The sequence below is a fragment of the Nonomuraea pusilla genome (assembly GCF_900109355.1).
Taxonomy (GTDB): Bacteria; Actinomycetota; Actinomycetes; order Streptosporangiales; family Streptosporangiaceae; genus Nonomuraea; species Nonomuraea pusilla.
Genome location: NZ_FOBF01000013.1, coordinates 171,539 through 227,157, shown reverse-complemented (window position 1 = coordinate 227,157; position 55,619 = coordinate 171,539). Strand labels below are relative to the sequence as shown.

The 55,619-nt window shown below is 74.2% G+C and carries 53 protein-coding genes and 1 pseudogene (2 of these 54 running past the window's edge); 27 read left to right on the top strand and 27 right to left on the bottom strand.

What is annotated here, in order from left to right:
* Nucleotides 1-703, top strand: the 3' portion of a protein-coding gene (locus BMX74_RS26185) for a LysR family transcriptional regulator (RefSeq protein ID WP_055502225.1). Its footprint begins 173 nt before the window's first position; 703 of the gene's 876 nt are visible here — the last part of the coding sequence; the start codon falls outside the window, past its left edge; the stop codon is at nt 701-703.
* A 129-nt stretch (nt 704-832) separates the two neighbouring features.
* The gene (locus BMX74_RS44345) at nt 833-2,011 is read left to right on the top strand and encodes an amidase (protein ID WP_305728673.1); all 1,179 of its coding nucleotides are present in this window, start codon (nt 833-835) and stop codon (nt 2,009-2,011) included.
* Between the two features lie 26 nt (nt 2,012-2,037).
* On the opposite strand, the gene BMX74_RS26175 is transcribed toward BMX74_RS44345, so the two are convergent.
* Complete coding sequence (locus tag BMX74_RS26175) at nt 2,038-3,066, bottom strand: Lrp/AsnC family transcriptional regulator (protein ID WP_177227520.1); 1,029 nt, start codon at nt 3,064-3,066, stop codon at nt 2,038-2,040.
* Nucleotides 3,067-3,192: 126 nt separating this feature from the next.
* Here BMX74_RS26175 and cuyB point away from each other — a divergent pair, with 126 nt between their 5' ends.
* A complete protein-coding gene (cuyB, locus tag BMX74_RS26165; RefSeq protein ID WP_091103383.1) occupies nt 3,193-3,948 on the top strand; it encodes a cysteate racemase in 756 nt (251 codons plus the stop codon).
* Between the two features lie 18 nt (nt 3,949-3,966).
* Here cuyB and BMX74_RS26160 read toward each other — a convergent pair whose 3' ends face one another.
* The 6 genes from BMX74_RS26160 to BMX74_RS26135 all read right to left on the bottom strand — a co-directional run bounded on the left by BMX74_RS26160 (nt 3,967) and on the right by BMX74_RS26135 (nt 9,956).
* Nucleotides 3,967-4,809, bottom strand: a complete 843-nt coding sequence (locus BMX74_RS26160) for an ABC transporter ATP-binding protein (RefSeq protein WP_091103382.1) — start codon at nt 4,807-4,809, stop codon at nt 3,967-3,969.
* Nucleotides 4,806-5,597, bottom strand: coding sequence for an ATP-binding cassette domain-containing protein (locus BMX74_RS26155; protein WP_091103380.1), 792 nt, complete (start codon nt 5,595-5,597; stop codon nt 4,806-4,808). The genes BMX74_RS26160 and BMX74_RS26155 overlap by 4 nt, the downstream gene beginning before the upstream one ends.
* A complete protein-coding gene (locus BMX74_RS26150) occupies nt 5,594-6,406 on the bottom strand; it encodes an ABC transporter permease (RefSeq protein ID WP_055502220.1) in 813 nt (270 codons plus the stop codon). The genes BMX74_RS26155 and BMX74_RS26150 overlap by 4 nt, the downstream gene beginning before the upstream one ends.
* On the bottom strand, nt 6,403-7,368 hold the full coding sequence (locus BMX74_RS26145; RefSeq protein ID WP_091103379.1) for an ABC transporter permease: 966 nt from the start codon (nt 7,366-7,368) through the stop codon (nt 6,403-6,405). The genes BMX74_RS26150 and BMX74_RS26145 overlap by 4 nt, the downstream gene beginning before the upstream one ends.
* Complete coding sequence (locus BMX74_RS26140; RefSeq protein WP_218154058.1) at nt 7,368-8,876, bottom strand: ABC transporter substrate-binding protein; 1,509 nt, start codon at nt 8,874-8,876, stop codon at nt 7,368-7,370. Before BMX74_RS26140 ends, BMX74_RS26145 begins: the two co-directional genes overlap by 1 nt.
* A gap of 81 nt (nt 8,877-8,957) precedes the next feature.
* Nucleotides 8,958-9,956 carry a helix-turn-helix transcriptional regulator gene (locus tag BMX74_RS26135; protein WP_091103423.1) on the bottom strand — a complete coding sequence of 333 codons (999 nt, stop codon included), beginning with the start codon at nt 9,954-9,956 and terminating at the stop codon, nt 8,958-8,960.
* Nucleotides 9,957-10,193: 237 nt separating this feature from the next.
* Between BMX74_RS26135 and BMX74_RS26130 the strand changes: the two genes are divergently transcribed.
* Entirely contained in the window at nt 10,194-11,384 is a 1,191-nt protein-coding gene (locus tag BMX74_RS26130; RefSeq protein WP_091103375.1) for a winged helix DNA-binding domain-containing protein, read from the top strand.
* A gap of 108 nt (nt 11,385-11,492) precedes the next feature.
* Here the strand turns inward: BMX74_RS26130 and BMX74_RS26125 are convergent, their stop codons facing one another.
* Nucleotides 11,493-12,083 carry a helix-turn-helix domain-containing protein gene (locus BMX74_RS26125; protein ID WP_091103374.1) on the bottom strand — a complete coding sequence of 197 codons (591 nt, stop codon included), beginning with the start codon at nt 12,081-12,083 and terminating at the stop codon, nt 11,493-11,495.
* Between the two features lie 109 nt (nt 12,084-12,192).
* Here BMX74_RS26125 and BMX74_RS26120 point away from each other — a divergent pair, with 109 nt between their 5' ends.
* From BMX74_RS26120 to BMX74_RS26110, 3 genes are read left to right on the top strand one after another with little or no spacing between them, the layout of a single operon-like run.
* Nucleotides 12,193-13,401 (top strand): NAD(P)/FAD-dependent oxidoreductase, encoded by a 1,209-nt coding sequence (locus BMX74_RS26120; protein ID WP_256257266.1) that lies wholly within the window; start codon nt 12,193-12,195, stop codon nt 13,399-13,401.
* Nucleotides 13,402-13,433: 32 nt separating this feature from the next.
* On the top strand, nt 13,434-14,642 hold the full coding sequence (locus BMX74_RS26115) for a cytochrome P450 (RefSeq protein ID WP_091103371.1): 1,209 nt from the start codon (nt 13,434-13,436) through the stop codon (nt 14,640-14,642).
* Nucleotides 14,643-14,662: 20 nt separating this feature from the next.
* Nucleotides 14,663-14,863: a ferredoxin gene (locus BMX74_RS26110; protein ID WP_055502214.1), complete on the top strand. Its 201-nt coding sequence runs from the start codon at nt 14,663-14,665 to the stop codon at nt 14,861-14,863.
* 74 nt (nt 14,864-14,937) lie between these two features.
* Here the strand turns inward: BMX74_RS26110 and BMX74_RS26105 are convergent, their stop codons facing one another.
* Nucleotides 14,938-15,318 carry a hypothetical protein gene (locus BMX74_RS26105; RefSeq protein ID WP_177227519.1) on the bottom strand — a complete coding sequence of 127 codons (381 nt, stop codon included), beginning with the start codon at nt 15,316-15,318 and terminating at the stop codon, nt 14,938-14,940.
* A 158-nt stretch (nt 15,319-15,476) separates the two neighbouring features.
* On the opposite strand from BMX74_RS26105, the gene BMX74_RS26100 reads away from it, so the two are divergent.
* Nucleotides 15,477-16,913: a YncE family protein gene (locus tag BMX74_RS26100; protein ID WP_091103366.1), complete on the top strand. Its 1,437-nt coding sequence runs from the start codon at nt 15,477-15,479 to the stop codon at nt 16,911-16,913.
* 66 nt (nt 16,914-16,979) lie between these two features.
* Here the strand turns inward: BMX74_RS26100 and BMX74_RS26095 are convergent, their stop codons facing one another.
* Nucleotides 16,980-17,798, bottom strand: a complete 819-nt coding sequence (locus BMX74_RS26095; protein ID WP_091103365.1) for an SDR family oxidoreductase — start codon at nt 17,796-17,798, stop codon at nt 16,980-16,982.
* 33 nt (nt 17,799-17,831) lie between these two features.
* Nucleotides 17,832-18,779, bottom strand: a complete 948-nt coding sequence (locus tag BMX74_RS26090; protein ID WP_055502210.1) for a LysR family transcriptional regulator — start codon at nt 18,777-18,779, stop codon at nt 17,832-17,834.
* Nucleotides 18,780-18,900: 121 nt separating this feature from the next.
* Here BMX74_RS26090 and dnaE point away from each other — a divergent pair, with 121 nt between their 5' ends.
* Nucleotides 18,901-22,458, top strand: a complete 3,558-nt coding sequence (gene dnaE / locus BMX74_RS26085) for a DNA polymerase III subunit alpha (protein ID WP_091103363.1) — start codon at nt 18,901-18,903, stop codon at nt 22,456-22,458.
* On the top strand, nt 22,455-22,775 hold the full coding sequence (locus tag BMX74_RS26080) for a DUF6300 family protein (RefSeq protein ID WP_091103361.1): 321 nt from the start codon (nt 22,455-22,457) through the stop codon (nt 22,773-22,775). The genes dnaE and BMX74_RS26080 overlap by 4 nt, the downstream gene beginning before the upstream one ends.
* 49 nt (nt 22,776-22,824) lie before the next feature.
* On the opposite strand, the gene BMX74_RS26075 is transcribed toward BMX74_RS26080, so the two are convergent.
* Complete coding sequence (locus tag BMX74_RS26075) at nt 22,825-23,679, bottom strand: PHP domain-containing protein (protein WP_055502208.1); 855 nt, start codon at nt 23,677-23,679, stop codon at nt 22,825-22,827.
* Between the two features lie 135 nt (nt 23,680-23,814).
* Nucleotides 23,815-24,276 carry a VOC family protein gene (locus tag BMX74_RS26070; RefSeq protein WP_055502207.1) on the bottom strand — a complete coding sequence of 154 codons (462 nt, stop codon included), beginning with the start codon at nt 24,274-24,276 and terminating at the stop codon, nt 23,815-23,817.
* Nucleotides 24,277-24,365: 89 nt separating this feature from the next.
* Here BMX74_RS26070 and BMX74_RS26065 point away from each other — a divergent pair, with 89 nt between their 5' ends.
* Nucleotides 24,366-25,418 (top strand): helix-turn-helix transcriptional regulator, encoded by a 1,053-nt coding sequence (locus tag BMX74_RS26065; RefSeq protein ID WP_055502206.1) that lies wholly within the window; start codon nt 24,366-24,368, stop codon nt 25,416-25,418.
* 55 nt (nt 25,419-25,473) lie between these two features.
* Here the strand turns inward: BMX74_RS26065 and BMX74_RS26060 are convergent, their stop codons facing one another.
* On the bottom strand, nt 25,474-26,382 hold the full coding sequence (locus BMX74_RS26060) for a TIGR03619 family F420-dependent LLM class oxidoreductase (RefSeq protein WP_091103360.1): 909 nt from the start codon (nt 26,380-26,382) through the stop codon (nt 25,474-25,476).
* Between the two features lie 176 nt (nt 26,383-26,558).
* On the opposite strand from BMX74_RS26060, the gene BMX74_RS26055 reads away from it, so the two are divergent.
* The 5 genes from BMX74_RS26055 to BMX74_RS26035 all read left to right on the top strand — a co-directional run bounded on the left by BMX74_RS26055 (nt 26,559) and on the right by BMX74_RS26035 (nt 29,822).
* On the top strand, nt 26,559-26,927 hold the full coding sequence (locus BMX74_RS26055; protein ID WP_091103358.1) for a YciI family protein: 369 nt from the start codon (nt 26,559-26,561) through the stop codon (nt 26,925-26,927).
* Nucleotides 26,928-26,934: 7 nt separating this feature from the next.
* Entirely contained in the window at nt 26,935-27,273 is a 339-nt protein-coding gene (locus tag BMX74_RS26050) for a YciI family protein (RefSeq protein ID WP_055502203.1), read from the top strand.
* Complete coding sequence (locus BMX74_RS26045) at nt 27,270-28,514, top strand: RNA polymerase sigma factor (protein ID WP_256257265.1); 1,245 nt, start codon at nt 27,270-27,272, stop codon at nt 28,512-28,514. Before BMX74_RS26050 ends, BMX74_RS26045 begins: the two co-directional genes overlap by 4 nt.
* 88 nt (nt 28,515-28,602) lie before the next feature.
* Nucleotides 28,603-29,148: an RNA polymerase sigma factor gene (locus tag BMX74_RS26040; protein ID WP_055502201.1), complete on the top strand. Its 546-nt coding sequence runs from the start codon at nt 28,603-28,605 to the stop codon at nt 29,146-29,148.
* Entirely contained in the window at nt 29,145-29,822 is a 678-nt protein-coding gene (locus BMX74_RS26035; RefSeq protein ID WP_091103357.1) for a hypothetical protein, read from the top strand. The genes BMX74_RS26040 and BMX74_RS26035 overlap by 4 nt, the downstream gene beginning before the upstream one ends.
* A gap of 1 nt (nt 29,823) precedes the next feature.
* On the opposite strand, the gene BMX74_RS26030 is transcribed toward BMX74_RS26035, so the two are convergent.
* The 5 genes from BMX74_RS26030 to BMX74_RS26010 all read right to left on the bottom strand — a co-directional run bounded on the left by BMX74_RS26030 (nt 29,824) and on the right by BMX74_RS26010 (nt 36,102).
* Entirely contained in the window at nt 29,824-31,023 is a 1,200-nt protein-coding gene (locus tag BMX74_RS26030) for a cytochrome P450 (RefSeq protein WP_055502199.1), read from the bottom strand.
* A 242-nt stretch (nt 31,024-31,265) separates the two neighbouring features.
* Nucleotides 31,266-32,450, bottom strand: a complete 1,185-nt coding sequence (locus BMX74_RS26025) for an NAD(P)/FAD-dependent oxidoreductase (protein WP_055502198.1) — start codon at nt 32,448-32,450, stop codon at nt 31,266-31,268.
* Between the two features lie 91 nt (nt 32,451-32,541).
* On the bottom strand, nt 32,542-33,480 hold the full coding sequence (locus BMX74_RS26020; RefSeq protein WP_055502197.1) for an LLM class F420-dependent oxidoreductase: 939 nt from the start codon (nt 33,478-33,480) through the stop codon (nt 32,542-32,544).
* Between the two features lie 52 nt (nt 33,481-33,532).
* The gene (locus tag BMX74_RS26015; RefSeq protein ID WP_091103355.1) at nt 33,533-34,672 is read right to left on the bottom strand and encodes an acetyl-CoA C-acyltransferase; all 1,140 of its coding nucleotides are present in this window, start codon (nt 34,670-34,672) and stop codon (nt 33,533-33,535) included.
* Entirely contained in the window at nt 34,669-36,102 is a 1,434-nt protein-coding gene (locus BMX74_RS26010; RefSeq protein ID WP_091103353.1) for a carotenoid oxygenase family protein, read from the bottom strand. Before BMX74_RS26010 ends, BMX74_RS26015 begins: the two co-directional genes overlap by 4 nt.
* A 93-nt stretch (nt 36,103-36,195) precedes the next feature.
* On the opposite strand from BMX74_RS26010, the gene BMX74_RS26005 reads away from it, so the two are divergent.
* Entirely contained in the window at nt 36,196-37,725 is a 1,530-nt protein-coding gene (locus tag BMX74_RS26005; protein WP_091103352.1) for a class I adenylate-forming enzyme family protein, read from the top strand.
* The gene (locus BMX74_RS26000) at nt 37,722-38,900 is read left to right on the top strand and encodes an acetyl-CoA acetyltransferase (protein WP_091103350.1); all 1,179 of its coding nucleotides are present in this window, start codon (nt 37,722-37,724) and stop codon (nt 38,898-38,900) included. Before BMX74_RS26005 ends, BMX74_RS26000 begins: the two co-directional genes overlap by 4 nt.
* Before the next feature lie 58 nt (nt 38,901-38,958).
* Here BMX74_RS26000 and BMX74_RS25995 read toward each other — a convergent pair whose 3' ends face one another.
* Nucleotides 38,959-39,876: a winged helix-turn-helix transcriptional regulator gene (locus BMX74_RS25995; RefSeq protein ID WP_055502192.1), complete on the bottom strand. Its 918-nt coding sequence runs from the start codon at nt 39,874-39,876 to the stop codon at nt 38,959-38,961.
* Nucleotides 39,877-40,343: 467 nt separating this feature from the next.
* Between BMX74_RS25995 and BMX74_RS25985 the strand changes: the two genes are divergently transcribed.
* Entirely contained in the window at nt 40,344-40,823 is a 480-nt protein-coding gene (locus BMX74_RS25985; protein WP_091103347.1) for a hypothetical protein, read from the top strand.
* Nucleotides 40,804-41,133: a winged helix-turn-helix domain-containing protein gene (locus BMX74_RS25980; protein ID WP_055502190.1), complete on the top strand. Its 330-nt coding sequence runs from the start codon at nt 40,804-40,806 to the stop codon at nt 41,131-41,133. Before BMX74_RS25985 ends, BMX74_RS25980 begins: the two co-directional genes overlap by 20 nt.
* Nucleotides 41,134-41,255: 122 nt before the next feature.
* Here BMX74_RS25980 and BMX74_RS25975 read toward each other — a convergent pair whose 3' ends face one another.
* The 3 genes from BMX74_RS25975 to BMX74_RS25965 are packed head-to-tail and all read right to left on the bottom strand — an operon-like array spanning nt 41,256 to nt 44,322.
* The gene (locus BMX74_RS25975) at nt 41,256-43,046 is read right to left on the bottom strand and encodes an ABC transporter permease (protein ID WP_091103346.1); all 1,791 of its coding nucleotides are present in this window, start codon (nt 43,044-43,046) and stop codon (nt 41,256-41,258) included.
* Nucleotides 43,047-43,051: 5 nt separating this feature from the next.
* Nucleotides 43,052-43,792: an ABC transporter ATP-binding protein gene (locus tag BMX74_RS25970; RefSeq protein ID WP_091103344.1), complete on the bottom strand. Its 741-nt coding sequence runs from the start codon at nt 43,790-43,792 to the stop codon at nt 43,052-43,054.
* Nucleotides 43,789-44,322, bottom strand: coding sequence for a PadR family transcriptional regulator (locus tag BMX74_RS25965; protein WP_055502187.1), 534 nt, complete (start codon nt 44,320-44,322; stop codon nt 43,789-43,791). The genes BMX74_RS25970 and BMX74_RS25965 overlap by 4 nt, the downstream gene beginning before the upstream one ends.
* A gap of 270 nt (nt 44,323-44,592) precedes the next feature.
* Between BMX74_RS25965 and BMX74_RS25960 the strand changes: the two genes are divergently transcribed.
* The 3 genes and pseudogenes from BMX74_RS25960 (at nt 44,593) to BMX74_RS45835 (ending at nt 45,746) form a co-directional block, all read left to right on the top strand.
* Complete coding sequence (locus tag BMX74_RS25960; protein WP_218154057.1) at nt 44,593-44,976, top strand: MarR family winged helix-turn-helix transcriptional regulator; 384 nt, start codon at nt 44,593-44,595, stop codon at nt 44,974-44,976.
* A 133-nt stretch (nt 44,977-45,109) separates the two neighbouring features.
* Nucleotides 45,110-45,370, top strand: a pseudogene (locus BMX74_RS46720) (ATP-binding cassette domain-containing protein); the annotation flags it as partial.
* Nucleotides 45,371-45,470: 100 nt separating this feature from the next.
* On the top strand, nt 45,471-45,746 hold the full coding sequence (locus BMX74_RS45835) for a hypothetical protein (RefSeq protein ID WP_256257264.1): 276 nt from the start codon (nt 45,471-45,473) through the stop codon (nt 45,744-45,746).
* A 135-nt stretch (nt 45,747-45,881) separates the two neighbouring features.
* On the opposite strand, the gene BMX74_RS25950 is transcribed toward BMX74_RS45835, so the two are convergent.
* The 4 genes from BMX74_RS25950 to BMX74_RS25935 are packed head-to-tail and all read right to left on the bottom strand — an operon-like array spanning nt 45,882 to nt 49,879.
* Nucleotides 45,882-46,688, bottom strand: a complete 807-nt coding sequence (locus tag BMX74_RS25950) for a carbohydrate ABC transporter permease (protein WP_055502185.1) — start codon at nt 46,686-46,688, stop codon at nt 45,882-45,884.
* Nucleotides 46,685-47,668, bottom strand: coding sequence for a carbohydrate ABC transporter permease (locus BMX74_RS25945; RefSeq protein WP_055502184.1), 984 nt, complete (start codon nt 47,666-47,668; stop codon nt 46,685-46,687). The genes BMX74_RS25950 and BMX74_RS25945 overlap by 4 nt, the downstream gene beginning before the upstream one ends.
* 4 nt (nt 47,669-47,672) lie before the next feature.
* Nucleotides 47,673-48,896 carry a sugar ABC transporter substrate-binding protein gene (locus BMX74_RS25940; RefSeq protein ID WP_091103342.1) on the bottom strand — a complete coding sequence of 408 codons (1,224 nt, stop codon included), beginning with the start codon at nt 48,894-48,896 and terminating at the stop codon, nt 47,673-47,675.
* Complete coding sequence (locus tag BMX74_RS25935) at nt 48,893-49,879, bottom strand: LacI family DNA-binding transcriptional regulator (protein ID WP_055502182.1); 987 nt, start codon at nt 49,877-49,879, stop codon at nt 48,893-48,895. The genes BMX74_RS25940 and BMX74_RS25935 overlap by 4 nt, the downstream gene beginning before the upstream one ends.
* Nucleotides 49,880-49,968: 89 nt before the next feature.
* On the opposite strand from BMX74_RS25935, the gene BMX74_RS25930 reads away from it, so the two are divergent.
* The 4 genes from BMX74_RS25930 to BMX74_RS25915 form a co-directional block, all read left to right on the top strand.
* On the top strand, nt 49,969-51,999 hold the full coding sequence (locus tag BMX74_RS25930) for an amylo-alpha-1,6-glucosidase (RefSeq protein WP_091103340.1): 2,031 nt from the start codon (nt 49,969-49,971) through the stop codon (nt 51,997-51,999).
* A 255-nt stretch (nt 52,000-52,254) separates the two neighbouring features.
* Nucleotides 52,255-53,427: an ROK family transcriptional regulator gene (locus tag BMX74_RS25925; protein WP_177227518.1), complete on the top strand. Its 1,173-nt coding sequence runs from the start codon at nt 52,255-52,257 to the stop codon at nt 53,425-53,427.
* A 33-nt stretch (nt 53,428-53,460) separates the two neighbouring features.
* Nucleotides 53,461-54,366, top strand: coding sequence for a polysaccharide deacetylase family protein (locus tag BMX74_RS25920; protein ID WP_091103338.1), 906 nt, complete (start codon nt 53,461-53,463; stop codon nt 54,364-54,366).
* Nucleotides 54,363-55,619: the 5' portion of an MFS transporter gene (locus tag BMX74_RS25915; RefSeq protein WP_091103336.1), read on the top strand. It continues 54 nt past the right edge of the window; the window shows 1,257 of its 1,311 coding nt (coding positions 1-1,257); the start codon lies at nt 54,363-54,365; its stop codon lies off the right edge, out of view. The genes BMX74_RS25920 and BMX74_RS25915 overlap by 4 nt, the downstream gene beginning before the upstream one ends.

The following is a 55,619-nucleotide window of genomic DNA, read 5'->3' as shown; positions in this document are numbered from 1 at the left end:
CACCAGCGCCGCCGAGGTCCTGGCCAGGCACGCCACGACCGTGCTCACCGACATCGAGCGCATGGTCGCCACCGTGCAGGCCGTGCACAGGAACAGCGAGCGGCAGATCCGGCTCGGCATCTTTCCCAGCTACGCCGACGTCCTGGCCGGGGTCCTGAGCCGCATGGAGCCGGAGGAACGCGAAGGGGTCAGGATCACCGTCGCCGAGCCGTCCCAGCTCATCCCGCGCCTCGGCGCCGGCGGCGAGACGGACGCCGCCATCGTCTACCAGGTGGGCAACGCCGGGCTGGCCTGGCCGCCCGCGCTGGTCAGGCACTGGATCGCCGAGGACCGCTACAAGGTCGTCCTGCCGCGCCGCTGGCGCGACCTGGAGCCGTACCGGGTGGAGCAGCTCGCCGACCTGCCGTGGATCATGCACCATCCTGGCAGCAGCGACGCGAGCTTCTTCGACGCGCTGTTCGCCCGCTGGCAGCTGCACCCCCGCGTGGCCTGCCACTCCGACGACTTCAGGGTCACGATGGCCCTGATCAGGGCCGGGGTGGGCGCGGCGCTCATCCCCGACCTCGCGCTGCGCGACCACGGCGACGACGTCGTGGTGGCCGACGTGCCGTGGCTGAACACCAGCCGCAGCGTCTTCGCGCTCGTCCGCCCAGACCGCGAGACCGCCCGGCTGCGCTCGCTGCTGGACGCCCTCGCCGTCTGACCCCGGACGGGAGGCCCGCGTCCCGGACGGGGGCTCGCGGGCCGGGGGTCTCGACGGGGGCGCGGGGCTTCTGCCAGCATGTCCCGCACCGCGGGCGCCGCCGGGCCCGCCCTACCCCCGAGGAGCCCCGTGACCGCCGAAGACGAGGCGGCGATCGCCGAGTCCGCCCAGGCCATCCGCCTCCACGCCGGGCACGGCATCCTCATCGAGGCCGGTGCGGAACCGGTCATCGACCTGCTGCCGCGCCGCCCGCGACCGGCCGGCGGCACGCTGCGCGGCTGGACGTACGTCGTCAAGGACATGATCGACGTCGCCGGCCTGCCGACCACGCGCGGCTCCGCCCTGTACGGCGGCGAGGAGGCGCTCGCCGACGCCCCCTGCGTCGGACTGCTGGAAGGCGCGGGCGCGCTGCTCGTCGGCAAGGCCAACCTGCACGAGTTCGCGTGGGGCGTCACCAGCGAGAACCCGCACTGGGGCGACGTGCGCAACCCCCGCCACCCGCACCTGGCCCCCGGAGGGTCCAGCGGCGGGACGGCCGCCGCCATCGCCGCCGGCATCGCCCGGTTCGGGCTGGGCACCGACACCGGCGGCTCGGTGCGCATCCCGGCCGCCTGCTGCGGCGTCGTCGGGCTGCGGCCCAGAGCCGGCGTCCTGTCCACCGAGGGCGTGGCGCCGCTCGCGCCGATGTTCGACGTCGTGGGGCCGATGACCGCCTCCGTCGCCGACTGCGCCCGGGTGTGGCACGCGCTCACCGGCGAGGCGGTCGAGCCGCCGCCGAGCCTGGACGGGCTGGTCGTCGGGGTCGCCGAGGGCTGCGCGCAGGCCGCCGAGCTCGCCGCCCTGGGCGCCGAGCCGCGCGAGATCGAGCTGCCGCACGACATCCTCGCGCCGTACTGGACGATCGTCGGCGCGCAGGCCCGGCGCACGCACGAGGCCACCTTCCCCGCGAACGCCGCCCGCTACAGCGCGGGCGTGCGGCGCAAGCTGGAGGCGGCGGGCGGCATCGGGCACCGCGCGTACCGGCGGGCCGTCGAGGAGCTGACGGCGGCCCGCGCCCGGTTCGCCGCCGCGATGACCGGCGTCGACCTCCTCGCCCTGCCCACGCTGGGCGGGCCCGCGCCGCGCGCCGGGTGCGACGAGGCGGCCGTGCGCGGCGAGGTGGGCCGCCTCACCGCCGTCGTCTCGGCGCTCGGCCTGTCCGCGCTGGCCGTGGGCGACCTGCAGCTCGTCGGCCGCACCGAGGCCGACGTGCTGCGCGCCGGACTGTGCCGCGAGCTGGCCGGGGCGGGCGTCCCCGAGCCGCGCTGAGCTCGGCGCCCCCGAGCCCGCCGATCTCAGGACGTCCCGCCGACGCTCCACGGGTCGATCGGGACGACGCCCGTGCAGCGTCCCGACGGGCCGAGCAGCCGCCCGTACAGCTTCGACTGGCGCAGCACCACCTGCCGGTCCACGATCGTCGCGTACGGGAACCGCTCCTCCAGGCGGACCACCAGCGGGTGCAGGTCGGAGACCGCGTGCAGGCCGACCGTCAGCAGCAGGTTGCGGGCCCCGGCCAGCGCGGCGCAGGTGCGGGTCTCCGGCCAGCCGAGCAGCGCCCGGCCCGTCTCCTCCAGCAGGCCGTCCGGCACCCGCAGCCACAGCACCGCCGAGGAGTGCCAGCCCGCGTGCGGGCGCGCCAGGTCGCAGCGGAAGTCGAGGTCGCCCGAGGCCAGCAGCCGCGACAGCCTGCGCTGCGCGGTGCGCTCCGAGACGCCCGCGGCGTCCGCCAGCTCCGCGTACGACGCCCGGCCGTCGCGCAGCAGCGCGGTGAACAGCAGCCGGTCCACGCCGTCCATCGGCCGGCCGGGCTGCGCCTGGCCCGCCGGCCTGGCCAGGGTCCGCGCCGCGCCGGGCGGCAGCACCCGCAGCCGCCAGCGGCACGACGCCTCGAACACGCGGGTGGCGAGGTGCGTGCGGACCTTCGCCACGCCGGGCACCCGCGGCAGCCCGGTCAGGAGGTGGTCGGCCAGCGCAGGCATCGACGCGGCGACGGCGATCGCGAACAGGTCGTGATCGGCGGCGACGTGCTGCACCGTGATGAGGTGGCCCTGCCGGGCGAGCGCGTCGGCGACCTCCACCGCCGCGCCGGCCGCGCAGCCGATCTCCAGGAAGGCCACGCTCATCGCGTGCATCTGGCGCCGCCCCAGGGCGACGGTCGTCCACGCCTCGCCCGCAGCGTTCAGCCGCCGCCAGCGCCGGGCCGCCGTCACGGGGTCGGTGCCGATCGCCGCGCCGACGTCCACCCAGCTCGCCCGCGGGTTGATCTGGAGCGCGTCGATGAGTTCGAGATCGCCCTCCTCCAGGAGGACGCCGGAATCCTGCACGTACGACCCTTCCGGTGTCGGATGGCTGCGCCTGGACGGCGCGCTCACCTTATCCCCGGATCCTGGTGCCGCGCCGCCGCCCCCCGGGAGCGACGGCGGCAGGTGAGCGGGAACAGGAGCGGCACGATGACGCAGGGACACGGACGCACGCGGGAGCGGGCGGAGCGCGACACCCCGTCCGGCGAACGGCCGGGGCTGGTCGGGGTGCTGGGCGGCATGGGCCCGGCCGCCACCGTGGACTTCTACCGCAAGCTCGTCGAGGAGACGGCCGCCACCGCCGACCAGGAGCACGTCCCCGTCGTCATCTGGGGCGACCCGCGCGTCCCCGACCGTTCGCTCAGCCTGCTGGGCGGCGGCGAGGACCCGACCCCGCACCTGCGGCGCGGCATCCAGGCGCTGCGGCGGGCCGGGTGCGAGGTGCTGGCCGTGCCGTGCAACACCGCCCACGCCTTCGTGCCCGCCCTGGCGGACGAGGCCGGGATCGAGCTGGTGAGCATCATCGAGGTCACCGCCGACGCCCTGGCCGCCGACGGCGTCCGCGCGGCCGGGCTGCTGGCCACCTCGGGCACCCTGCGGTCCGGCCTGTACGCCGGGGCGCTGCGGCGGCGCGGCGTGACCGCGCTCGAACCCGGCGAGGCCGGCCAGCGGCAGGTCATGGCCGCCATCGCGGCGGTCAAGGCCGGCCACGCCGGGCCGGAGCACGGCCGGGCGCTGGAGGACGTCGCGCGGACGCTCGCCGCGCGCGGCGCCGAGCGGATCGTCGCGGCGTGCACGGAGATCGTCCTGTCGCTGGACGGCTCAGGCCTGCCCGTGCCGCTCGTGGACCCCGCGCGCCTGCTGGCCGGCCGCATCGCCGCGCTGGCCCGCCGGCGCGCGGGGTGAAGGACCTCTCGGCCCCGGCTACCGCAGCCGGGCGGCGCGGCTGAGCCTGGGGACGCTCTCCAGCAGCTTCCTGGTGTACGGGTGCGCGGGAGAGCCGAGCACGTCCGCCGTGGGGCCCTGCTCGACCACCCGTCCGCGCTCGATGATGGCCGTGTCCGCGCACAGCGCCGCCACCACGCTCAGGTCGTGTGAGACCACCACGACCGTCAGCCCGTGGCTCTCGGCCAGCCGGCCCAGCAGCTCGACCACGCGGATGCGGGTGGTGACGTCGAGCGCGCTCACGGGCTCGTCGGCGAGGAGCACGCGGGGCCTGCTCACGACGGCTCTGGCGATCGCGATCCGCTGCCGCTGCCCGCCGGAGAACTCGTGCGGGTACCGCCGGGCGGCGTCGGGAGGCAGCCCGACCGAGGCCAGCGCCTCGGCGACGCGCCGCCCGGCCTCGTCCCGCCGCTCCGCGCGGGAGCCGGGGGCGAGCAGGCCGAGCGAGCGCAGCGGCTCGGAGACGATCCGGCCGACCCGCCGGCGCGGGTCGAGCGAGGAGTACGGGTCCTGGAAGACCGGCTGTACCGCCCGCCGGAACGCCCGGTCGCCCGGCGCCACGGCGGCGCCGTCGAAGAGCACCCGGCCCGAGGTGGGCCTGTCCAGGCCGAGCAGCAGCCGCAGCAGCGTGGTCTTGCCCGCGCCCGACTCGCCGACCAGCGCCAGGCCCCGCCCGGCCGTCACCGTCACGGAGACGTCCTCCAGCACGGGCCGCCCGCCCCGGTAGGCGAAGCCGACCTCGTGCGCCGCCAGCACGGCGGGGGGAGCGCCGCTCGTGGGGCCGGCCGACGGAGCTCGCCCTCCGGCGCCCGCGCGGGTCATGGGGCCAGCCGATCGAGCTCGCCCTCCAGGGCCCACGCGCTGTCCACGAGCGAGCGCGTGTAGGCGTGCCGCGGTTCGCGCACGATGTCACGCGTCCTTCCCGACTCCACCATGGAGCCGTCCTTGAGCACCACCACCCGGTCCGCCACGTCGGCGACGACGGCCAGGTCGTGGGTGATGAACAGCAGCGCCATGCCGCGGCCGGCCACCAGGCCGTCGAGCAGCGCCAGGACCTCGGACTGCACGGTGACGTCGAGCGCCGTGGTGGGCTCGTCGGCGATCAGCACGGCGGGCTCGCAGGCCAGGGCCATGGCGATGGCGGCCCGCTGCCGCTGCCCGCCGGAGATCTCGTGCGGGTAGGCGGCGGCGACCCGCTCCGGCAGCCGCACCTCCGCCAGGGCGTCCTGGACGGCGGCCCGCAGCGCCGCGCCGCGCAGGCCGCGGCGGCGGCGGATCGGCCAGGCGAGCTGCCGCCCGACGCGCATCAGCGGGTCGAGCGCCGTCAGGGGTTCCTGGAAGACCACCGCGGCGGCCCGGCCGCGCACGCGGTTCAGCTTCCGGTCGGGCGTCCCGACCATCTGGGTGCCGTCCAGCAGCACGCTGCCGTGCGCGGTCATGCCGGCGGGCAGCAGCCCCATGACGGCCAGCGCGGTCAGCGACTTGCCCGAGCCGGACTCCCCGATGAGGCCGAGCCGCTCGCCGGGGGCGAGGCTGAAGGACAGGTCGCGGACCAGGTCGCGGCCGTCCGCGCGGCGCACCGAGAGGCCGGCCACCTCCAGTGGGGTCATCGGCTCCTCCTGCGCGTCGGGTCGGCCAGGTCGCGCAGGCCGTCGGCGACCAGGTTCACGCCCACGACCAGCACGACGAGCAGCACGCCCGGCGCGATGGCGCCCGTGGGCGCGGTCAGCACGGTCGCCTGCGCCTCCTGGAGCAGCCGGCCCCAGGACGCGTTCGGCGGGGGCGGGCCGAGCCCCAGGTACGACAGCGCCGCCTCCGCCAGCACCGCCAGCCCGAGCTGCAGCGCCAGGTTGACGAGCAGCGTCGGCGCGATGTTCGGCAGGACGTGCTCGGCCACCACGCGCGGCCACGAGGTGCCCGAGGTCCTGGACGCCGTGATGTAGTCCTGCGTCAGCACCTGCTTGACCAGCACCCTCGTCAGCCGGGCCACGACGCCGGACATCGCGAGGCCGATGGCCAGCACCGCCGACCCGAGCGACGCCTCCCGCGCCGCCACCACCAGCATGGCCAGCAGCAGCGTCGGGAACGCGATGACGATGTCGAGCGCGGCCGACAGCACGTCGTCGAGCCAGCGGGTCGCGAAGCCCGCGAGGAGCCCGGCCGTCACGCCGATGAGGCCGCCGACGAGCACCGACCCGATCCCGACCGTGAGCGCGATGCGCGCGCCCACCATGAGCTGCGTGAGCAGGTCGCGGCCCAGCTTGTCGGTGCCCAGCAGGTGCTCGCCGCCGGGCGGTGCGAGCCGCCCGCCCGTGGTGTCGGAGGGGTCGTACGGCAGCCACACCAGCGACACGGCGGCCACCAGCAGCACCGCCGCCACCAGCACGCACCCCGCGGTGAACGTGAGCCGTCCCCTCACGGACGCCCCCCGCCGACGTGGGCCCGCAGGCGCGGATCGACCAGCCGCTGCGCCAGGTCCGCCCCGAACCCGATCACCAGCACCGCGAACGTGCTGACCACCAGCACGCCCTGGATGACCGGGTAGTCGTGCTCGGCGATGCCCTCGACCAGCATGGTGCCGAGCCCCGGCAGGGTGAACACGCTCTCCACGACCACCGCGCCGAGGAAGGTCGTGGCCAGCTCGATGCCGAGGATCGAGATGACCGGCACCGCGGCGTTGCGCAGCCCGTGCCGCCACATGGCCCCGGCGAAGGACGACCCGAGCGCCCGCGCCGTCCGCAGGTAGTCGCTGCCCAGCACGTCGAGCGTGGCCGAGCGGACGTACCGGACGAGCGAGGCCGACATGACCAGGGCGATCGTGACCACCGGCAGCGCCAGCGAGGTCAGGGCCCTGGCCGGGTCGGCCCAGTCGTCACGCGGGAACCCGCCCGCCGGCAGCACCCGCAGCCGGAGCGCGAACACGGTCACCAGCAGCATCCCGATCCAGAACACCGGCACCGCGATGCCGAGCTGCGAGACGCCGTTCAGCAGCAGCCCGTACCAGCGGTCGGAGCGCCACGCGGCCACGAACCCGACCGGCACCGCCACCACCACGGCGAGCGTGAACGCCAGCAGCGTCAGCGGCACGGTCACCACCAGCCGGGCCGCGATCTCGGGGCCGACCGGCAGCCTGCTGACGAACGACGTGCCGAGGTCGAGCCGCGCCAGCCCTGCCAGCCAGCTCCAGAACTGCTCCGGCAGCGGCAGGTCCGAGCCGATCTGGTGGCGCGCCGCCGCGATCTGCTCGGGCGTGGCGCCGACCGACAGCAGCGCGTTGGCCGGGTCGCCGGGCAGCAGCCGCAGCAGCACGAAGAGCAGCCCGGCCGCGGCCAGCAGCGACCCCAGCAGGAAGGCGGTGCGGCGCAGCAGGTAGCGCGCCATCAGGACTTCTTGATCCCGTACGCGTAGAACTGCGAGTTCAGCCCGTTGACGGGGTAGCCCGACAGCTTCGAGGAGGCCACGACGATCTGCGGGTAGAGGTACAGCCAGTCACTGGCGGCGTCCTCGGCGATCTTCCTGTTGGCCTTCTTCAGCAGCGCGGTCTGCTCATCGGCGGTCCTGGCCTGCTCCGCCTCCTTCACCCACGCGGTGACCTGCTTGTCGTCGTAGCCCCAGTAGAAGTCCGGGTCGCCGTACCAGACCACGTCGCGGTCGTTGACGTGCTCCTGCAGGGTGGCGGCGAAGTCGCGGTTCTTGTAGACCTTCGTGTACCACTCGTCGGCGGTGATGACGTTGATGTCCACGGTGATGCCGACCTTGGCCAGCTCGCCCTTGATGAACGTGGCGGCCGTGGGGTGCGGGTCGTAGTTGGGCGTGTCGAGCGTGAAGCGGAAGCCCTTGGGGTAGCCGGCCTCGGCCAGCTCCTTCCTGGCCAGCTCGACGTCGTACGGGTCGAGCGAGGTGAGGTCCTCGTACCAGGGGTCGGTGGGCGGCACCATGGAGCCGATGAGGCTGCCGTGGCCGGCCCACACCGACTGCAGCAGCTTGGCGTCGTCGATGGCGGAGGCGACCGCCTTGCGCACGAGCGGCTTGTCGAACGGCGCCTTCCTGTCGTTGAAGGCGAGCAGCAGCTTCGTGGTGGAGTGGCCTTCGCTGATCCTGTAGTCGGGGTTCCCGGTGAACTGGCTCAGCGCGTCGGGGCTCTGCTCGCTGGTGATGACGTCCACGGCGCCGGTCAGCAGGGCGTTGTTGAGCGCGGTGGCCTCGGTGAAGTAGTGGAACACCACCCCGTCGTTGGCGGGCCTGGCGCCCCAGTAGCCGGGGAAGCGCCGCAGGCTGAGCGTGGAGCCGCGCTTCCACGCCTCCAGCTTGTACGGCCCCGTGCCGTCCTCGCCGGTGGCGAGGTCCTTGGCCGCGGGGTTGACGATCCAGACGTAGCTCAGGTTGTACACCAGCGAGATCGACCGGCTCGACAGCCTGACCACGACCGTGGCGTCGTCGGGGGCCTCGACCGACTTGATCACCTTGAGGTTGCCCTTGCGCGCCGACTGGGAGTCCTCGGCGAGGACCCGCTCGATGCTGGCCTTGACGTCGGCGGCCGTCAGCGCCTTGCCGGAGTGGAACGTGACACCCCGGCGCAGCTTGAAGGTGTAGGTCAGGCCGTCGCCCGAGACGTCGTAGCCCTCGGCGAGCAGGTTCTCGACCTTGCCCGCGTCGGTCAGCCTGAACAGGCCCTCGTACACGTTGCCGTTGAAGGCCTCGGTCACGCCCTGGCCGCCGCCGGCGGTGTTGTCGAGGTTCTGCGGCTCGTACAGGGAGCCGATCTCGATCGTGGTGGCCGTGCCGGGGCCGGAGGGGGCCCCGTTCCCTGTCGTGCCTCCCCCGCCGGATCCGCAGGCGGCCAGGGCGAGGGCGAGCGCGGCCACGACGCCGGCGAACTTGCTGGTCAACGTCACTCCATAGCAAATGAGTAGGTTTAGCGGACTATATCCTCCTTTGCCCGGAGATGTATCAGCCGGGGGGCTCTTGTGCTATTTGTCGGTGATCGCGGCCTGTCCGGCGGCGTCGGCGTAGCGGCGGGCCAGGCGGGCGAAGGCGTCCTTGAGCTCGGCAGGACCGACCACCTCGACGGCGGCGTCGAACCTGCCGACCGCGGCGGCCAGGCCGATCCACGACCACGAGCCCAGGACGAGCCGGCAGCGGTCCGGGCCCAGCTCCTCCACGACCCCGTCGCGGACGTGGCGGGAGACGGCGGCGGCGGGCAGACCGAGGATCACCTCGCCGCGGCAGGGCCAGTCGCCGGACCCGTCCGAGCCCAGGAACCTGCCGGTCACGAAGGCGGCCACCGAGCCTCCCGGCAGGTCGCGCGGGGTGAAACGGGGTCCCGCGGGGGGGCGCGGCGTGATCCGGTCGGCGCGGAAGGTGCGCCAGTCCGCGCGGTCGAGGTCCCAGGCGACCAGGTACCAGCGCCCGCCCCAGGCGACCAGGTGGTGGGGCTCCGCCCGGCGCGGCGGTACCGGCCCGCCGCCGCCCGCCTCCGCGGGGGACGCGTAGTCGAAGCGCAGCACCTCGCGGGCGTGGACGGCCGCGCCGAGCGCCGTGAGCACGGCGCTGTCCACCTGCGGGCGCGGCCGGGCCGAGGGCGGCTCGACGGCGGTGAGGCGGAGGCCGTCGATCCGGTGGCGCAGCCGGGAGGGCATGACCTGGCGGACCGTGGTCAGCGCGCGCGCCGCCGCCTCCCCGAGGCCGGCGCCCGCCGTGGCCGCCATCTGGAGCGCGACGGCCAGGGCGACCGCCTGATCGTCGTCGAACAGCAACGGCGGCAGCTCCGAGCCGGCGTCGAGCCGGTACCCGCCGTCGGGCCCCTTGACGGCCAGCACGGGATAGCCGAGCTCGCGCAGGCGGTCGACGTCGCGGCGCACCGTGCGCGGGCTGACCCGCAGCCGCTCGGCCAGCAGCGCGCCCGGCCAGTCACGGCGCGCCTGGAGGAGCGAGAGCAGCGCCAGCAGCCGTGCCGATGTCTTCTGCATGGCTCCCATGGTGCCGTGAGAAGCGGACACGACCTGGCCGCTTTCCCTGCGACCGTGGTCCCCGGCGGGCCGACCGGGTGATCGGGCCCGCCTGTACCTGTCGAACCGAGCAGCCGAGGAGCCGATGATGGCCGTCAACCCCCTGATCCACCTGAACGTCCGAGGTGACGCCCGCGCGGCGCTCGCGTGGGTCGTGGACGTCGCCGTCGAGCACGCCGCGTCCTGACCGCCGGCGTGATGACCGTTCTCGACACCCGGGCGCTCAACCGCGCGACGCTCGCCCGGCAGTTGCTGCTCGACCACGCCGGACTGCCGGTGCGCGACGCCGTCGCGCACCTGTGCGGCCTGCAGGCGCAGGAGCCGCAGGAGCCGTTCGTCGGGCTCTGGTCGCGGCTGCGCGCGTTCGACCCCGCGGCGCTGTCGGACCTGCTGGTCCGGCGCGGCGTGGTGCGGACCCACCTCATGCGCCGGACCATGCACCTGCTCACCGCCGAGGACGCCCTCGCCTGGCGGGCCCGCCACGACGCCATGCTGCGCCAGCGGGTGCTCGGGACCTACCGCCGGGAGCTCGACGGGGTCGACCTCGACGAGCTCGCGGCGGCGGGCCGGGCGCTGCTGGCCGACGGCGAGCCGCGCACGATGGGCGAGCTCGCGCGGGCGCTCGCCCACCGCTGGCCGGGGACGCCGCCGCGGGCGCTGGGCGAGATGCTGGTCGCCGCCCTCGTCCCGATGGTGCAGCTGCCGCCGCGTGGGCTGTGGCGGACGAAGGCGGGAGCGCGTCTCGTGCCGCTCTCCTCCTGGCTGGGACGCGAGATCGACCCACCGGCCGCCGAGGGGGCCGAGGGCGGCGACCCGGTCGGCCAGGCGCTGGTGCGGCGCTACCTGGCCGCGTTCGGCCCGGCCTCGGTGGCCGACCTGCGCGCCTGGTGCGGCCTGGCCGGGCTGCCCGCCGCGGTCGCCGCGGTGCGGGAGGAGCTGGTGGCCCTCCGCGACGAGCGCGGCCGGGAGCTGCTGGACCTGCCCGGCGCGCCGCGTCCCGACCCCGGCACGCCCGCGCCGGTGCGGTTCCTGCCGGCGTTCGACAACGCGCTCCTCGGCTACCACGACCGCGGCCGCATCGTGGACGACGCCCACCGCGGGCTGTCGGTCGCCGGCGAGCGCGTCGTCCTGGTGGACGGCCGGGTCGGCGCGACCTGGACCGTGGAGGCCGGCGCCGAAGCGGGCAGCGTGACCGGCGCTGTGACCGGCGCTGTGACAGGCAGCGTGACCGGCAGCGTGAGCGGCGCTGTGGCCCTCACCGTGGCCGTCACCCCGCTGCGCCGCCTCTCGCCGGACGAGCGTGACGACGTCGCCGAGCAGGGACGGGCGCTGGCGGCGTTCCTCTCGGAGGGCGAGAGCCGGCGGGTGCGGATCACGTCGCCCGACTGAGGCGCGCCGCGCGGCGCCGCCGCAGCGATTGGCGCCGCAGGGGTCGGGGCCACCTCGCCGATCGGGGCCGCCTCAGAGACCGGCGCCGCTTCAGGGGCCGGGGCCGCCTCAGTGATCGGAGGGGCCGAGGGGCAGGGGCGTCCGCGGGTCGGTGATCATTCCTCTGAACAGCAGCAGCCACGCCCGTTCCGCGGTCTCCCGGCGTTCCGCCGCCGGGAGCTTCGCGAGGAGCGCCGCGATCAGGCCGATGGCCGTGACGAGGTCGTCGGTCGTGACGTAGTCGTGGACGCGCCCGGCCTGCCGCGCCCGCGCGAGCGGCTCCCGCAGCGCCTCCACGACCCGCTCGCGCACCCTGACGAAGCGCGCGTCGGCCGAGGCGCTCACCATGTCGACGAACGCGGTCGAGGCGATGGCCTGCCGGGTCATCAGCGCCAGCACGTCGTCGAGGGTGGTGCCGGGCCGGGCGGCCAGCCCCTCCAGTTCCTCGACGCCCTCCTCGAAGACGGCGAGCGCGAGGCTCGCCCGGTCGGGGAAGTGCCGGTACAGGCTGCCCTGGCCGACACCGGCAGTGCGGGCGATCGAGGTGAGCGGCACGTCGTACCCCTCGGTGGCGAACCACCGGCGGGCCGCCGCGATCAGCGCCGCGCGGTTCTCCGCCGCCGCGCTCGGGCCTCTGTTGGGTCGCCGGGTGTGGGACATGGAGCTAAGATACCAACCGGACATCATCGTCCGGTTGCCCCGCGGTGCGTCGTCGCCGGTCCCGTCCCCAGCGCGCCACCCGCACCGCTCCGACCGAGAGGACGCGCCCGTGGCCCCACCGACCCCCGAGGTGACGCACCCCGAGGACGTCCTGATCGTGGGCGCCTCGGCGGGCGGCCTGGCCGTGGCCGAGGCGCTGCGGCGCAAGGGCTACCGCGGCCGGCTGACCGTCGTGGGCGCGGAACCGCACCCTCCCTACGACCGCCCGCCGCTGTCGAAGCAGGTGCTGTCCGGCGCGTGGGAGGGCGAGAGGACGCACCTGCGCTCGCGCGACGACCTCGACAGGCTGGAGGCGGAGTTCGTCCTCGGCGACCCGGCGACCGGCCTCGACGCCGCCGCCCGCGAGGTGCGCACCGCCTCCGGCCGCGTGCTGCGCGCCGACGCCGTGGTCCTCGCCACCGGGCTGACCGCCCTCCGGCTCCCCGGGCAGGACGACCTCGCGGGCGTCCACGTCCTGCGCACCCTCGACGACGCCCTCGCCCTGCGCCGCGACCTGACGACGGCGGATGAACTCGTCGTCGTCGGCGAGGGCGTGCTCGGCGCGGAGATCGCCGCCACCGCCCGCGGCCTGGGGACCGGCGTCACGCTGGCCGGTCTCGGCGACGCCGTCATGGGCGACCACCTCGGCGGCCTCGTCGGCGGGATGCTCACGCGGCTGCACGCCGGGCGCGGCGTGCGGCTGAGGCTCGGCGTCGCCGCGCGTTCGCTCACCGGGGAGGACGGCCGGGTCACCGGGGTGCTGCTGGCCTCGGGCGAATGGCTTCCCGCGGGAGCGGTGGTCGTGGCGACCGGCTCCCGCCCCGCCGTCGGCTGGCTCGCCGGCAGCGGGCTGACCCTCGGCGACGGCGTCGAATGCGACGCGCGCTGCCGCGCCGCCGACGGCGTCTACGCGCTCGGCGACATCGCGTCCTGGCACCACGAAGGGCTGGGCAGGCGGCTGCGCCTGGAGAACCGCACCAACGCCGTCGAGCAGGCGCAGGTCGTCGCGGCCAACCTCCTCGGCGAGGACCGCCCGTACGTCCCCGTCCCCTACTTCTGGACCGACCAGTACGACGTCAAGATCCAGGCCCACGGGTTCCTCACCCGCGACGCCCAGGTGGACGTGGTCGAAGGCGCGCCGGAGGAGAACCGGTTCGTCGCCCGTTACACCGTCGGCGGCCAGGTCACCGGGGTGCTGGGCTGGAACATGGCCAAGGCCGCCCGCCTGCACCGCCGGTCCCTCGCCGAGGCCTTCACCCCCGAGAAGCCGCACGCGTGAGGCGTGAGGAACCGATCCCCAGGAGAAACCGGATGAGTGAGCAGGTCCTGCACTACCCGATCCCGAACGAGGCGGCACTGGAGCCGCCCGCCGAATGGGCGGAGCTGCGCGGCGGGTGCCCGGTGGCCCGCGTCACGCTGCCCAGCGGCGACCAGGCGACGCTGCTGACCCGCTACGAGGACGTCAAGAAGGTGCTCGCCGACCCGCGCTTCACCCGGCTGCTCAACGCGCCCGACGCGGCCCGGCTGTCGGCCACCGACGACGGCGGGCTGTTCAACAGCGAGATGGCGGCGATCATCCCCGACGGCGGCGAGGGGCACCAGCACTGGCGGCGGCTCGTCGGCAAGTGGTTCACCGCCAAGCGCATGACCGCCATGCGGCCCCGGATGGCGCGGATCGCCGACACTCTCGTCGACGAGCTGGTCGAGCGCGGCGCCCCCGCCGACCTCAAGGCCGGCCTGGGCTTCCCGCTGCCGGTGTACGTCATCTGCGACATGCTCGGCGTGCCCGCGGCCGACCGCGACCGGTTCTCGTACTGGTCCGACACCCTGCTCAACCTCACCCGTTACGGCAAGGAGGAGATCGAGGCCGCTCAGGCCGAGTTCTTCCAGTACATGTCCGGCCACCTCGCCGCCAAGCGCGCCGAGCCGGGCGACGACCTGCTCAGCGAGCTGATCGCGGCGGGCGGCCCCGAGGACGGCGGTCTGGAGGACCTGCAGATCCTCGTCACCGGCATGGCGCTGCTGGTGGCCGGGCACGAGACCACCGCCAACATGATCGGCAAGATGGTCGCGATGCTGCTGTCGGACCGGTCGCGGTGGGAGGCGCTGCTGGCCGACCCTTCGCTGATCCGCACCACGGTCGAGGAGTCGCTGCGCTTCGACGCCGACTCCGGGTTCGGCCTGCCGCGTTACCTGCGGGAGGAGACCGAGGTCAGCGGCACGTACCTGCCGAAGGGCACCACCGTCGTGTGCAGCATGGCGGCGGCCAACCGCGACGAGAGCGTCTTCGCCGACGCCGACCGCATGGACCTCACCCGCAGCCCCAACCCGCACCTGGCCTTCGGCTCCGGCGCCCACTCCTGCCTCGGCCAGGCGCTCGCCCGCACCGAGCTGCAGGTCGTGCTGGAGGTGCTGCTGCGCAGGCTGCCGACCCTGGAGCTGGCCGTGCCGGTGGAGGAGCTGGAGCGGGTGGAGGGCCTGGCCGTCGGCGGCCTGCGCACCGTCCCTGTCCGCTGGTGATCCTGGAAGGAGAGACCGAGATGAAAGTCACCGTCGACGAGGAGAAGTGCTGCGGCGCCGGTCAGTGCGTGCTGATCGCGCCCGAGGTGTTCGACCAGCGCGACGACGACGGCATCGTCATCCTGCTGGAGGCCGAGCCGGGGGAGGAGCAGCACGCCGCGGTCCGCGAGGCCGCCGCCGTCTGCCCCGCCGCCGCCATCGAGCTGACCGGGCGGGACTGACCGCGTTACCGGGCGGCGGAGATCCTCCGGTCGAGGAGGACGGCCGGCACGGTGGCCGCCGCCGGGAACCGTCGTCATGAGCAGGGGACGACGTCCCGCCTACTCGGAGAATCCTTGAGCGCGCAGATGGCGCGCCAGCCGTCGATGACGCCGGCGGCGACGACCGGCTCGTCCGCGGCGAGCCGCTCCGGCGACTCGTACACGGGGAAGTCGAACGCCGTGGCCCGCAACAGGGAGACGTCGAGGGAACCCTGGCCCTCCACGTAGGCGAGGGCCCGGGGCGCGGCGGTCGGCGCGCCGGTCTTCCCGCCGGTCTCCGCGCCGATCTCCGCGCCGATCTCCGCGCCGATCTCCGTGCTGGTCTCCGTGCCGGTCTCCGTGCCGCCGCCGGACGTGCACGCCGGCAGGGCCATGACCGCCGCGAGCGCGAGAGCCAGGACCGGCTGCCTCCCCATGGCGTCCTCCGTCCGTCGAGTGGTAGGCCCAAGCTACCGGCGGATCTTCCGGCCGTCAGGCCACATCGGTGTTTCGCCGGCCGATCATCGTCGGTTCACCGCCCGGTCGGCGCGACCTCCTAGCGTCGGCTCGCCACCAGCACGACGAAAGGCACTCGATGGCAACCACAGTTCGCTCCCTGCTCGCGGCGGGTCTCGCCGTGCCCCTGCTCTGGGCCGCCGCGCCCGCGAACGCCGACGGCACGGCCGGCTGGCGGACGGGTGTCCTCGCCGGCGGCCCCGGCACCGCGCCCGGCGCCCTCGCCGGCGTCGAGTACACCGGGCCCGGGGGCGCGCACGGCGTCACGGGCGCCGACGGCTCGTTCCGCTACCGCGGCCACCGGCCGGTGCGGTTCGGCGTCGGCCGCGTCGACCTCGGCACGGCCAAGGGCGCCCCGCTGGTGACCCCGTTCCAGCTCGGCGGCGGCGCCCGCTGCGCGATCGACGAGGCCCTCACCCGCACGCTCGTGTTCCTGGAGGCCGTGGACGAGGACCGCGACCCGGGCAACGGCATCTCGATCGCGGCGAAGACCCGCGCGACCGCCGCCGGTGTCGAGCCGGTGCGGGTGTCCGACCTGGACGACGCCGCGCTCACCGCGCTGGTGCGCACCCTCACCGGCGACGCCGCCGCCACCCTGCCCTACCGCGCCGCGGCGCTGGCCCGCTTCCGCGACCAGGTGGACGGCGAGCAGTGGACCGAGAGGTCCGTCCAGAGCTTCACCGGCCCCGCCGACGAGATGCGGCAGATCTGGGAGATGAACGAGGCGGGCCAGACGCCGCCGGTCGAACTGCTGAACCGGCAGGAGGGCCTGCTCAGGTCGCAGGGCGTGGCCACTGACGGCCGCGGCCTCGTCTTCTCCTGGCAGTACGGGCTGACCCGCACCGCCGCCGACGCCCGGCAGACCGTCCTCGCCCGCAACACGCTGGCGATCCCGCCGCAGATCGCCGCGTACGGCGGCAACCACATCGGCGACGTCGACTACCACGACGGCAAGATCTACGCGCCGATCGAGGACGGCGACAAGCCGAAGGGCGAGACCGAGTACCTGCACCCGTTCATCGCGGTCTACGACGCGAAGACGCTGCGGTTCACCGGCGAGTACCACGAGCTGCCGCAGAACCTGCACACCGAGGGCGTGCCGTGGGTGAGCGTGGACGCCGACCGCGGCGTGTTCTACACGGCGGAATGGGACGACACGAAGGTGCTCAACGTCTTCGACCTGCGGACGTTCGAGCTGATCCGCACGGTGCCGCTCAGCCAGACCCTCCGCCGCGTCCAGGGCGCGAAGGTGTACCACGGCATGCTGTACGCCTTCGCCGACCTCGGCGCCTCGCTCCCGCTCCACAAGATCGACCCGGAGTCGGGGCACGTCATCACCGTGCACCACGTCGACATCGAGTCGCCGGCCGGCGAGGGTGAGGGCCTGGTGTTCCTGCCGCAGCGCGACGGCACCCTGCTGCACACCCTGGACATCGCCCCTGACGAGATCACGACGAACTTCCGCAACCTGGCCCTGACCCGGCCCTCCCTGCGCGACCGGGTCTGCTCCCGTTGAGAACGCGCGCTCCCGTCCCTGCGCCGGGGAGGGCGGCCGGTCTCGGGCCGCGCCGCCGGCGGATGGTCAGGCCAGGAACTCGCGCGCGCCGCGCAGCCTGGTCCGCAGGTGCCGCCGGGTCAGGCCGCAGTCGAGCCGCACGTCGATCGGCCCGGGGACGCCGCTGCCGGCGCGGCGGCCGGTCGGCAGCCGGGCCGGGTCGAGCCCGTCGCGCCGCGCGACGAGGCAGCCGAGCTCGTACCGGCTCACCGCGTCCGTCCCGGCCAGGTGGTGGATGCCCGAGCGGTCGGAGCGGGCGAGCTCCAGGAGCGCCGCCGCGAGGTCGTGGACGTGCACCGGGCAGCGCACGTCGTCGGTGAACAGCCTTCCGGGCGTGCCGCCCGCGGCCAGCGCGTGCACCAGGCGCTCATGCCCGGAGCCGCCGTCACCGATGATCAGCGACGTCCGCGCGACGACCGCCGCCGGGTCGATCGCCTGCACGGCCACCTCCGAGGCCGCCTTCGCCGCCCCGTACGGGCTGACCGGGTCGGGGACGCTGTCCTCGGGGTAGGACGTCGCCCCGCCGGAGAAGACGGCGTCGCTGGAGACGTGCACCAGGCGCGCGCCTCCGCCGGAGGCGGCGACGGCCACGTGGGCCGCGCCCACGGCGGTCGTCGTCCAGTCCTGCTGACGGAAGGCCGCGTTCACGACGGCGTCGGGACGGAACGCGCCGATCACGCCGGCCACGGCCGCGCGGTCGCGCACGTCGAGCGGCAGCCACTCGGCTCCCGGCGCCGTTCCCGGCCTGGTCAGGCAGGTGGCGGCCACGACGTGGCCGCCGGCCACGGACTGCCGGACGAGCTCGCCGCCGAGAAAGCCGCTGCCGCCCACGACGAGGATCCTCATGGTGAGTGACCGTAGCGGACCGGCCCGCCTCTCCTAGGCAGGCGCGGGAGGCGCGGCGAAGACCGCGCGGTCGGGGGCGGGCAGCCACTGGCGCCGCGGGTCGAACGGCCGGAAACCGTCCACGACGAACCTGACGAACGCGGCCAGCAGCGGGTGGTGGTTGCGCCGGTGGTAGAGCAGCGAGGACGGGTACACCGGCGCCGGGCCGACGACCGGGATCCGCACGGTGCGGGGATGCCACGGCACCCGCATCCGCTCGCCCACGAACCCGGCGCGCCCGCCGGAGCCGATCTCCTCCACGTAGTGCTCCCAGCCGAAGTCCGGCCCGGAGGTGTCGATCCCGATGCCGAAGTCGGCGCTCAGGAAGCGGTAGAACTCGGCCCATTCGCTGCCGGGGGCGTTGCCGGGCATCCACACGGTCGATCCCGACAGCCGGCCCACCTCCACCTCCCGCCGCTCGGCGAGCGGATGGTCGCGGCTCACCAGGAGATGCAGCGGTTCCAGGCACGCCGGGACGTGCAGGAGGTCCTCCTCCAGCGTCCCGCTGACGCGGGCGAACGCGGCGTCGACGGACCCGTGGACGAGCGCCTGGCGCGCGGATCTGAGCCCGTTGGAGGTGACGACCTCGACGCCGGCGTCCTCGACGGCGCGGTGGAACTCCCGGACCAGGTCGATGGCGGACAGCCTGGTGTCGAGCACGTCCACGCGCAGGGAGCGGCGCCGCCCGCGCAGGACCTCCAGCGCCTGGTCGCAGATGCCGACCAGGGCGCGCGCGTGGGGGAGGAACGCCGTGCCGTCCTGGGTGAGGCCGGCCCCGCCGCGCGAGCGGAAGAACAGCCGCACGCCGAGGTCGGACTCCAGCTTCGCGATGCGCTTGGAGACGGCCTGCTGGCTGATGCCCAGGAGGGCCGCGGCCTCGCTGAAGGAGCGGTCCTCGGCGACGGCGACGAACGCGCGGACCGTGCCGAGGTCGAGGTCCATTCCTCGCTCTGTGACAACCACTGGTTGTGGCGGATCGGCGTGTTGATTGTTGGACAACCGGGTCTGCTCTCGGGTCGAATGCTCTCGCTTGCGGGTGAGCCTACAACCGGGAGACGTGACTTTGGCGGGGTCTTTCGTGCATCTCCACGTGCACACCGAATACAGCATGCTCGACGGCGCGGCCAAGGTCGGCCTGCTGATGGACGAGGTCGCCCGGCAGGGCATGCCCGCCGTGGCGATGAGCGATCACGGCAACGTGCACGGCGCGTACGAGTTCTACCGGAGGGCGCGCGCGGCGGGGGTCAAGCCGGTCATCGGCATCGAGGGCTACGTCGCCCCCGGTTCGCGCCGCGACCGGCGGCCGGTGTACTACAGCGACGACCTCGCGCTGCGCCGCTCCGACGACGCCACCGGCGAGGGCGGCGACGTCTCGGGGCGTGGCCTGTACACCCACATGACGATGTGGGCGGCCGACGCCGCGGGCCTGCGCAACCTGTTCCGCCTGCAGTCGCGGGCCTGGCTCGAAGGACACGTCCAGAAATATCCGCGCATGGACGATGAACTGCTCGCCGAACACGGCCACGGCCTCATCGCCACGACCGGCTGCCCGTCCGGGCAGGTGCAGACCAGGCTGCGGCTCGGCCAGTACGACCAGGCCGTCGAGGCCGCCGCCCGGTACCGCGACCTCTTCGGCCCCGGCAACTACTTCCTGGAACTGATGGACCACGGCCTCCCCGTCGAACGCCGAGTCCGCGACGACCTGCTCAGGCTCGGCCGGCGCCTCGGCCTGCCGCCCCTGGCCACCAACGACTCGCACTACGTCACCGAGGACCAGGCCGCCGCGCACGACGCGCTGCTCTGCGTCGGCACCGGCAAGCGGCTCGCCGACACCGACCGCTTCCGGTTCGGCGGAAGCGGCTACTTCCTCAAACCGGCCGAGCGGATGCGGGCCCTGTGGGACGCCGAGGTGCCGGGCGCCTGCGACAACACGCTGCTGATTGCCGAACGGGTCGGCGACTACGGCGAGGTGTTCGCCCACCGCGACCTGACGCCCCGCTTCCCCGTCCCCGAGGGCGAGACCGAGTCCAGCTGGCTGCGCGAGGAGACCCTGCGAGGGGCGCGCCGCCGCTACGGCGGCCACCCGCCGCGGGAGGTGCTCGACCGGATCGACCACGAGCTGTCCGTCATCGACGCCATGGGGTTCCCCGGCTACTTCCTGGTGGTCGCCGACATCTGCCGGTACGCCAGGGAGAACGGCGTCGGCCTGGGGCCGGGCCGCGGCTCGGCCACCGGGTCGATCGTCGCGTACTGCACGGGCATCACCCAGCTCGACCCGATCGAGCACAAGCTGATCTTCGAGCGCTTCCTCAACCCCGAGCGCGTCACCATGCCCGACGTCGATCTCGACTTCGACGACCGCCGGCGCGACGAGATGATCCAGTACGTCACCCGCAGGTACGGCGCCGACCGGGTCTGCCAGATCGTCACCTTCAACACCATCAAGGCCAAGGCGGCCGTCAAGGACTCCTGCCGGGTGCTGGGCCTGCCCTACGCCCTCGGCGACCGCATCACCAAGGCGTTTCCCGCCGCGGCCGGCGGCCAGGAGATCCCGCTGTCCGCCATCCACGACGAGCGGCACCCGCGCCACGGCGAGGCGGCCGAGCTGCGCCGGCTGTACGAGCACGACCCCGACGTCAGGCGGGTGATCGACACCGCGGCCGGCATCGAGGGGCTCACCCGCGGCACCGGCGTCCACGCGGCCGGGGTGATCCTCTCCAGCGAGCCCCTGATCGACGTGATCCCGCTCGTCAGGCCCAAGGCCGACGGCCCCGTCGTCACCGGGTTCCCCTTCACCCAGGCCGAGGACATGGGCCTGCTGAAGATGGACTTCCTCGGCCTGCGCAACCTCACCGTGATCGGCGACGCGATCGCGAACGTCCGCGCCAACAAGGGCGTCGACATCGACGTCTTCGACGTCCCGCTCGACGACGCGAGGACGTACGAGTTGCTGGCGCGCGGGGACACGCTCGGCGTCTTCCAGCTGGACAGCGGCGGCATGCGGGTCCTGCTGCGGCTGATGCGGCCCACCACGTTCACCGACATCGCGGCCGTGAACGCGCTCTACCGCCCCGGCCCGATGGAGATGAACGCCCACACCAACTACGCGCTGCGCAAGACCGGCAGGCAGCCCGTCGAGCCCATCCACCCCGAGCTGGCCGAGGCTCTGGAGCCCATCCTCGGCGACACCTACCACCTGGTCGTCTTCCAGGAACAGGTCATGGCCATCGCCCAGCAGCTCGCCGGGTACTCGCTCGGCGCCGCGGACCTGCTGCGCCGCGCCATGGGCAAGAAGAAGAAAGAGGTGCTGGACGCCGAGTGGGACCGCTTCTCCGCCGGCATGCGCGGACGCGGCTTCTCCGAGGAGGCGACCAAGGCGGTCTGGGACGTCCTGGTCCCCTTCAGCGGCTACGGCTTCAACAAGTCGCACACCGCCGGCTACGGCCTGGTCTCCTACTGGACCGCCTACCTCAAGGCCAACCACCCCCAGGAGTACCTGGCCGCGCTGCTCACCTCCGTCGGCGACGACAAGGACAAGATGGCCGTCTACCTGGCCGACTGCCGGCGGCTGGGCATCAGGGTGCTTCCCCCCGACGTCAACGCGAGCCGGCTGGACTTCGCCGCCGTCGGCTCCGACATCCGCTTCGGCCTGGGCGCCGTGCGCAACGTCGGGGCGGGCGTCGTGGACGCCGTCGTCGCCACCCGGGAGGCGGAGGGGCCGTACGCCGATCTCAACGACTTCCTCGCCAGGGTCCCCTCCGTCGTCTGCAACAAACGCGTCATCGAGTCGCTGGCCAAGGCCGGGGCCTTCGACAGCCTGGGCCACCACCGCAAGGCCGTGGTCGCCGTCCACGAGCAGGCGGTCGACGCGATCGCCGACGTCAAGCGGAACGCCGCCCACGGCCAGGACTCCCTGTTCGGCGAGCCGGGCCAGCGGAGCGCCTTCCACGTCGCGATCCCTGACGGGGAGTGGGACCAGGCCACCCTGCTGGCCTTCGAACGCGAGATGCTCGGCCTGTACGTCTCCGGCCACCCGCTCGACGGCGCCGAGCACGTCCTCGCGGCGAGCCGTGACACCACCGTGGCCGACCTGCTGGCCTCCGGGCGGCAGGACGGCCAGGCCCGCGTCAGCGGCGTCGTCGCCGGCCTGCAGCGCAAGGTCACCAAGCAGGGCGGCCCGTGGGCGATCGTGACCCTGGAGGACCACGACGCCGCCGTGGAGTGCCTGGTCTTCCCCAAGACGTACGCGCTGTACGGCGAGGCGCTGGCCGAGGACCGCGTGATCTCCGTGCGGGGACGGATCAACGTGCGCGACGAGACGACGAGCCTGTACGCCGAGGAGATCGCCCTCCTCGACGTCTCCCGATCGGGCACGGAGCCGCCCACGGAGCCGCCCGTGGTGCTCTCCCTCCAGGAGGCCCAGCTGAGCCCCCGGCTCGTCCAGGAGCTGAAGCACATCCTGGCGGCCCACCCCGGCCGGGCGCCCGTGCACGTCCGCCTGCGCCGCCGCGGCGCCAGGAGCACGCTGCTGGAGCTCCGGCCCTTCCGCGTCGCCCCGGAGCCCGCGTTCTACGGCGACGTCAAGGCGCTGCTCGGCCCCGGCGCGATCGGCCCGTCGTGATCCGCGGCGGGACCTGCCCGCGCTGCCGCACCGGCGAGGTCCTCGCCGTCCTGCGCCTGCCCCGCTCCTGGACGAACACGTCGGGAAGCCTCGTCCGGGGCACCCGTGACGTTCTGCTGTGCGCCGCTTGCGACGCGGACGACCCCCTCGCCGGGCCGGTCGTCACGTACTTCGCCGTCCACGGGCGGGCGCGGCCGCAGGACGCGGCCCTGCTCGCGGCGTGCCTGCTCCGCTGGATCGCCGGCGCGCGACCGGCGGAGCCGGACGAGCGGGCGCTGCGGGCCGAGGCCGAGGCCTGGCGCCGCGGCGACCTGTGAAGGCGGCGAACGGCGCCCGGCCGCCTTCGTCGCGGGAGGGCGGACCCCGTCAGCGTCGTCTCCAGAAGTCGGTCGGGCGCGCGCCGCCCCGGAACCCGCACGACTCCGCCATCGCGCTCGCCTCCGCGAACCCGCGGGCCAGCGACGGGGGGTCGTGGGCGTCGCTGGCGAAGGTGACGGCCTGGCCGCCCTCCTGGTGCCACCAGCGCACCACCAGCGGGTGCAGGGGCACCCTGGTGTTGATCTCCAGCGCCTTGCCGGCCCGCCCGAGGGCCCGCAGGACCGCGCGGTAGTCGTCCTCGAAGTCGAGGGGATCGTAGGGCTCGGCGTCGGCGGGCCAGTACCGGACCGGGTAGTCGATGTGGGCGAGGACGTCGAAGTCGTCGAACCGGTCGATCAGGGCCAGCGTCTCGGCGAGATGGTCGCGCACCACGGCGGAGGCCGGCCGCTCCCGGTAGAGACCGGAGACGTCCCTGGAGCCGCCGCCGACCGGCAGGCAGTGCACCGACGCGAGCACCCGGTCGAATCCGCCCGTCTTGAGGAGGGCGGCCACCCGGTGGTCGTGCCGGTGGGGTTCGCCCAGCTCGACGCCCGACAGGATCCGCAGGCCGGGGAAGCGGTCGCGGCAGCGGCTCAGGCACTCCAGGTAGCCGTCGAGGTCGAGCTCCGGCGGCGTGAGCACCGGGCCGTTCACCAGGGGCCGCCAGGCATCGGGAACCGTGTCGTCCGGACGCAGGAGCGACGGGGTGAAGTCGGCGTGCTCGGTGAAGGCCAGCGACGGCAGGCCGATCGCGACGGCCTGCTCGCAGGTCCGCTCCATGGAACCGCCCAGGGCGTCCCAGGACCATTCGCTGTGGACGTGATGGTCTGCCGGAAGCGGGTTCGCCGCCGAAGGTGAGGGCAAGGGTGCCGCCTATGCGCCGGGGGGACAGGACACGGGCAGGATCGGTACGTGCGCCGAGACCGATCCTGCCACGGACGGCCCGCCCCCGCGAGGGTCTCCACGAGCGGCGACCGCCCCGGGGCCCGGCGCGCGCCGTCAGTCCAGGCAGAACTCGTTGCCCTCCGGGTCGGTCATCACGATGAAGCCGGCGCTCAGCGGGGGAGCGGGCTCGTGGCGGCGTACGCGCGCGGCGCCCAGCGCGACGAGCCGGTCGCACTCGGCCTCCAGCGCCGCCATCCGCTCCTCCCCCCGCAGCCCGGGAGCCGCACGGACGTCGAGGTGGACGCGGTTCTTGGCGACCTTGTCCTCCGGCACCCGCTGGAAGAACAGCCGCGGGCCCTGCCCGTCCGGGTCCTCGATGGCCGACCGCGAGTTCCGCTCCTCCTCGGGCACGCCGATCCGGGCGAGGAAGTCGTCCCACGCGGCCAGCGGGTCGGCGCCCTCCGCCAGGAGCACGCCGGGCGGGCCGGGATGGACGTAGCCCAGCGCGTCGCGCCAGAAGGACGACAGCGCCCGCGGGTCGTGGGCGTCGAAGGTGATCTGGATGTGGCGGCTCATCGGGCTGCTCCGTTCACGGCGGTTTCGGGTGAGTCCACCCTGCCACCCCAGGCGGACAGGATCGGTCCGCTATCTGGCAGGGTGGCGTCATGGACGTGGCGACGGGCGAGGAGCGGGGCACGACCGAGCGGGTGCTCACCCTGCTCGGGCTGCTGCAGCAGCGCGACGTCTGGACCGGCCCCGAGCTGGCCGGACGGCTCGGGGTGACGCCGCGCACGGTGCGGCGCGACGTCGAGCGGCTGCGCGCGCTCGGCTACCCGGTGCACGCCGCCCAGGGCGTGGGCGGCGGCTACCGGCTGGGCCCCGGCAAGGACCTCCCTCCGCTGCTGCTCGACGACGAGGAGGCGATCGCGACCGCGGTCTCGCTGCTCGCCGGAGCGAGCGGCTCCGGAGCGGGCGGCGCCGTCGCGGGCGCCGGCGACGCGGCGCTGCGGGCGCTGACCAAGCTCGACCGGGTGCTGCCCACCCGGCTGCGGCACGAGGTGCGCGCGCTGTCCGGCTCCGTGGAGTCCTTCGGCGGGGGCGGCACGCCGGTCGACCCCGAGGTGCTCATGATGCTGGCCAGGGCGTGCCGCGACCAGGTCGAGGCCGGCTTCGGCTACCCGTCCGGGGGAGAGGTGCGACGGCGGCGGGTCGAGCCCTACCGGCTGGTCGCCTCCGACCGGCGCTGGTACCTCCTGGCCTACGACCTCGACCGCGACGACTGGCGCACCTTCCGCGTCGACCGGATGACCGGCGTGGCCGCGCGCACCTGGCGCTTCCGCCCGCGCGCGGCGCCCGACGCGGCGGCGTACGTGCAGGAGAGCGTCGCGAGCCGCGTCTACCCGCACCGGGCGCGTTTCCTCGTGCGCGCGCCGGCCCGGACGGTGCGCGCGCAGATCCCGGCGTCGGCGGCGGTCGTACGAGAGCGGGGGAGCGGGCTCTGCGAGGTGCTCAGCGGGGCCGGCAGCCTCGACTCCCTGCTCATGCACATGCTTCTGCTGGGGCACGACTTCGAGGTCCTCGACCCTCCGGAGCTGGGGAGGCGCTGCCACGCGCTGGCGAGGAGGCTGCTGTCGGCCGGCGCCGGGTTCCCGCCGGGGCCGGACGAGCAGCAGGCCTCCCCGGGCACCGGCCGAGACGAGCAGTCGAGCGGTGGCTGAGAAGGCGGGCGCGACGGGCGGTGCCCACTGGGCGAAGCCCGCCCCGCGGGGGCGGTCAGGGGCCGGACACCGGCAGCCCGAGTTTCGCCGCGAGTGCCTCCAGCAGCTCGACCTGCTGCTCCGGGCCGGCGGGCAGGAGGTGGAGTGCCAGGTGCGCCTCGTCGGCGCCGACGGCCGCCGCGCGGTCGAGGTCGCGCAGGACGGCGCTGGTGAAGGCGGCGGGGGAGACCGGGGCGCCGGGACGGACCGGGATGACGTTGACCACGACCGTTCCGGCGCCGCCGGCGGCGCGGTACCAGCCGACCTGCGTGCGGGTGTCGTCCCAGTCGACGGCGACGGTGACGAAGCCGTCGCCGACGCGGGCGGCCCGCTCGACGGTGCGGCGGGTGATCGCGCCGACGAACAGGGGGATCGTGCCTCCCCACGGCTTGGGCCCCACCATGGACGGCGGGATCCGGTAGTGCTCGCCCTGGAACTCCACGGGGTCGGGACCCCAGCAGGCCCGCATCGCCGCCGTGTGCTCGACGAACCCGGCGCCCCTCCGGCCGGCGGGCACCCCCGCGGCGACGAACTCCTCCGGGATGTGGAACGGCGGCAGCCGGGTGCCGCCGCCCTGGCCGATGCCGACGTCCAGTCGTCCGCGGGACAGCCGGTCGAGCGTGGCCAGCCTGCGGGCCAGGACGACGGGAGCATGGAAGATCGTGTTCAGGACGGTGGTGGTCACCCGGATCCGCCGCGTGTGGGCCGCCGCCCAGGTCAGCAGCTCCAGCGGGTCCCAGACGTGGGACTCGGGCAGGCCCGCGTCGTTCCTCCAGTGCGGCCCGGTGGGGATGAGCAGCCGGTCGGTGGCGGACACGGCGTGGAAGCCGAGCCGTTCGGCCGCCCGGGCCACGGCGACGACGGCGTCGGGACCGGCGTGCGGGCCGACGTGTGGCAGGCTGACTCCGATGCGCGGAAGGTTCATCCTGTGCTCCAGTGCTGTCGGTTCGACACGGGACGCCGAGGTCGGGCGCCCCTTCGTCAGGGAGTCGGAGCGGCGGGCGGACATTTGCGGTGCGCCGGCGCAAGGAACCGGCGCCGGCTCCGACTCCATGGTGAACGGCGCCTCACGGGTGCCGCCCCACAACGAAGGAGACGACGGTGAAATTTTTGCTGATCATGCACAACAACCCGCGGATCTGGGACGCGCTGACCGACGAGGAGCGCAAGGAGGTGATGAGCGGCCACGGCACGTTCATGGAGACCGTCAAGGAGTCCGGTGAGCTGGTCAGCACCGCCGCGCTGGCCGACCCGTCGCAGAGCGCCGTGGTCAGGGTCAGGGGCGGCGTCCCCGCCGTGACGGACGGGCCGTACCTGGAGGCCAAGGAGTACCTGGGCGGCTACTACCTGGTGGAGTGCGACAGCAGGGAGCGCGCGCTGGAGCTGGCCGCGCTCATCCCTGACGCCGCCCTCGACGGCGTCGGCGTCGAGGTGCGGCCGGTGGTCTTCGCGGGCGGGATCGACGGCTGAGCACGTCGTGAAGTTCCTGCTGAGTCTCTACCTGGAGCCCTCGGCGCTGCCGGGGGAAGGGCTCGACCACGAGGAGTTCCTGGCCGCGGCCGGGCCGTCGGGCGAACTGGTCGGCGGGCACGTCCTGGCCGACCCGTCCGTCGGCGCCGTCACCAGGGTGCGGGGCGGCGCGGTCACGGTGACCGAGGGCCCGTACCTGACGTCCGCCGACCAGGTCGCCTGCCAGTACGTGGTCGACTGCGAGAGCCGGGAGCGCGCCGTCGAACTGGCCGTCCTGCTGGCGGCCGGTCAGGCCGGCGGCGTGGAGGTGCGGCCGCTGATGAACGCGTCCGGGATGGAGATGTGAGCGCGTCCGAACGCCTGGGTGACCTGCTGCGCGAGCTGGCGCCGCAGGTCCTCGGCGTGCTCCTGCGCCGCCACGGCGGGCTGGAGGAGTGCGAGGACGCCGTGCAGGAGGCGCTGCTCGCGGCGGCGACGCAGTGGCCGGCCGAGGGGCTGCCGGACAACCCGCGGTCCTGGCTGGTCACCGTCGCCGCCCGGCGCCTGGTCGACCAGGTGCGCAGCGAGCAGGCGCGCCGCCGCCGCGAGGCCACGGCGGCGGCGCGCGAGGCGCCGGACGCCGGCCTCGCGCCCGCGCCCGGCGACGAGAGCCCCGGCGACCGCGACGACACGCTCGCGCTGCTGTTCCTGTGCTGCCATCCGGCGCTGACGCCCGCCTCCCAGGTGGCGCTCACGCTGCGCGCCGTCGGCGGGCTCACCACGGCCGAGGTGGCCCGCGCGTTCCTCGTGCCGGAGGCCACGATGGCGCCGCGGATCAGCCGGGCGAAGCAGCGCGTGAGATCGGCGGGCGCGGCGTTCGAGCTGCCGGCGGCCGAGCAGTGGGCCGGACGGCTCGACGCCGTCCTGCACGTCCTGTACCTGATCTTCAACGAGGGCTACACGGCCGGGTCGGGACCCGACCTGCACCGCGCCGATCTCACCGCGGAGGCGATCCGGCTCACCCGCCTGCTGCACCGGTCCCTGCCGGACGACGGCGAGGTCGCCGGGCTGCTGGCGCTGATGCTGCTGACCGACGCCCGACGCCCCGCCCGCACCGGCCAGGACGGCGCCCTCGTGCCGCTGGCCGAGCAGGACCGCGGCAGATGGGACGCCGCCCTGATCGAGGAGGGCGCCGCGCTGGTCACCGCCGCCATGTCCGCCGCGCCCCTCGGCCCCTACCAGCTCCAGGCGGCGATCGCCGCGCTGCACGTCCAGGCGCCCCGGGCCGGGGACACCGACTGGGAGCAGATCCGCATCCTGTACGCGATCCTGTCGCGGATCGCGCCGAACCCGATGGTCACGCTCAACCACGCCGTCGCGGTCGCGATGACGCGCGGCCCCGAGGCGGGGCTCGACCTGCTGCGCACCCTGGACGGCGACCCCCGCATGGCCCGCCACCACCGCCTCCCCGCCGTCCGCGCCCACCTGCAGGAACTGGCGGGCGAGCACGCCGCCGCGCGGGAGAACTACCGCCTGGCCGCCCGGCGCACCACGAGCCTCCCCGAGCGGCGCCACCTGCTGGCCAGGGCCGACCGGCTGGAAGGCTGACCTCCGTCGCCGCCGCCCGCGCGGAAACGCTTCACGCCTCCCGTTCCAAGTACAGGTGAAAGGGCGGACGACGAAGGGAGCGAGGCGAGTGCGCCTCAGTGAAGACCCGGCGGCCCTGGAGGCCTTCTACCGCCGCCACGCCGACGCGATCATGCGGTACGTGGTGCGGCGGGTCAGCGATCCGCAGCTCGCCGCCGACCTGACCGGCGACATCTTCGTCGCGGTCCTGGACTCGGCGCACACCTACGTCAGCGGGCGCGGCAGCGAGATCGCGTGGTTGTACGGCATCGCGCGCAACGTCGTGTCGGGCCATCACCGCTCGTCGGCTCTGGAGGCGAGGGCGGTCAGCCGCGTCGCGGGCCGCAGGTTGATGGACGACGACGACATCGTCCGGATGGAGGAGCGCATCGACGCGGAGCGTCAGCTGCGGGAGGCCCGCCAGACGATGGCCGGCCTGCCGGAAGGGGAGCGGGCCGTGCTGGAACTGGTCGCGATCGACCAGCTCACGGTCGCCGAAGCGGCCACCGCTCTCGGCATCGGGAAGGTCACCGCACGAGTCCGGCTGCATCGGGCCAGGAACGCCCTCAAGGGCGTCGCCTCGGCCCCGGCGGAGTACAGGGGAGCGCAGGCATGAACGACAGGTTCGAGGAGCGACTGATCAGAGCGGTCATGGAAGAGCACGCCAGGAGGGCGGAGGAAGGGGACACCGCCGTCCGGACGCGGGGCGGGCGCGGCGTGAACCGCCGGGCCCTGAGGCTCGGCGCCGTGGTGGCCGGGGCGGCGGCCGTCACGGCCGGGTTCACCGTCTTCGGCGGGGGCGTCACCACGGCGTACGCGGTGAGCGAGCGCGCGGACGGATCGGTGCGGGTGCAGATCAACGCGTTCCGCGACCCCGGGGAGCTGGAGGCCGAGCTGGCCCGTGCCGGGATCAAGGCGGAGATCGACTACCTGCCGGCGGGGAAGGGTTGCCGGCCCTCCCGCGGCGAGCCGGCGGTCGCGGACGGGCAGCTGAAGGTCGGCCGCGGCGAGGACGGCAAGGGGATCGCCTTCGACCTTGGAAAGGGACAGGTGGGGCCGGGCGAGACGCTCGTGCTGGCGGTCTCGGTCGACCCGGCGGGCGAGGACCGGCCGCCCGTCGCGCTGTCGATGCAGGTCGTCAGGGGCCCGGTGGCGCCCTGCGAGGAGACGCCGCTGCCGCTTCCGGACGAGGGACCGGGCGGCCGGCCGGAGACAGGGCACCGCCAGGGCGACGACACGCGCCACGGCGGCTCGGACACCGTCCCCGGCACCGGCTCCTCGACGGGATGAGTCAGCGCAGCGGGAGGCGGCGTACTCCCGTCATGGTCGGCGTGGGCATGAACTCCACCGGGTCGTCCGGGTCGGTGCGCAGCCGGTCGGACCGGTCGAGCAGGATGTTCAGCGCGACCCGTCCCTCCAGCCGGGCGAGGGGGGCGCCCAGGCAGAAGTGGATCCCGCGGCCGAAGGCGAGGTGCGGGTTGGGGTCGCGGCCCGGATCGAAGACGTCGGGGTCCGGGAACTGACGGGGATCCCGGTTGGCCGCCCCGAGCCAGATCATGAGCAGGCGGTCGGCCGGGACCGTCACGCCGCCCAGCTCGACCTCGCGCGTGGTGGAGCGGCTGAGGGCGGCGAACGGGGTGAGGAAGCGCAGCGACTCCTCGATGACGGCCGGGACCGAGGCGCGGTCGGCTCGGACCCGGTCCTGCACCTCGGGGAACGCGTCGAGGCACAGCACCGTGTTGCCGAGGAGCATCGTCGTGGTGACGTGTCCGGCGAGCAGCAGGACGATCGCGAAGTTGACGACCTGGTCGTCGGGGAGGCGTTCGCCGTCCACCTCGGCCTCGACCAGCCTGGTGAGCAGGTCGGCGCGCGGCTGCCGCCTGCGTTCCGCGGCGTGGGCGGCGAGGTAGCCCGCCATCTCCTTCCACGCCTTCAGCGCGTCCCGCGCGTCCGCCTGCTGCTCGGCGGCGGTCCTCGACAGCGAGATCTTGGTGTCGCGCTCGAACATCGCGTCGGCCCACTGCTTGAACAGGACGCGGTCGCCGCCGGGCACCCCGAGCAGCTCGGCGATGACGGTGACGGGAAGCGGGTAGGCCAGGTCGGCGACCAGTTCGAGGCGTCCCCGTTCGCGGGCCGCGTCGAGCAGCTCGTGGGTGAGCCGCGCGATCCTCGGCTCCAGATCCGCGACGACCTTGCGGGTGAAGGCGCTGCTGACCAGCTTGCGCAGCTTGCCGTGCTCCGGCGGGTCGATCTGGGTGATGAAGCCCGCCAGCGAGAAGTCCTCGCTGTCCGGCATGAGGTCCTTGGGGATCACGCGCATGACGTCCGAGGAGAACGTCGCGGGATCGCCGAGGACCTCGTGGAGTTCCGGGTAGCCGTAGACGTTCCAGATGCCGGTGCCGGCGTCGTACTCCACCGGCGGGCCCGAACGCCCTCCGCGCAGCCAGAAATGCTGCTCGGGGATGTGATACCGCTCGACGATGCTGGTCATCGCCTCTCCCTTGGTCGTGGGCCGGTGCCGGGTGAGCAGGCCCGGCCGGAACGCGGACCGGTGGTCCAGGTCAGGCGGTGGCGCGTGGCGTCCCGGCTCCCGTCCGGCTGCCACGCGCGACCGTGTTGACCGCGGTCTTGCTGACGCCGAGGCCCGCCGCCGGATAGGTGAGGGACCCCGGTGCGGCGTACCTCACGAAAGCTACGCCGCCTTCCGGCTCCGGGCAACGACCCCGCGGGTGGTCACCGGGTGGCGGAGGCGGCCGGCCCCTCAGGTCGTGGGCCGCCCTTGGGCCAGATCAGGGAGCCCGGCCTGCGGGCCTCGCGGCGGATCTTCCACACCCCGAGCCTGCACGTCAGCTCCTTGTACGCCGCGCTCACGCGTCCGCCGACGTAGACGTTCACCGCGGTGTCGTCCTTGCGGGCGAGCTGCCGCATGGCGGCGCGCCGGCCGAGGCTCACACACGCCCCCGAGAAGGCGAGCCTGATGACCGCGGGTTCGGTTCCCGCGATGCGGCTCAGCACGGTGTCGGCGGCCTGCGCCCCGAGCGGCCCGGCGGCGTAGCAGCTCATCCGCAGCGGCCGGCCCGAGGGCGCGGCGGCGTCCCCGGCCGCGACGACCCGGTCGTCGTCGAGGCTCGTCAGCGTCTCGTCGGTGAGCAACCGGCCGAGCTCGTCGGTGCGCAGCCCGCTCGCGGCCGCCAGCCCCGGCACGCCGAAACCCGCCGCCCAGACGGTGAGGGCGCTCGGACGCGCCGCGCCGGAGGCGAGGACGACCGCGTCCGGCCGGACCTCGGTCACGGCGTCGGCCTGGAGCACGGCGACACCGTGCCGCGACAGCCAGCCGGCGACGTAGCGGCGGCCCGGCGCGCTGACCGAGGGCGCCAGGGTCCCGCCGCACACCAGCGTGACCCGGCGTCCTCGTCCGGCCAGTTCGGCGGCCGTCTCGATGCCGGTCAGCCCGCCGCCGACCACGGTGACCGGGGCGTCGGCGGGCAGCTCGTCCAGCCTGGCGCGCAGCCGCCGCGCGGACTCCAGCTCGGCGACGTCGAACGCGAACGCGGCCGCGCCGGGCACCGACGACGGGACGGCGCCGGTGCTGCCGACCGCGTAGACGACGTGGTCGTAGTCCAGCGCGCGGCCCGACGCCAGCCGCACCGCGCGGGCGGCGGTGTCGATGCGCGTGGCGCTGTCGACCACCAACCGGACGCCCTCGCCCAGCAGCGTGCCGTAGTCCGCCGTGGCCTCGCCGGTGCCGGCCGCGAGCTGGTGCAGCCGGACCCGTTCGACGAACTCCGGGCGGGGGTTGACCAGGGTGACGTCGACGTCGCGGCGCGTCCGCAGACGGTTGGCCGCGAGCGCGCCGGCGTAGCCGCCGCCGATGACGACGACCTTGTGGGGCGTGGGCTGCGAGGGCTGCGTGGACATGGCGAGGGTTCCCTTCTCGATGGCGTCTCACCAGTCCGACACCGCGACGCCGCCGAATGTGAGGCGGCGCGGCGACCGCGGGGGCGGCCCCTCAGCGGGCGGCGAGCGATGCGAGGGTGGCGGCGCCGCCCGGGTCGCGGTCGGTGCCGACCGGGACGACCGCCACCTCGTCCACCCCTGCCGCCGCGTACGCCGCCAGCTGCGCCCGCGGGTCCCCCAGCAGGGACACCGACGCCACGAGCTCGTCGGGGACGGCGGCCAGCAGGTCGCGCGGGTGCGGCCGGGTACGGGCGAACGCGACGACGTCGCCGAACCCGGCCTCGGCGAACATCTCGCCGTAGCCGGGGGCGGGCAGGTAGCCGACGACGGCGCGGCGGACGCGGTCGACGGCCTCGCGGTCGGGGTCGGCGGCGGCCGTGACCCAGGCGGTGACGGGCACGTCCGGGTTGACGGCGCGCAGCCGGGCGGTGAGCCGCGCGGCGGAGGCGGGCGTGACGAGGTTGAGCACCATGCGGTCCGCCGAGGCGGCGGTGCGGACGGCGGAGGGCCCGAAGGCGGCCACCGCGAGCCGGGAGCGGGGGGCGGGCAGGCGCAGGCGGTAGCCGGTGCTGCTCACGCAGGCGCCGGTGAAGCCGGATCTGTCGCCGTCGAGGAGCGGCCGCAGCACCTGGACCGTCTCGCGCAGCGCGGTGGCGGATCTGGCGCGGGAGCGGCCGTGCCAGCTCTCCACGACGGTCGGGCTGGACGTGCCCACGGCGACGTCGACCTGCCGGCCGGTGAGCGAGGCGACGGAGGCGGCGCCCATCGCGATCATCATGGGGTCGCGGACGGCCACCGCGAGCGGGCCGACGGTGAGCCCGATCCGGGCGGTGGCCAGGCCGATGGCGGTGGCCAGGGCGAAAGCGTCGTACGTGGCCATCTCGCCGACCCAGAGCGTGGGGTAGCCCAGCTCGTCGGCGGCGCGGGCGGTCAGCAGGGCCTCCTCGGCCGGGCGGTCCTGCCACAGGCCGAGGGACACGGACAGGTTCATGCGCGCTCCCACAGGACGGACACGTTCATGCGGTCCAGCGGCACGGGCGGGTTCACACGCGCTCCAGCAGGACGGCCGATCCTGAGCCGGCGGCGCCGCTGACCGCCGCGACGCCGTAGCGGGCGCCACGGCGGTGCAGCTCGTCCACGCAGGCGGCGATCAGGATCGCGCCGGTGGCGCCGAAGGCGTGACCCATGGCGATGGTGCCGCCGTTGACGTTGAAGCGGTCGTCGCCGACCCCGAGGTCCCGCTGGAACTTCAGGCAGAGCGCCGCGAAGGCCTCGGCGAACTCGAAGACCTCGACGTCGTCCGGCGACAGCCCGGCCTCGGCCAGCACCCGTTCGACGGCGAGCTGCCCGGCGGTGAGCATGGTGACGGGGTCGCCGGCGGCGGTGGCGGTGCCGGCGACGCGGGCCAGCGGCGGCAGGTCCAGGTCGCGGCCGACGAGCACGAGGCCGGCCGCGTCGCAGAGGCTGGGCGAGGTGCCGCGGGTGTGCAGGTGGCGGACGGCGTCCAGCTCGGGCAGGTGCCTGAGGACGATCTCGTCCTGCTCGGGCGTCCCGGCGAAGGCGGGTTCCATCGCCGCGAGCGCGGCGGGCGTGGTGCCGGGCCGTACGTGCTCGTCGTGGGCGAGGCCGCCGGCCGGGACGAGCGAGCGGGCGTGCCGGCCACCCGCCCAGGCGTCCGCCGCGAGGGTCTGGGTGCGCACCCCGTACGCGTCGAGCTCCTCGCGGGTGAAGCCCTCCAGGGTGGCGACGGCGTCGGCGGCGACGCCCATGTGGAGCGAGCCGACGGGCAGCGACCACAGCGGCCCGCGGTCGGAGAACATGGGGACGCGGGAGACCGACTCCACCCCTCCCGCGACCACGCAGCGGCCCGCGCCGGACGCGACCAGCGCGGCGGCGGCGCGCACGGCGTCGATGCCGGAGGTGCAGTAGCGGTTGAGCGTCATGCCGGGGGAGTCGAAGCCGGTGGTCAGCGCGGCGGTGCGGGCCAGGTTGCCGCCCTGGTCGCCGTGCTGGGTGGCGCAGCCGACGAGCAGGTCGTCGGCCCCCCGCAGCCCGGTGCGTTCCGTGAGGGCGGCGAGCAGGCCCTCCAGCATGGCGAGCGGCGTGACCCCGGCCAGGCCGCCGCCGGGGCGGGCCTTGCCGCGCGGGGTCCTGACGCACTCGTAGACGTAGGCGTCGTTCATCGCAGCTGCTCCGAGCGGATCCAGGTGGCGTGGAAGCCGAGCGGCACCCGCTGCGGCAGCAGCACGCGGGCGACCGGCCCGTCGGAGATCCGCGACGCGTCGAGGATCTGGACCTCGGAGCGGTCGGCGGCCGCGTCGGTGACGAAGCTGACGAGGTAGCCGTCGTCCTCGCCGGTCGAGCCGTCGCGCGGGGCGAACGGGGCCTCGCTGCCGTAGACGCCGGGGCCGTAGGACCAGGTCTCCTTGGCGCCGGTGACGTTGTCGTAGCGGACCAGGCCGTCGAAGAGGTTGGTCTCGGCGTCGGCGACGGAGACGTTGTAGGCGTAGCGGGTGCGGTAGCCGGTGGAGCGGGCGTCGATGGAGGGGAACTCGGTGTTGTGGTCGGCGTCCACGTACTCCTCGGACGTGCGTCCGGTGCGCAGGTCGAAGCGGTAGCGGTACATGCGGGCGTCGAGCTTCAGGTAGGAGATCATCCGGGAGAGCGGCGAGCCGGCGCCGTGCGGCGCGGGGCGGGAGACGCGGCACACGTCGAGGACGATCTCCTCGCCCTCCTCCCAGGCGTTGACGACGTGGTAGATGTAGCAGGGCTTGGCGTCGAACCAGCGCACCTGGTGGCCGCGCCTGGCGATGACGCCGAAGCGCGAGGGCAGCTCGCGGTCGAAGGTGAGCTTGTAGCGGCCGTGCCGGGCGGCGTCGAGGTCCTGGTAGAGCGGCAGGTCCATGAGGATCGCGTGGTTCTCGGTGATCGCCATGTCGTGGGGGAGCCTGGCGCCCGGCAGGTCCAGCTCGACGCGGTGCTCCACCGTGCCCGACCGCCCGACGACGCCGTAGCGCAGGTACGGCGGGCGCGGCCCGTAGTCGAACCAGAACAGCTCGCCGGTGCGCTCGTCCACCTTGGGGTGGGCCATGAAGTCGCCGTTCAGCGTGTCGAGGAAGGTGTCGGCGCCGAGCGTCTCCAGCGAGAGCGGGTCGAGGCTGTAGGGCGTGCCGCACAGGTACCAGGAGGCGAGGACCCTCCCGCGGTGGAAGATCACGTCGGTGTTGGCCGTGTCCTTGTACGGCAGGCCGCGCGCGTTGCCGAACGGGTTGCCCTCGGGGTTCTCCATGACGCCCGTCCACAGGGCCTTACCGGCGGCCGACTCCGCCTCGAAGGCGCGGGTGCGCACCCAGCGGTTGCGGTAGCGGGCCCTGCCGTTCTCGAAGTGCACGGCGTGGACCATGCCGTCGCCGTCGAACCAGTGGTAGCGGCCCTTCACCGGGTGGCGGGCGTTGGGCCCGTTGCGCAGGTACACGCCGTTGAGGTCGGCGGGGATCCGCCCGATCACGGTCAGCTCGTCGGCGGTGACCTCGGCCTGGACCGGGGCGTAGACGCCCAGCAGGTACGGGTTCCGCTCGCCCGACTCGTCCATCATCACGACACGTTCGGCCATGGCCGGAAACTACGATAAGCGAAGTCAGCTGTCAACGATTGACGACCTGGCTTCGGCTTTCGTAGTGTGCGCCCATCACCGATGGGAGCCGCGATGACGCATTCCGCCGATCGGATCGCCCGCTACACCGCCGAGGGCTGGTGGACGGGCGACACCATCGACCAGCTGCTCAGGGCCCAGGTGGCGGCGCGTCCCCGCGCCACGGCCATCGTCGACCCGCCCGACAAGACGATCGGGCCCCCGAAGCGGCTGACCTGGGCGCGGCTCGACGCCGAGGTCGACAGGGTCGCCGGCGTGCTCCACGCGCGCGGCGTCGGGCCCGGCGACGTCGTCGCCGTGCAACTGCCCAACAGCGTCGAGCTCGCCGTGATCTTCCTCGCGACCGTGCGGCTCGGCGCGACCGTCACGCCCTTCCCCGTGCAGTACCGCGCGTACGAGCTGGGCCTGCTGCTGCCGCTGTCCGGCGCCACGCTGCTGGTCACCGGGCCGCAGTCGCGCGCGCCCGAGGGCACGCCGACGCTGTCGTGGCCCGCCGACCTGGAAGGCGTCACCGCGGCCGAGGCGCCGAGCCGCACCGCGGACCCGGCCGAACGGGTCACGATCTGCTGGACCTCCGGCACCGAGGCCACGCCCAAGGGGGTGCCGAGATGCCACTACGACTGGCTGGCCGTCGCCGCCATCTGCGCCGCCGCGCCCGGCCTGACCGCCGGCGACGTGATACTCAACCCGTTCCCGATGGTCAACATGGCCGGCATCGGAGGCGTCCTCCTGCCGTGGCTGCGCACCGGCGCGACGCTGGTCCAGCACCACCCCTTCCACCTGCCCACCTACCTGGCGCAGATCGCCGACGAGCAGGTCACCTACACCCTGGCCCCGCCCGCCCTGCTCACCCTCCTGCTGCTCCAGGGCGTGACGGTCCCGCCGTCGCTCACGAGGATCGGCTCGGGCTCCGCGCCGCTGCCGCCGTCCATGGTCAAGGGCTGGCAGGAGCGGCACGGCATCGCCGTCATCAACTTCTTCGGCTCCAACGAGGGCGTCACGCTGCTCTCCGACCCCGAGCGCATGCCCGACCCCGAGGTACGCGCCCGCTACTTCCCCCGCCCCACCGTGCCCGGGGTGCGGGTCAAGCTGGTCTCGCCGGACGGCGTGGAGGTCACCGAGCCCGGTATCCCGGGGGAACTGCGGCTCAGCGGGCCCACCGTCTTCGCCGGGTACCTGCCCGGCACCGCGGCCGTCGAGCCGTTCGACGAGGAGGGCTACCTGCGCACGGGCGACCTGTTCGAGATCGCCGGCGACCACGGCCAGTACCTGCGCTACGTCGACCGCGCCAAGGACATCGTCATCCGCGGCGGCATGAACATCGCCCCGGCCGAGCTGGAGGCCCTGCTCGCCGGCCACCCCTCGATCGCCGAGGTGGCCGTCGCCGGCTACCCGGACGAGGTGCTGGGGGAGAAGGTCTGCGCGGTCGTCGTCCCCCAGGGGGAGATCTCCCTGGAGTCGGTGGTCGCCTTCCTCCGCGACAAGGGCATCGCCTCCTACAAGCTCCCCGAACGGCTGGAGATCGTGGACGCGCTGCCCAGGAACCCCGTCGGAAAGATCCTGAAACGGGAGCTGAAGCTGTGATCCGTGTCCTCGGCGGCTACCAGACCGACTTCGCCCGCTCGGGCGTGGGCCTGTTCGACCTGCTCCAGGAGGCCTGCCTCGGCGCGCTCGCCGCGGCCCGCGTGCCCCCGGAGGACGTGCAGGTCGCCCACGTCGGCAACCTGGCCGGCGAGCTCTTCGCCGGCCAGGCGCACCTGGGCGGCATGGTCGCCGCGGCCCACCCCGCGTGGGCCATGCTCCCCACGTCGCGGCACGAGGCCGCCTGCGCCTCCGGCTCCATGGCGGTGCTGGCCGCCATGGCCGACCTGGAGGCGGGGCGGTACGACGTGGCGCTCGTCGTGGGCGTGGAGCTGATGCGCAACGTCGGCGCCAAGGAGGCCGCCGGGCACCTGGGCTGCGCCGCCTGGGCGGGCCGCGAGGCGACCTCGGCGGACTACCCGTGGCCCGCGCTGTTCGCCGAGATCGCCGACGAGGTGGACGCCCGCCACGGCCTCTCCCACGAGCACCTGGCGCGCATCGCCGAGATCAACCACGGCAACGCGCTGCGCAACCCCCTCGCCCAGACCCGGTCGTGGACGTTCCCCGAAGGCTGCTTCGGCGAGGACGACACGCTCAACCCGATCGTCGAGGGACGGCTGCGCAAGTACGACTGCGGGCGCATCACCGACGGCGCCGCCGCCGTCGTGCTCGCCTCGGGCCGGTACGGCGGGCGCGGCCCGGTCGTCTCCGGCTGGGGGCACCGCACGGCGCCCCTGCCACTGAAGGACAAGCTGGCGGTGCGCGAGCCGTACCTGTTCCCGCACCTGCGGCAGGCGGCGCTCGACACCTACCGGCGCGCCGGCCTCGAAGGACCGGCCGGCGTGGACGTGATCGAGACGCACGACTGCTTCACCGTCACCGAGTACGTCGCCCTCGACCACCTCGGCCTGACCCCGCCCGGCGAGTCGTGGCGGGCGATCGAGTCCGGGACGATCGACTTCGGCGGGAGCCTGCCGGTGAACCCGTCGGGCGGGCTGATCGGCCTCGGCCACCCCGTGGGCGCGACCGGCGTGCGCATGCTGCACGACGCCGCCCGCCAGGTGTCGGGCACGGCGGGCGCCTGCCAGGTGCCGAACGCCCGCACCGCGCTGACCCTCAACATCGGCGGCAGCTGCACCACGGTCGCGCTGTTCGCCGTCACCTCCGCCGACGACTGACAGCGGCGGCCGGCGACGCCGCTGACCGACGGCTCCTTCGTCACCGGGCGCTCGCGCGTCATGCCGTCGCGTCGCGCTCCGGCAGGGCGAAGCGCACCCGCGTGCGGCTGACCGCCTCGCCGCAGGAACGGCAGCGCAGGCAGGGACGGAACGGCAGGCCGCACGCCCGGTGGGTGATGCGCAGGTCCGTGTCGGGCGGGCCCGTGTACCACCGCTGCGCCCAGTCCACCAGGAAGGCGAAGATCCCGAAGAAGTCCAGGCCCTTGTCCGTCAGCCGGTACCTCGGCCGCGCGCCCGGCTCCTCCACCTCCAGCACGCCGAGGTCGGTGAAGCGCCGCAGCCGGTTCGACAGCACCGACGGCGCGACTCCCAGCTCCGCCTGGAAGTCGGCGAAGCGCCGCAGCCCCAGGAAGGCCGCGGCCAGGATCACCGTGCTCCACCTGTCGCCCAGCACCTCGAAGGTCTCCGGGAGGTACGACAGCGGGTCGGCCTCGCCCCTGACCGTCCTGCGGTGCAGGCGGGGCACGGTGACCTGCGCGAACGTCGCCGCGCCGCGGACCGTCTCGGTGTCGCGCGCGGTCACCCCCGCGCGGCCGCAGCTCGCGCAGCCCAGCTCCACGTCGGTGCGCCTGCCGCAGCCGGTGTGGGTCAGCTCGGGCAGCCCGTGCCGCCTCGGCACCCACCTGCGCTCCCACGACCAGATCTCCACCAGCACCGGCCACAGCTCCACCGCCCGCTCGGTCAGCAGGTACTCGGTGCGGGTGCGGCCCTCCTCCCGGTACGGCGCCGGCTTCAGCAGGTCGCCCGCGACCATCTCCTTCAGCCGGTTGGCCAGCACCGACTCGGACATGCCGAGCTCGTCGCGCCAGTCGGCGAAGCGGCGTACCCGAAGGAGGAACGCGCGCTGCAGGATCAGCAGGGTCCACTGGTCGCTGACCGCGAGCAGCGCCCGCCCGATCGCGCTGGGACCCTCCACTCCTCGCTCCTCCATCCGGTTGGCTTTCGCCATGAGAGTACCGGCGATCCAGCGTCTCCGATCTCCCCGGCGAGCGCGGCCGCGACGCGCTCCTGGCCTTCCGGGGGGCGGCCCCGGCCCCACCTCCCGCGGGGTGGCGGATGACTCCGCTGACCGCCTTCCACGCGAGGACCGGCGCCGACGTCCACGCCGACCACTGGGAGGTCCATCCCGAGGCCGAGGAGCTCGTCTCCCTGCCTCATCGGGAAGATGCGCCTCCGCCTGCGGCCGGAGCGGCCGGGACAGCGGGAGGAGGAGATCAGGCTGACGGCGGGAACCGCGGCCGTCGTCCCGCGCGGGCGCTGGCACCGCGTCGAGCTGGACATCCCCAGCGACGTCCCGGTCGTCACCCTGCCCCGTACCACTTTCCTGTCGGGAAAGAAGATGGTACTTTCCTCTTGGGAAAGTAGTCGACCACGGGGTGGCACATGAATCCGCAGGATGCCCAGTCTTCGCTTGATCAGATCCGCGCCTTTCAGGACAGGACCCGAGAGGAGATGGTCCGCAAGATCCTTCCCTGGCCCTTCGTGATCGTCTCGGCGCTCGGGCTCCTGGGCGTGTTCGCGTCGATCGATCTCGAATTGCCCTGGAGATCCGTCGCTCTGGGGCTGGGGCTCGCCGTGTACATGGGCTCGGGGCTCCTGAGCTCGTTCCGGGTCGCCGTCCACCCGAAGCCCAGGGGTGTGATGATCGCCATGCTCGTCGTCATGACGCCCGCCTACTTCATCGCCTTCGTCATCGGCAGGGTCGCCGGCTTCGCCTTGTTCGGTCTGCCGGCGCACGGGCTGCTGTCGCAGGCCATGGTCGGCGCCGTCTTCGCGGCCGTGGTGTACATCGCGATCACGCCGCTGATCCGCCGGATCGTCACGTCGATTGCGCTGCAGGCTGATGGACCCCCAGTTCGATGAGTTCCTGCACGTGCCCGCGCGGCTGTCGGTGGTCGCGCTGCTGGCGCCGGCCGACTGGGTCGACTTCGGCTTCGTCAGGGACACGATCGGCACCAGTGACTCGGCGCTGTCCAAGCAGATCTCCGCGCTGGCCGGCGCCGGGTACGTCGAGGTGTACAAGGGGCAGGACAAGCGGGCCCGGCGCACCTACGTGCGGCTCACCCCGGAGGGGCGGCAGGCGTTCCAGCGGCACGCGGCGGCGCTGGAACGGATCGTCGCGCTCTCCCGGATGACCGCGCCGGAGGCGCCGCCCCCGGCCGAACCCGGGTGACCGGCGAGAAGGGCGTGCGGGACGGCCGCTCCCGGGGTCCGGAGGCCTTCCTCCTGCCATGACACCGGGGAGGACGCCGGGCTGCCGGCGCGACACCGGCGGCAGGAGGACCCTGACGCGGTTCAGGCCGTTTCTGCGCTGAGTGCCTGCGCCACCGGCCGGCGGGCCGCCAGGCGCGCGGGCAGGGCGGTCAGCGCCGCCGTCACCAGGACGGTCGCGAGCGCGGCGCCGAGCAGCCAGGCGGAGGGGGGATCCGCCGCGTTCGGGGCGGCGAAGAGCGAGAGCAGGCCGATGCCCAGAGGGATGCCGATGAGGGCGCCGGGCAGGCCGGGCAGGAGCTGGGCGGCGGACAGCCCCGCGGTGATCTGGGCGGGGGTGGCGCCGAGCGTACGCGCGACGGCCATGTTCGCCCGCGCCTCCATGGCGGTGGTCCAGGTGAGCGTGACGGTGTTCACGACGGCGAGGGCGATCAGCAGGATGGTGACGGCGAGCATCAGCCCGCGGTCGTGCTCGCCCCGCAGGTTGGGCAGGACCGAGGAGCCGTCCAGGCCGTAGCCCCTCTCCGGCTGGGCGTGGAGGGTCAGCAGGGCGGCGATCGCGATCACGCTGGTGGCGGAGGAGCACGCCTGCAGCACGGCGCGGCCCGGCCGGCGGGCGGTCAGCCGCAGCCCGAGCAGCAGCGGCGTGGGCAGCAGCGCGGACAGCGCGGTGAGCCAGGGCCGGTGACGGGGCTGGTGCGCGGTGGCCGTCAGCGCCGTGACGGTCGCCGTGCGCATGGCCCGCAGGGTCGGACGCAGCGTGGACAGCACCGCCACCGCCACGGCGAGGACGGTCGCCGCGACGACCGTGGCGCCGTCGGGGCCGGCCGCGTCGCCGATCCGGCTGGCGGTGGGGCTGGCGATGGCCGGCATGGCCAGGTGGGCGACCATCAGGCCCAGCGCGTCGGCGAGCAGCGCCAGCGCCAGGTACTCGGTGAACAGGACGGCGGTGATGAGGCCCGGGGTGGCGCCGACGGCCTTGAGCAGCCCGGCCCGGCGCGTCTGCTCGACGGCGCGTCCCGCGGCCAGCGCCGCCACTCCGGTGATGGCCAGGAAGCTGAGCAGCCAGCTGCCGACGACCAGGATCGGCTGGGCGTCCCTGAGGATGACCGTGTCCTGCTCGGCTTTGAACTGCCAGGGCTGGAAGGTGACCCTGATGCCGAGGCCGCTGTGGGCGTCCATGAAGGCCTCGGTCGCGGCCGGGTCGCGCAGCTTGAGGTCGATCGCCGAGGTCACCGGGAGATCGTGGGAGGCCGCCAGTCTCCGGGCGTCCGGCCGGGTCATCCAGGCCAGGCCGCTGTAGTCGCTGGGGCCGCCGCCCGGGCCGATCTGCGCCGCCCAGGGGTAGATGGAGGTGGCCGCGGTGACGGCGATCCCGACGACGGGGTACGACCGGCCGGCGATGGTGACGCGGTCGCCGACGCCGACGCCCAGCGCGGTGGCGAAGCCGCGTTCGAGGACGGCGCCGCCGGAGCGCACCCAGCGACCCGAGGTCACCAGCGGACGGTCGACCGCGCCGGGCGTCTCGGCGAAGCCGTGCACCACCACGGGGGACGAGGTGGAACCGCGTGCGGTGAGGGTGGCGTAGACGATGCGGTAGGGGCCGTGGTGGGCGACCACCTCCGGATCGTCCGCCAGTGAGGCCAGGGCCGAGGTCACGGCGGGGCCCGTGTCGCCGGAGAGCGCCACCACGTCCGGCCCGGCGGTGGCCGCGCGGGTCTGCTCGTACAGCGCGTCGCTCACGCCGCGCAGGGACAGGCCCAGGGCCATCGTGGCGGTGGCCACGGTAACCGCGAGCAGGAGCATCGCGGCCTGCACCCGGTGCCGGCGCACGTCGGCCAGCACCAGGCGCACGACGAGCACGATGGAGCCCATGACGTTCAGCCCTCCAGCCCGATCAGCCCGCCGAGCCCGCCCGTGTGGGAGCCGGCCAGCCGGGTGTCGTCGACGAACAGCCCGTCGCGCATCGAGATCAGCCGGTCGGCGGTGGCGGCGACCCGCTCGTCGTGCGTGACGATCACCAGGGTCTGCCCCGCTGAACGCAGGTCCTCGAAGATCCTCAGCACGTCGAGCGTCGCCGCGGTGTCGAGGTTGCCGGTGGGCTCGTCGGCCAGCACGACCAGCGGGTCGTTGGCCAGCGCGCGGGCGATGGCGATCCGCTGACGCTGCCCGCCGGACAGCTGCGACGGCAGGTGCCGGGCGCGATCGGCGAGGCCGACCCGGTCCAGCAGCAGGCCCGCGCGCCGCCTGGCCTCCCGGCGCGAGCGCCCCGCCAGCAGCACGGGCAGCTCCACGTTCTCGGCCGCCGACAGCTCCGCCACCAGATGGAAGGCCTGGAAGACGAACCCCACCGACCGGCGGCGCAGCCGCGCCAGGGCCCGCTCGCTCAGCGTGTCGATGCGCCGGCCGGCCACCCACACCTCGCCATCGGTGGGCCGCTCCAGGCCGCCCAGCAGGTGCAGCAGCGTGGACTTCCCACAGCCGCTCGGCCCCATCACCGCCAGCATCTGCCCCTGAGGCACCTCCAGGTCGACCTCGTCCACCGCACGGACCCTGCTCTGCCCCTGACCGTGGTCCTTCACCAGGCCGCGAGCCCGTACCACGCCACCTGACACGTTCATCCACCCTCGACTTCGTGATCGACCTCGGACCAGGCCCGCTCGCAGGCCGCCAGCCAGCGCAGGTCCGCCTGCAGCCGCAGCACGACCCCTTCCAGCAGCAGACCGGCGCCCGACCCCGCGGGCTCGGCCAGCGCCGCCCGCTGCGCCTCGCGCAGGCGGCGCAGCAGCTCACGGCGCTGCGCCGCCACCAGCTCGACCGGGTCGGCGAGGCGGGCCGCGGCGGCGGCGACGAGCTTGAGATGGAACTCCGCGAGGTCCGGCTTCGGCCATCCCACCTCGGCCAGCCACGCGGCCACCCGCTGCTGCCCGGCCGGCGTCAGCGCGTAGACCTTGCGCTCCGGCCGCTCGGGCAGGCCCTCGGCCCGTTCGCAGACCACCAGCCCGGCCTTCTCCAGCCGGGCCAGGGTCACGTAGATCTGGCCGGGGTTCATCGACTCGCCCAGCGGGCCGAGGCTCTGCCTCAGCCGGACGCGCAGGTGGTACCCGTGCGCCGGCTCCTTGGCGAGCATCGCCAGCACCGCGTCCTGCATCCCACCCCCCTAACGGCTAGCCAATAGATAGCGGTTAGCCGTACGGGTGTCAAAGCGCCGCGGGCTCCCCGGCGCGCCCGCGCGTCATCGTCGCTGTGGTGCCGCCGGGGATCCGGGCAGGTGGGGAGGTGCGTACGGAGACAAGTCATCAGCAGAGGTGATGTTTCTGGTATTGCCGGAGTCTTTGATCTCCGTCATGTCCCGCGTCCAGCGCCTCGTCCGGGGCAGGCCGCGGCGCGGCGTGACCGGCCCCCGCTGCGCGGTGCCCAGGTGGAGCTCCTGCGCCTGGTCGCCTCCACCCCGGGCATCGGCGTCTCGGCCGCCGCCAAGGGGCTGTACCTGGCGGGGAACTCCGTGTCCACCCTGGTGAAGCAGCTCACCGCCGCCGGGCTGCTGCGGCGCGAGCCCGGCCGCGACGACCGCCGGTCCGCGCGGCTCCCGCTCACCCTGCAGGGCGAGGCGCGGCTGCGCGACTGGCGCGAACGCCGGGCCGCGCTGGTGCGAACGCCGGGCCGTGCTGGTGCGAACGCCGGGCCGTGCTGGTGCGCGCGCACGTCGCCGGGGCTCGGCGAGGCCGACAGACAGGCGCTCGCCGCCGCCGTCCCCGCGCTGCGCGGACTCGCCGACAGCCTGCGGGAGGAGGCCGCGCCATGACGCCGCGCCGGCCCGTGACGGCAGGCCCGACCGGAAGCCGTCCCACGACCGGTGCGCCGGGCCGCGGCGGACCCGATGGCCGTGCGCCGCCTGCTCGGCCGCGGGACCGGTGCGCCGGGCTGCGGCGGACCCGATGGCCGTGCGCCGCCTGCTCGGCCGCGTCCCGCAGCAGCTGTCCGCCGACGGCCGCCTCACCGGGCGCGAGAAAGTCTCGCTGTTCGCGCGCGTCTTCGACGTCCCCCGGCGCGAGCGCGCGGCCCGGGTCGCCCAGACGATGGAGGCGGTCGGCCTCGCCGGGGCCGCCGACCGGCCGGCCGAGACGTTCTCCGGCGGCGTGGTCCGCCGCCTCGAACTGGCCCAGGCGCTGGTCAGCGCGCCCAGGCTGCTCATCTCGGACGAGCCCACGATCGGGCCCGACCCCATCGCCCGCGCCGGCGTGTGGGAGCACATCCAGGCGGTACGCGCCGCCACCGGGATTGTTCACCACCGACCACATGGAGGAGGCCGAGCAGTACGGCGACCGGGTCGCGCTGATGCGCCGGGGACGCGCACGGGCGGCCGGCACGCCGGGGCAGCTCACCGGGGAACTGCGCGCCCGCCGCGGCGACGACTCCGCGGCGGTGCAGCCCGCGCTGTGGCTCCTGGGGCGAGACCTTCACCCGCATCCGGGCCGTTCCGACGAACGGGGTGCCGACGACGCCGCCCTGCTCGGGGCCGCGGCGGCGGGGATCGCGGCCGCCTCCCGCCTGGTCCGCCGCCTGGCCCGCTGAGACGCCGCCCGCGCTCACGCGAAGGCCCGCGCTCACGCGGGGCCCGTGCTCACGCGGGGCCCGCCCTCACGCGGGAGGGCGGAGCTCACGCGGGAGGCCGGCGAGAGTGGCTCGCCGGCCTCGCCCGGTGGCCGGTCAGCCCTTCTCCGCGCCCTGGTTGGGGTCGCGGATGAAGTGCCGCTGGAACACCATGAAGATCAGCGCGACCGGGATCGTGGCCAGGAGCGCGGCGCCCAGCTTCAGCGGGAACTGGGTCCCGCCGCCGAGGGAGCCGCTGACCAGGTCGGCGAGGCCGCGCGGGAGCGTGAACAGCGACGGGTCCTGGACGGCGACCAGGGTGTGGGGGAACTCGTTCCACGAGCCCTGGAACGACAGGATCGTCAGGGTGATCAGCGCCGGCCGGGACATCGGGAGCACCACCGACCAGAACACGCGGAACGTTCCCGCGCCGTCGATGCGGGCCGCCTCCTCGACGCCGGGCGGGACCGACTCGAAGAACTGCTTCATGATGAAGACGCCGGCGGCGTCGGCGATGAGCGGGAGGATCAGCGCGAGGTACGAGTTGTAGATCTGCAATTGGTTCAAGACCAGAAATTTCGGGATAAAGAGGACGACTCCCGGCACCGCCATCACCGCGATCACCGTGGCGAACAGCCCGGCCCGCCCCCGGAAGCGCAGCCGGGCCAGCGCGTACCCCGCCATCGAGTCCAGCAGCACCCGCCCGAGCGTCACGACCACCGTGACCAGCAGCGAGTTCGCCAGCCAGACCGGCATGCCGGTGTCCATGAACACCCGCTCGAAGGCCGACAGCGTCGCCGGGTGCGGGATGGGCGACAGCGGGTTGGCGGCGGCGTCGGGGTCGGTCTTGAAGGCGTTCGCGATCTGGATGACGAACGGGTAGATGAAGACGACCGAGAAGACGATCAGGACGATCCGCCTCATGCCTTCCGCTCCCTCATGACCCACCGCTGGAACAGCGTCATCAGCACGATGATCAGGAACAGGACGAACGAGATCGCCGTGCCCATGCCGTAGTCGAAGTCCCGGAACGCCGTCCGGTACGACAGGAACGCCGGTGTCAGCGTGGTCTTGGCAGGGTTGCCCTGACTCATCACGTAGATCTGGTCGAAGACCTGCCAGGTGCCGATCAGCCCCAGCGTCAGCACCAGGAACATGGTCGGCTTGAGCATCGGCAGCGTCACCCGCGAGAAGCGCTGCCACCGGGTGGCGCCGTCGATCATGGCCGCCTCGTCGAGCGCCTTCGGGATGTTCTGCAGCGCCGCGAGGAACATCAGCATGAACGTCCCCGACGTCGTCCAGACCACGAGCGCGATGATGGCGCACATCGCCACGCTCGGCCCGGACAGCCAGTCCCACCAGGTCAGGCCCAGCACGCCGTGCTCGGTGAGCGCGGCGGGCGGATCGCCGACGAGCAGCTGGATCACCCCGCGCGGGTCGGAGAACCACTTCGGGCCGTCCACCCCGGCGAGGGCCAGGAGCTGGTTGACCGCCCCCGAGTTGCTGAAGATGAACAGGAACACCACGCTGATCGCGACGGAGCTCGTCACCGACGGGAAGTAGAAGGCGGTGCGGAAGAACGTCCTGCGCTTGTTCACCACCAGCGCGAGGAAGAGCGCGAGCGCCGTCTGCAGTGGCACGACCACGGCGACGTAGTAGACGTTGTTGCGGATGCTGGTCATGAAGTCCTCGCGGGCCAGCCCGTCCTCGGTGAACAGGCGGGCGTAGTTGTCCCCGCCCACGAACGGCACGCCGGCGCGGAACGGGCTGCCCTGGCCGTTCCATCCCGTGAGGCTCACCCAGAGCGCCATCAGGATGGGCAGCAGCATGAACAGCCCGAGGATCACCACCACCGGCGCCACGAACAGCCACCCCGCGAGGTTCTCCCTGGTACGGCTGCGCATGACGTCAGCCGAGCGCGCTCTCGGTGTTCTTCTGCAGCCTGGCCAGGATCTTCTGCGGATCCTGCGTGGCCAGCTGCTGGAGCCCGGCGTCGAAGTCGGCGAGGACGCTGTCCATCTTGGGGGCGTTCACCGGGCCCTGGGCGTGGTCGGCGCCGTTGACGAAGGCGGCGTCGGTGGGGAACTCCTTGAGGTAGGCGTCCTTGGCCGACTGGCGGGAGGGCATGACGCCGAAGGCCCTGGCGAAGGCGAGCTGCTGGTCGGTCTTGGTCATCGCCTCGACGAAGCTGATGGCCGCGGCCTTGTTCTTCGACTTGGCGGCGATGCCCCAGCAGTTGCTGAACGACAGCGTGCCCTTGCCCTTGGGGCCCGCGGGCAGCTCGTGGACGGAGAACGTCACGCCGGGGTAGTCGGCCTTCATCGCGCCCTTGATCCAGTTGCCCTCGATCGTCATCGCGGCCTTCTCCTTGCCGAACGCCTCGCCGCCCCAGCCGGCGTCGAGCGCCTTGGCGAACTGGGCCTGCTTGCCGGCCAGGAGGCCCTTGACGTACTGGAGGGCCTGGAGGTTCTCGGGGCTGTCGCCGGTGGCCTGCCTGCCGTCGGCGCTGGTGATCCAGCCGCCGGCCTGGACCATGAAGACGCCGACGCGGTCCCGCGTGTCGCTGAACGTCAGCGGCGTCACGCCCTTGATCTTCTTGGTGACGGCGCTGAGCTCGTCCCACGTCGTGGGGATGTCGTCGTCGGTGAGCCCGTTCTTCTTCCACAGGTCGTCGTTGACGATCAGCGCGAGCGTGGAGAAGTCCTTCGGCGCGCAGTAGAACCTGCCGTCGTAGGTGAACGTCTCGCGCAGCTTCGGGTAGAAGTCCTGGCTGTCGGAGATCTTGTCGGCGTACGGCTCCAGGGCGCCGACGCTGGCGTAGTCGGCGAAGCGCGAGGCGTCGACGTAGAACACGTCCGGCGGGTTGCTGCCCGCCAGCGCCTGCCCGAGCTGCTGGTGGATGTCCTGCGCCGGGGTGACGGTGGCGGTGTTGCCGCTCGCCTTGGCCCACGCCTCGGCCGCCTGCTTGACCGCGCTCGTCTCGGCGTCGCCGGACGAGGCCATCAGGACCTGGAGCGCGGCCGGGCCGCTGCTCTGCTGCCGCGGCGCGGCCTGCTGGTCGTCGAAGCCGCTGCCGCAGGCGGTGACGGACAGCAGGACGGCTGCCGCCGCGGGGAACGCGAGGCTTTTCATGATCGGGGGTCCTTTCGGATGGCCAGAGTGGGCTTACGGGTGACCAAGGTGGGACTGAGCAGCACGTGCGGCGCGGTGGGCCTGCCCGAGAGGCGGTCGGTCAGCAGCTCCACGCAGCGTGCCGCGGCCTCGGCGAGGGGCTGGCCGAGGCTGGTGAGCCCGATGGCGGCGGCCACCGGGGTGTCGTCGAACCCGACGACGGCCGGCGTGACCTGCAGGGCGCCGAGGGCCACGGAGTCGCTGACGCAGACCAGGGCCGTGGCCCCGCGCTCCACCAGCTCCTGCGCGGCGGCCCGCCCCTGGTCCGGCGACCCGTCCGTCTCGAGGGTGAGGGCGGTGTCGAGCCCTTCGGCGGCCAGCGCCCTGGACCAGCCGGCCCTGCGGTCGTCGCCGACGCCGGAGCCGGCCTCCCAGCCGATGAAGCCGATCCGGCGGTGCCCGTCGCCGAGCAGGTGGCGGGTGGCCGCCTCGGTGCCGGCGGCGCCGTCCACGTCCACCCACGGGTGGCCGGCCTCCGACGCGCCCCACGGGCGGCCGAAGGTGACGAACGGCAGGTCGCGCTCGGCCAGCCAGGAGGCCCGCGCGTCACCGTGGTGGGTGCTGGTCAGCACGAACCCGTCGGGCTCGAACTCGCCCAGGAGCTGGTCGATCGTGTCGATCTCGGATCGGTCGTCGGTGGCCGTGTAGAGCAGCACGCGGTAGTCGGACCTGGCCGCCGACTCCGTGAGTCCGTGCAGGAAGCGGTCGAAGACGTTCATGCCGTCCTGCGTCGTCTCGATCCGCACGGCCAGCAGCCGCGAGCGGCCCGTGCGCATCTGCCTGGCGGCGGCGCTCACCCGGTAGCCGAGGGCGTTCACGGCCGCGAGCACGCGCTGCCGTGTCTCCTCCTTGACCACTTCGGGGGAGTTGAGGACGTTCGACACCGTCTGGCGCGACACGTTGGCGTACCGCGCCACGTCGGCGATCGTCACCTTTGCCGCCATATGTGACCTTTCTGAGAGTTTGATCGATCCAAATGACGTGTGACAGGATTAGATCGTTCAAGTAAACGGAGTGTCAAGGGGGCATCACCGTGCACGACCACAGGCTGCAACCGCTGCTGCACGACCTCGTCAGCACCGTCCTGGCGCCGACGACCGCGCTCAGCGGCGCCGACGGCCAGATCAGGCCGGCCGGGGTGCAGGGGCTCTTCCACGCCGACGCCCGGGTGCTCTCCGAAGCGCGGCTGCTGGTCGACGGCCGCGAGGCGGAGCCGATCGGCCACGCCGTACCCGGCCCTGGGGTCTCCCGCTTCGTCTCGCTGGCCCGCTGGCTCGGCGACCGCAGCCCCGACCCCACGGTCAGGATCGACCGCGTCCGCCGGATCACCCCGGGCGCCATGGACGAGGAGATCACCCTGGCGTCCACCGCCGCCGACCCCGTCGCCTGCACGGTCACCCTCGCGCTGAGCTGCGACCTCGCCCCCATCGAGGTGGTGAAGTCGGGCGGCGCCGCCGAGCCCCTTCCCCCCGTGGTCGCCGGCGGCACGCCGGCCTGGCACTCCGGCGGCACCCGCGTCACCGTCCGGTCCGACGCCGAGGTGAGCGGGGCGGGCCTGCGGTGGGACGTCACGGTCGCGCCGGGCGAGCGGGTGACGCTGCGGTGGGGAGCGTCCGTGGAGGACCCGGAGGCGGTGGTCGCCGCGCCGCCGGGCCCCAGGGAGTGGAGCAGGCCGGAGATCGAGGCGGACGACGCCCGGCTGGTGCGCCTGACCCGCCAGTCCCTCGACGACCTGGAGTCGCTGCGGCTCACCGAGACCGCCGCGCCGGGCGACACGTTCCTCGGCGCGGGCGTCCCCTGGTTCCTGACGCTCTTCGGCCGCGACAGCATCTGGGCCGCCCGCATGCTGCTGCCGCTGGGCACCGGGCTGGCCGCCGGCACCCTGCGCGCCCTGGCCCGCCGCCAGGGGGACAAGGTGGACCCCCACTCGGGCGAGGCCCCCGGCAAGATCATGCACGAGCTGCGCCGCCACGAGTTCGCCGTCGAGGGCAACGGGCTGCGCCTCCCGTCCGCCTACTACGGCACCATCGACGCCACCCCCCTCTGGATCGCCCTGCTGCACGACGCCTGGCGCTGGGGCCTGCCGGAGGCCGAGGTGGCCGCCCTGCTGCCCACCCTGGAGGCGGCGCTCGGCTGGCTCGCCGAGCACGGCGACGCCGACGGCGACGGCTTCCTCGAATACATCGACACGAGCGGGCGCGGCCTGGCCAACCAGGGCTGGAAGGACTCGGGCGACGCCGTGCGCTTCCGCGACGGCGCCCGCGCCGAGCCGCCCATCGCCCTGGTCGAGGTGCAGGGCTACGCGTACGAGGCGGCCATGGCGGGGGCGGCGCTGCTGGAGGCGTACGGCAGGCCGGGCGCCGAGCGGTGGCGCGACCACGCGGCCGGGCTGGCGGAGCGGTTCCGCGCGCGGTTCTGGGTGGACGGCGGCTACCCGGCGCTGGCCCTCGACCGCGACAAACGCCCGGTGGACGCGCTGACCAGCAACATCGGGCATCTCCTCGGCACCGGCATCCTGACCCGGGACGAGGAACTGCGGATCGCCCAGGTCCTGAAGGATCCGGCCATGTCCGGAGCCTTCGGCCTGCGGACGATGTCCAGCTCCGACGCCGGGTTCAGCCCGCTCTCCTACCACTGCGGCTCGGTCTGGACCCACGACACCGCCATCGTGATCTCGGGGCTGGCCCGCTCGGGGCACGGTGACCTGGCCGCCGACCTCGCCCGGGGCCTGCTGTCCGCCGCCGAGACCTTCGGCTACCGCCTGCCCGAGCTCCACGCGGGCGACGACCGCGCGCTGATGGGGCAGGCGGTGCCGTACCCGGCGGCCTGCCGTCCCCAGGCGTGGTCGGCGGCGGCGGCCGTCGCGATCGTCCACGCCCTCGTCGGGCTGTACCCGGACGTCCCGGAGGGCCGGGCGGCGCTCCGCCCGCTGCCCGGCGCCCCCCTGGGCGCGCTGGCGGTGCGGGGGCTGCGGGTGGCCGGGGAGCCGGTGGAGGTGACGGTCGACGGGTCGGGCAAGGCGCAGGTCACGGGGCTTCCTGCCGGGGTGTCCCTCGCCGGGTAGCTGGGGCGGCGGTGCGATGGTGACGCCTCCGAGCGTGAAACGCGGGAGGCGATGGTGCGAAGGTGACGCCTGCGAGCGTGAGACGCGGGAGGCGATGGTGCGATGGTGACGCCTGCGAGCGCGAAAGGCGGGAGGCGTCACCGTGCCACTCAGGTGGAGGACGGCGGGCCCCGGGCATTGTCGAACCGCCCGCCAGGCCCTAGGGTCCCGGTAGGGAACTTTCCGACCTACTCACGCTGGGTAGCCGAGGTGCGCGTGCGCGAAAGTCATCAGGCGGGGCCGCAGCGGGCGCTGTGGGCGCTGAACGCGCGGGCCGTGCTCCACGTCGTGGAGCAGCAGGGCCCGCTCGGACGCCCCGAGATCGTCCGGGCGACCGGCCTGTCCAAGACGACGGTCACGCAGACCCTGCACAGCCTGATCGCCCACGGCGTCGTGGCCGAGGCGGGCGTGGACACCGGCAGGCGCGGCCCCGCCGCGACGCTCTTCACCATCCGGCCGGGCTGCGCGACCGCGCTCGGCGTCGACGCCGGACGGCACCGCGTCACGGCCGAGCTCACGGACATGCGCGGCGAGCCGCTCGCCCGCGCCGCCGTCCGGCTCGGAGCGGGCGAGGGGCTCGCCGAGACCGTCGTACGGGCGGCGCGGGCGTGCGCCGGGCAGGCCGGAGTGGCGCTCGGCGACGTGGGGCAGGCCGTCGTGGGCGTCCGGGCCATCGTCGGCGGCGACAACCGGACGGTGCGGCTGCCCGCCTCCTCCCTTCCCGAAGGCAGCGTCGGGGAGACCGGCCTGGAGCTCGTCCACGCCCTGGAGGCCGCCCTGCCCATGCCCGTACGGCTGGAGAACGACGTCAACCTCGCCGCCGTCGCCGAGCTGCACGAGGGCGCCGGCCGGGACGTGGACGAGTTCGTGCTCCTCGGGCACGGCGACGGGCTGGGTGCGGGCCTGGTGATCGGCGGCCGGCTGCACCGGGGCTTCGCGGGCGGCGCGGGGGAGGTCGGCCACCTGCCGGGGCCCGACACGCGGCGCGGTGAGCCCGTCATGGCGGGCGCCGAGTTCCTCGGGCTGGCGGCGGCGGCCGGGCTGCCCGCGTCGCCGGGCGAGGTGTTCGCCCTGGCCAGGGCGGGCGACGGCCGGGCGAGGGAGGTCCTGGAGCGCGTGGCGGACCGGCTCGCGCTGGTGATCGCCTCCATCGCGATGGTCCTCGAACCCGAACTCGTGGTGCTGGGCGGGCCTTTCAGCGACGAGGCGCTCGCCGAGCCCCTCCGCTCGGTGCTGCGACGCGACGCGGCACCGCTCGCGATCTCCCTGTCGGTGAGCGGCGTGACCGGCGACCCCGTCCTGCGGGGCGCCCTCTGGGAGGCCAGGCTGCGGGCACGGGACGCGGTGTTCGCCGCGGCCGTGGCCGCGGGGCCGCCGGACAAGCCCTGACCCCCCTCCGACCCCCCTCCGGAAAGGCGCCGCATGTCCGATCTCGCCACCCGCCTCGGCCACTCCGCCGACGACCGCCTGCTCATCGTCAACGCCGACGACTACGGCATGAGCCGCTCCGCCAACCTGGGCATCACCTCGCTCCTGCGGGCCGGAGCCATCAGCTCCGCGACCGTCATGACGCCCTGCCCCTGGGCGCCCGCGGCCGTCGCCGAGGCCGTCGAGGGCGGCTACGACGTCGGCGTGCACCTGACGCTGACCAGCGAATGGGAGGGCTACCGGTGGGGTCCCGTCACCCGCGACCGCTCCGTCGCCTCCCTCGTGGACGACACCGGCCACTTCCACCGCGACTGCGCCACCTTCGAGCGCGACGCCGACCCGGAGGAGGTGCGCGCGGAGATCGCCAACCAGATCCGCAAGGCGATCGCCCTCGGCCTCGACCCCTCCCACGCCGACAACCACATGGGCAGCCTCTACGGCCTGGCCACCGGCAGGCACTTCCTGGAGGAGACCCTCGACGTGTGCGCCGAGTTCGGCCTGCCCTTCCGGCTGCCCCGCTCGCTGGAGGGCTCCGGCGCCCCCGCCGAGCTGGAACCGCTCGCCCAGGCCCTCGCCGGGCTCGCCGACGCCAAGGGCGTCGAGATCATCGACCGGCTGTGGACCCTGCCCTTCGAGCTCGCGGAAGGCGAGGACCACGCGGCCGTGCGCGAGCAGCTGATCGAGCTGCTGCGTTCCCTCCGCCCCGGCGTGACCGAGCTGTACATCCACCCCTTCCAGGCGACCTCCGAGCTGCGCGCCATCATGCCGCACTGGGCCAAGCGCGCCATCGAGCTCGACCTGTTCACCGATCCCGAGGTCCGCGAGGTGCTGGACACCGAGGACATCACGCTGATCGGCTGGCTCGACCTGCGCGCCCTGCAGCGCGCGGCACGGCGATGACGGCGCTCGACCCGGCCGCGCAGGCCGCGCCGCCGCCCCCCGCACCGGCCTCCCACCGCTCCTACGGGGCCGGGAACCTCGGCGTGCAGCTGCTCGCCCAGACCTTCGCCACCTACGCCACCTTCTTCTACGTCGACCACCTGGGCGTCGATCCCGCCCTGATCGGCGTCGCGATGGTCGTCCACGGCGTCCTCAGCGCCGTGCTCAACCCCCTCTTCGGCCACCTCTCCGACCGCACCAGGTCCCGCTGGGGGCGGCGCGTGCCGTACATCGCGTTCGGCATGGCGCCGCTGGCGGCCGCGTTCGTCCTGGTGTGGTTCCCCCTGGTGTCGGGTCCGGCGGCGCTGTTCTGGTACTTCCTGGCCGTCGTCCTCGCCTTCGACGTGCTGTTCGTGCTGGTGGCGCTCAACTACTCGGCGCTCTTCCCCGAGCTGTTCACCGGCATCGCCGCGCGTGCCACCGCCTCCTCCTGGCGCCAGATGTTCGGCATCGTCGGCATGGTCGCGGGCGTGGCGGCGGCCCCGCTGCTCTACGGCGGCCTCGGCTGGGGCGCCATGGGCGCCGTCCTCGGCCTCGTCGTCCTCGGCTCCCTCGCCCTGTCGCTGCGCGGCATCCCGCCCGCGAGCGCCGCGAGCGCGCCGCCCGCGACGGTGAAGCTCCTCCCGGCGATCCGCTACACGCTGGCCAACCGGGCGTTCGTGACGTACGTCGCGGGCAGCTTCCTCCTCCAGCTCACGGTGGCGGTGCTCCAGGCGAGCCTGCCGTTCTTCACCAAGTACGCCCTGCGCGAGCCCGACTCGGCGAACACCGCCGTCCTCGGCGCGATCTTCGTCACCGCGATCCCGCTGGTGTACGTCTGGGCCCGGGTGACCCGCCGGCTCGGCCCGCGCCGCACCGTGCTCGCGGTGGTCGCGGTCTACGCGGCGGCGTTCCCGTTCTTCCTGGTGGCCGGGACGACGGCGGCCACGGTCGCCGTCACCGCCTTCATGGGCCTCGGCATCGCCGGCATCCTGATGCTCCTGGAGATCCTGCTGGCGGAAGTCATCGACGACGACGAGCGGCGCACGGGAGCGCGGCGCGAAGGCATGTACTTCGGGATGAACGGCTTCATCGTCAAGTGGTCGTCCTCGCTCCAGGCGGTCGTCCTCAGCGCGGTGCTGTCGGCCTCGGGCTACGTCGCGGGCGCCGCCGCCCAGCCCGACACCGTGGTCACCGGCGTACGCGTGCTGCTCGGCGTCGCCTGCCCCCTCGTC

Bases quoted from the DNA above. Each gene is read 5' to 3' on its own strand.
- BMX74_RS45835 (WP_256257264.1), top strand. From the start codon at position 45,471: ATGGAGGAGGCCGAGCAGTACGGCGACCGGGTCGCGCTGATGCGCCGG.
- BMX74_RS26030 (WP_055502199.1), bottom strand. From the start codon at position 31,023: ATGACCAGCATCGTCGAGCGGTATCACATCCCCGAGCAGCATTTCTGG.
- BMX74_RS25920 (WP_091103338.1), top strand. From the start codon at position 53,461: ATGTCCGATCTCGCCACCCGCCTCGGCCACTCCGCCGACGACCGCCTG.
- BMX74_RS26105 (WP_177227519.1), bottom strand. From the start codon at position 15,318: ATGGGGAGGCAGCCGGTCCTGGCTCTCGCGCTCGCGGCGGTCATGGCC.
- BMX74_RS25965 (WP_055502187.1), bottom strand. From the start codon at position 44,322: ATGCAGGACGCGGTGCTGGCGATGCTCGCCAAGGAGCCGGCGCACGGG.
- BMX74_RS26070 (WP_055502207.1), bottom strand. From the start codon at position 24,276: ATGAGCCGCCACATCCAGATCACCTTCGACGCCCACGACCCGCGGGCG.
- BMX74_RS26005 (WP_091103352.1), top strand. From the start codon at position 36,196: ATGACGCATTCCGCCGATCGGATCGCCCGCTACACCGCCGAGGGCTGG.
- cuyB (WP_091103383.1), top strand. From the start codon at position 3,193: ATGACGCAGGGACACGGACGCACGCGGGAGCGGGCGGAGCGCGACACC.
- BMX74_RS26115 (WP_091103371.1), top strand. From the start codon at position 13,434: ATGAGTGAGCAGGTCCTGCACTACCCGATCCCGAACGAGGCGGCACTG.
- BMX74_RS26125 (WP_091103374.1), bottom strand. From the start codon at position 12,083: ATGTCCCACACCCGGCGACCCAACAGAGGCCCGAGCGCGGCGGCGGAG.
- BMX74_RS25940 (WP_091103342.1), bottom strand. From the start codon at position 48,896: ATGAAAAGCCTCGCGTTCCCCGCGGCGGCAGCCGTCCTGCTGTCCGTC.
- BMX74_RS26060 (WP_091103360.1), bottom strand. From the start codon at position 26,382: ATGAACCTTCCGCGCATCGGAGTCAGCCTGCCACACGTCGGCCCGCAC.
- BMX74_RS26130 (WP_091103375.1), top strand. From the start codon at position 10,194: ATGACCGTTCTCGACACCCGGGCGCTCAACCGCGCGACGCTCGCCCGG.
- BMX74_RS26100 (WP_091103366.1), top strand. From the start codon at position 15,477: ATGGCAACCACAGTTCGCTCCCTGCTCGCGGCGGGTCTCGCCGTGCCC.
- BMX74_RS25985 (WP_091103347.1), top strand. From the start codon at position 40,344: ATGAATCCGCAGGATGCCCAGTCTTCGCTTGATCAGATCCGCGCCTTT.
- BMX74_RS26020 (WP_055502197.1), bottom strand. From the start codon at position 33,480: ATGAACCTGTCCGTGTCCCTCGGCCTGTGGCAGGACCGCCCGGCCGAG.
- BMX74_RS26090 (WP_055502210.1), bottom strand. From the start codon at position 18,779: ATGGACCTCGACCTCGGCACGGTCCGCGCGTTCGTCGCCGTCGCCGAG.
- BMX74_RS26110 (WP_055502214.1), top strand. From the start codon at position 14,663: ATGAAAGTCACCGTCGACGAGGAGAAGTGCTGCGGCGCCGGTCAGTGC.
- BMX74_RS26160 (WP_091103382.1), bottom strand. From the start codon at position 4,809: ATGACCCGCGCGGGCGCCGGAGGGCGAGCTCCGTCGGCCGGCCCCACG.
- BMX74_RS26135 (WP_091103423.1), bottom strand. From the start codon at position 9,956: ATGCAGAAGACATCGGCACGGCTGCTGGCGCTGCTCTCGCTCCTCCAG.
- BMX74_RS26065 (WP_055502206.1), top strand. From the start codon at position 24,366: ATGGACGTGGCGACGGGCGAGGAGCGGGGCACGACCGAGCGGGTGCTC.
- BMX74_RS25945 (WP_055502184.1), bottom strand. From the start codon at position 47,668: ATGCGCAGCCGTACCAGGGAGAACCTCGCGGGGTGGCTGTTCGTGGCG.
- BMX74_RS26095 (WP_091103365.1), bottom strand. From the start codon at position 17,798: ATGAGGATCCTCGTCGTGGGCGGCAGCGGCTTTCTCGGCGGCGAGCTC.
- BMX74_RS26015 (WP_091103355.1), bottom strand. From the start codon at position 34,672: ATGAACGACGCCTACGTCTACGAGTGCGTCAGGACCCCGCGCGGCAAG.
- BMX74_RS26145 (WP_091103379.1), bottom strand. From the start codon at position 7,368: ATGGCGCGCTACCTGCTGCGCCGCACCGCCTTCCTGCTGGGGTCGCTG.
- BMX74_RS25970 (WP_091103344.1), bottom strand. From the start codon at position 43,792: ATGAACGTGTCAGGTGGCGTGGTACGGGCTCGCGGCCTGGTGAAGGAC.
- BMX74_RS26010 (WP_091103353.1), bottom strand. From the start codon at position 36,102: ATGGCCGAACGTGTCGTGATGATGGACGAGTCGGGCGAGCGGAACCCG.
- BMX74_RS26155 (WP_091103380.1), bottom strand. From the start codon at position 5,597: ATGACCCCACTGGAGGTGGCCGGCCTCTCGGTGCGCCGCGCGGACGGC.
- BMX74_RS25980 (WP_055502190.1), top strand. From the start codon at position 40,804: ATGGACCCCCAGTTCGATGAGTTCCTGCACGTGCCCGCGCGGCTGTCG.
- BMX74_RS25950 (WP_055502185.1), bottom strand. From the start codon at position 46,688: ATGAGGCGGATCGTCCTGATCGTCTTCTCGGTCGTCTTCATCTACCCG.
- BMX74_RS26025 (WP_055502198.1), bottom strand. From the start codon at position 32,450: ATGTCCACGCAGCCCTCGCAGCCCACGCCCCACAAGGTCGTCGTCATC.
- BMX74_RS25935 (WP_055502182.1), bottom strand. From the start codon at position 49,879: ATGGCGGCAAAGGTGACGATCGCCGACGTGGCGCGGTACGCCAACGTG.
- BMX74_RS25975 (WP_091103346.1), bottom strand. From the start codon at position 43,046: ATGGGCTCCATCGTGCTCGTCGTGCGCCTGGTGCTGGCCGACGTGCGC.
- BMX74_RS26035 (WP_091103357.1), top strand. From the start codon at position 29,145: ATGAACGACAGGTTCGAGGAGCGACTGATCAGAGCGGTCATGGAAGAG.